Below are 57671 nucleotides of genomic sequence, written 5' to 3'. Positions count from 1 at the left end.
CGCGGATGGTACCTTCCGCTTCCTCGATGGCGGGCAGGAGGAATTCCTGCTGATCCCGCGCCAGTAGAAAATCGGGCTCATCCCGTAAAATCGGGATGAGCCCAGTCATGGGACAACGCAGACCGGCCGGCGCGACACACGCCGGCCGCAAAGGGAATCTAGCGTGCCCCGATCAGGTGAAACTTGGTCTGGCGGCCGTCGATGTAGCGAACGGTCTTGCCGTCGAAGAAGGCGTCTTCCTCGCTCTTGAAATCGACCATCTGGTTATCCCACTCGGGCACGGCCTTGGTCGCCATCAATTCGATCGACCAGGCGATGTTCGGCCGCAGCTTATATTCGCCGGTCGGGACGAACTTCTGTTCTTCCGACAGGCCGATCGAGCTGCCCGCGCCATGGCCGTGATAGCCGATCGGGTGCGAATAGATCGTCGGCTTCAGCCCCGCCGCGATCGCCTTGGCGCGCGCGCGGTTGAGCACCTCGTTGCCGGTCGCCCCGACGCGGAACTCACTGGTCACCGCGTCCTGCACCAGATTGTTGTCGCGCAGCCCCGCCTGCAGCCCGGCGGGCGCATCCGTCTCGCCGTCGCGCAGCACATAGGCGACGTGCTGCGTATCGGTGCTGAAATTGAGGTAATGGATGCCGAAGTCGACGCGCAGCATGTCGCCCTTCTGGATGACGCTCGCCTTTTCGCGCAGCACGCCCGGCACGCCCTTGCGGGTGACCTCCACCGAGGGGTGGAACCAGGATGCAAGGCCAAGGTCGGCGACGCGCTGGCGATACCACCAAACGAGATCCTCGTTGGTCGTCACCCCCGGCTTCACCACCGCCGGCGAGAAGCCCTCACCGATGATCGCATGCGCGACGCGCACGATCTCCGGATAGACCTTCATTTCCTCCGGCGTGCGCGTTTCCAGCCAGCCGATCGCGAGCGGATAGCCCGAGACGATGCGGCCCTGCTGCTCCGGCGTCAGCGCCTTCATCAGATCGGTGTACTGGCTGTGGGTCAGGCCATCGCCGAACGCGGTCAGCGAGGAGATGTTGAGCGCGATCTTCTTCGGGTTACGCTCGGCGATCAGCTCGCGCACGCGGGCGAACTGGTCGGGCTGCTTCTCCATGTCCCAGACGGGCGTGTAGAGATCGCCCATGCCGTGCTTGCTGACGACCAGCCGCTCGATCGGCTTGCCCGCGCCCGGATCGAAGAAAATGATGATCGTCCGCCGGCGCGCGCGCAAGTTGGTGGCGTTCAGCATCGTCGAGACCACCGGGTCTTCGAGATATTCGCGCGCGATCAGCACCCACATGTCGATGCCGTTTTCGCGCATCAGCTGCGGCAGCACGGTTTCGAAGCGACGCTCCAGCCAGGCGTCGCGCAGCTGCGCCTGATCGCGCTGGCTCATGATCTTTGGCAGCGCCGGCGACATGGACTGTTCTTCCTGCGCCATCGCCGCGGGCGCGAGCGCCACCAGGGCGAACGCCGCAGCGCCGCCCAACAGGCTCTTCAAACGTGGCATTTCAGCCCCCTCCCCTTTTTATCCGAACGGCTTGTCGAGCGACGAGGGCGGCTGCGTGAAGAAACGCGGCCCCTGATCGGTCATGTAGAAGCAATCCTCGATGCGGATGCCGAACTTGCCCGGCAGATAGATCCCCGGCTCGTTCGAGAAGCACATGCCCGGCGCCAGCGGCGTGGTTTCGCCATGCACCAGGTTCACCGGCTCGTGCACGTCCAGCCCGATGCCGTGCCCGGTGCGATGCGACAGGCCCGGCAGCGCGTAACGCGGACCGTAGCCGAGCTTCTCGTAATAGCTGCGCACCGCATCATCGACGCTGCCCGCCGGCGCGCCGACCTTGGCGGCGTCCATCGCGACATTCATGCCCTGGCGCATATGGCCGAACACGCGGCGCTGCTCCGCCGTCGGCTCACCGAAGACGAAGGTGCGCGAGATGTCGGAGACGTAGCCGTGCGTGCTGCAGGTGCAGTCCATCAGCACCACGGTGCCCTCGGTCAGCTTCAGCCGCTCCTTCGAACCGTGTGGCAGCGCGCTGCCCGGGCCGATCTGCGCGCTGCTCGACGCGCGCTGGCCGCCGAACCGCTTCAGCTCGCGTTCCATGATCGCGTTGATATCATTGCCGGTCATTCCCGCCTGCACCTGGCCGTGCGTGGCGCGATAGGCCGCAATCATGATGTCGTTGGCGCGTTGCAGCAGCGCGATCTCGGTCGGGCTCTTGATCATGCGCAACGCATTGACAGGATCGGCACCGGACACGGTCTTCAGCCCCGGCAGCAGGCGGCGCACGCCATCGACGATGAAGAAGCGCACCGTCTCCTCTACCGCGAGCGTGCCGGCGCCGAGCTTCTTCTCCTTCAGCCAGCCGGCGATCAGCGCAAAGGGGCTTTCGTCCTCCTGCCACACGCGCACGTCGCCCGGCACGTCGAGCATTTCGCGGATCGAGGGTTCCTCGAAGAAGGGCGTGACGATCAGGACCGGGCCGTCGGCCGGGATTACCGCCGCGGTGGTACGCTCGCTGCGCCACCAGTCGATTCCGGTGAAATACACCAGGCTCGATCCGGCCTCGACCAGCAGCGCGCCGATATTCCGGCGGCGCAATTCGGCCTGCATCCGGGCAAGCCTGGCCTCACGCTCGGCACGGCTGATCGGTGCGATCGGCGGGAAGGATGGCGTGGGGGCAGCGCCCTGCCCGGCGAGCACCGCGCCGGGCAGCGCGGCGAGCGCACCGCCCGCCGCCGCCCCGCGCAGCACGTCGCGGCGCGCGAGCCGGCCGATCACTTGCGCCCCCCGAGGTCGCGCAAGAGGAAGTCCCAATAATCAAGCTGCTTCAGATAGGCCGCGATCGGCACGCGTTCGTCGGTGCCGTGCGCGCGGCTGTCGTCCGCGCCCAGCGCCAGCGCGCCGGCGCCATAGGTAGGAATCCCGGCGCTGCGGAACTCGCGCCCGTCAGTGCCGCCCGACGACATGCTCGGCTTCAGCGTCACGCCGGGATAGGTCGCCTCCATCGCCTTCTGCAGCCGCGCGAACAGCGCCGGATTGACCGGCGACACCGGGCTCGCGACGCCTTCGCCGACCAGCGAGACGGTCAGCTTGTCATTGCCGACCGCCTGCGCAATCGTCTTCTGCACATCCTCCACCGACGTGCCCGGGAAGATACGGCAGTTCACCGTGGCGGTGGCATTCTGCGGCAGCGCATTGGGCGCATTGCCTGCCTGCAACATGGTGGAGACGCAGGTCGTCCACAGCAGGTTCGACTGGTGCGGATATTTCTCCGCCACGGCGCGCGCCGCGGCATCGTTCGGGTTCGCCAGCATCGTGGTCAACGCGGTGCCGAGCTCGCCGCCCTTCTCCTTCGCCATGTCGGCGACCATGATGCGGGTGATCTCGTTGAACTCGACCGGGAAGCGAAGCGCCTCCAGCTTGGTCAGCGCGCGCGCGAGATCATAGATCGCATTGTCGGCGCGCGGCGCGGAGCTGTGCCCGCCCGGATTCTTCGCCGCGATCGCGAAATTGGCGTAGGTCTTTTCCGCCGCCTGGATGTTGAAGCGGTACTTGCCGTCCTCCCCCATCGCGCCCGAACCGGCGTCGGAATTGAGCGCGAACTCGGCACGCGAGACGAGCGGGTGCTTGGTCAGCGCGCGCGTCGTCATCATGCCGCTTTCCTCGTCGCCCGAGAAGGCGAGCAGCAAGTCACGCTCCGGCACGAAGCCGGACTTCTTCAGGCGGATGAAGCTGGCGACCAGCGCGGTCACGCCGGCCTTGTTGTCGGTCGATCCGCGACCGTAGATGTAGCCGTCCTTCTCGGTCGGCACATAGGGGTCGGTCGACCAGTTTTCCTTCAGCGCGTCGACCACGTCCATGTGGCCGAGGAAGGCGATCGGCTTCGCCTTGGCGTTGCGCCCGGCATAGCGGACGACCAGCCCGGCGGTCTTTTCGCCGTCGATCTCGACCGGCACGGTCATGATCTCGTCAGCGGTGAAGCCAGCCTCACGCAGCCGCCTGGAATAATTCTCGATCAGCGTCGGCACCTGCCCGCGACCCTTGGCGGTCGGGATGGCGATCGCCTCCTCCAGCATCTGGCGTGCCATCGCCCGGTCGGCGTCCGTCACGGGCGCGGCCGACGCCGTCACGGCGGCAGACGAGAGGACAAGCGCCATCGCGGCACCGGCACACCAACGCAATTTCATAACAATTCCCCACCCACGAAAGATGCCGGAGGCGCTACAGCGCGCCTCCGGCCATTGGCAATGTTCCTTAGAAGCCAACCGACGCGCTGAGGAAGAAATAACGCCCGGTCGCATCGTAGAACTGCGGGTAGGTATTGCCGTTGCCGCCGTCCTCGATCGCCGCGGTGGTGGTGAGCGGCGGATCCTTGTCGAACAGATTGTTCACACCGGCGCGGAAGGTCAGGTCCTTGCGCACCTGGAATGCGGCGGCGAGATCGAAGTAGCTGCGCGAACCCAGTTCGCGGTTCACTTCGGAGAAGCTGCCGGTCAGCGCCGGCTGGCTGCTGGTCTGCGCGATCTTCACCGACGACACATAACGCCACGTCCCCGTCAGGCTGAACCGGTCGGCCGGTGCCCAGGTGGTCATGAACTTGTGGCGCCATTCCGGCCGCGGACGACCGCACAGGCCGGCATAGAGACCGGCGCATTCATACACGTCGGCCTGCGGCGAATTGGGCAGCGGCACCGTCTTGTAGGAGTCGAGATAGGTGCCGACCAGGTTGAAGCTGAGGCGACCGGCGTTGATGCCCAGATCGTTCAGGTTCAGGCGGTAATCGACGACCACGTCGACGCCCTTCGTCTGCAGCGATCCGGTGTTGACGTTGAAGCGGCGGAAGTAGCCGTTCTCGCCCTGCCACAGCGATCCGCTGTCGGGGCTGCGCTGGATCAGGCTGCAGAAATACGGGTCGCCATTCGCCAGGCAGTTGGCGATCGACAGGTTCGGATTGACGCTGCCGACGAGGTTCTCGACCTTGATGTCGAAATAATCGACCGAGATGACGAGGCCGGGCACGAAGCGCGGTTCGAACACCGCGCCCAGCGACAGCGTCTTGGCGGTTTCCGGATCGAGCGCCGGATTGCCACCGATCAGCGAGTTGAACTGGCCGGCCGGATTGTCCACGATGTTGCCATATTGGCCCGCCGTCACGCCGGTACGGGCGCATTGCGCGAAGGTCGCGATCGGCACCGCGCCCGAGCACGGATCGAACGAGCCATTGGCATTCTCGGTCAGTTCGACCTCGAACAATTGCTGGCTGGAGAACAGCTCGATCACGTTGGGCGCACGCACCGCACGCTGGTACGACCCGCGGAAGCGGAAATCGCGCACCGGCGACCAGTTCAGCCCCAGCTTGTACGTGTCGGTCTTGAAGCCGCTGTCATAATCCGAATAGCGATAGGCGCCTTCGAACGACAGGCTGTGGAAGAACGGCTTCTGTTCGACCAGCGGCACGATCAATTCGCCGAAGAATTCCTTCACCGCGACCGAGCCGTTGATCGGCAGTTCGGGGCTGGCGGCCGCCTGGTAGATTTCGTCCGGCTGGTAATCGACCGAGTTCTTGCGATATTCATAGCCGAACGCGACCGCGACGCCACTGTTGGCGAAGGGCGAGGTGAAGCCCCATTCGCCAAGGTCGCCGTCCACCGCTGCGACGATGTTGACGAGGTTGGTGTCGCCGGTGATCGACTTCACCTCGGCGACATAATCCACCGCATCCTGGCTGGCCGCACCACTGAAATAGTTGAGCGGCGAGCAGCGCGCGTCATTGTTGTTCGGGTTGGCATCGGCGTTGATCGCGCAGACGATCTGCCCGGCCGAATTGCGCACCGCGTTGAACGCATTGGCGGTCCGCTGGCGGTTAGCGTCGCCCGAGAAGCGGCTGCGGTAATTCACCTTCGAATAGATGCCGTAGACATCATATTTGAACGGCCCGGCGATGTCGCCGCGCGCGCCCAGCACGATGCGGTAGCTCTGGTGCGTGATGTCGTCCTGGCGGTTGCCGCCCTCGACGTTGCGGCGCGCGACCAGCACGCCGTTCGCCACCGACTGCGGCCCGACATAATTGCCCGCCGCGTCATAGATGCTGCCGGTCGACAGGCCGCGGCTGGTGCACAGGAAGTTCGCCTGCTGCGCGCTGAGGAACGGGTTGTCGCAGTTGATGCCGCTGATGCTGCCCGCGCCCACGGTGATGCCCGCACTGTTGGTGCCCGGCGCGATCTGCGCGACCGAGCGATCCTCCATGAACGACAGTTCGAGATAGGGGACGAAATTGTCGTTCACTTCATAATGCGCGTTGGCGCCGAAGGAGTAACGCTCGTCCGGGCGCTGGTAGTAATTGTACGGCGCGAAATTGTAGGTCTGCGTGCCCGGCACGAACTGACCATCGCGGGTGGCGCGGAACGAGGTCGGCAGGCCGGGGATACGGCCGGCGTTGGTGAAGTTCGCCGGATCGTTGGTCGCCGAGCCGCTGCACGAGAAGGCATTGCCGCCCGGGCCCGTCGCGCCCAGGGCGCAGGCGCTGTAATCATAATCCTTCTGCAGGATCGGATTGACCTTGCGGTAGGTCGCATAGGCGGTGACGTTGCCGCGATCATCGTCGATGTTGCCGCCGACGACGGCCGACAATTCGGTGGTGAAGCCGTTCCAGACGCTCTTGTCCGGCTTCAGATACGCGCCCGGCACCGCCTGGTTGTTGCGGTCGAGCAGGTCGCGCAGCCCCTCGTCATTATTGTTGTGCTGGAAACCGGCGATGCTGCCGGAGACGCGGATGCCGCTGAAATTCTCCAGCAGCTTGAAATTGACGACGCCCGCGATCGCGTCCGAGCCATAGACCGCCGATGCGCCGCCGGTCAGCACCTCGACCGACTGGATCAGCGGGGTGGGCACCTGGTTCAAGTCGGACGGGATGTTCTTGGGCGAGCCATAAGGCAGGCGGCGGCCGTTGATCAGCACCAGCGTGCGCGACGGGCTGAGGCCGCGAAGATCGACCTGCGCGGTGCCGGTCGCCTCGTTCGAATTGGCCGCGCCCTGCGCCGCGAACACCTGCGGCAGCTGGTTGACGAGATCCTCGGTGCGCACGGTGCCGCGCACCGCGAATTCCTCCGACGACACGGTGGTCACCGGGCTGACGCTTTCCAGATTGGGCGAGCGGATGCGCGAGCCGGTGATGACGATTTCGCCATCGTCCATCGGGCCGGCGGCCTCGGCAATGCTGTCCTGCGCCATCGCGGGCGTGGCGACGCCGCCCAGCATGACCGCCGAGCACAGCAGAAATTGACGCAAGTGTGACCTATTCGTCATCATCTGACTCCCTGAATTTTATCGATTTTCGTTGAAGATGGGCGCGCGTCGCCAGCCCCCGCCAGCGACGCGGCCAGTGCCTTACTTGTAGCGCCAGCTCGTCAGGTCAGCGCCCTTGGGTGCCGCCGCCTCGATCCGCTTCAGGATCTTGGGCACGTACATCCAGTTATAGCGCAGCCGTCCGATGGAATTGGGCTGCGTCGGATCGCCGTTCCAGCAATGCTCGTCGCGATCACCATAAAGGATCTCGCCACCATAAGCGGGCTGCGCTTTCTTCAGGAAATCCTCCATCAGATAAACGGCGTTGTTCAGGTAGAAATTGTCCATGTCGCCGACATAGATGTGGATCTTGCCCTGCAGCTTTGGCGCCAGCTTCTGCCAGTCACGCTCCAGGATGTGGCGCATATCGTAATTTTCGCGCCAATAGGCGGCGACGCTAGGATCGATCTCGCCGGTCGCCTTGTTCCAGATCCGCTTGGGATAGCCATCCTCGCCGATCGGCGAATACACTGCTTCCCACACGTCCCACTGACCGCCCGAACGCGTCTTGTCGCCCAGCACCAGCTCCAGCCGGTTCTCGTCCTCGATCGTGTGCGACAGATGGCCGAGGTAATCGCGCTTGCCCGGCTTCGCGACCTTCCCGAACGGGCCGGTCCAGAAATAGGCGTTCTTGTCCTTGTAGATGTCCGTCACCATCGTCTGACGGAAATCGATCGGATCCGGGCAGGCGGCAAAGGCGCCGTTATATTCGTCCGGATAGAAGACCTGCGCCGCCAGCGCTTCCCAGCCGCCGGTCGATCCGCCGTACAGGAAGCGCGCCCAGCCCTGGCCGATCCCGCGGAACTTCTTCTCCAGCGCGGGGATGAAGTCATAGGTGATGGCATCGCCATAGGGGCCGATGTTGGCGGAGTTCACCGCATAGCTGTCATCGTAATAGGGGTTCGAATGGTCGATCTCGACGATCAGCATTCGCGGGAAATCGGGCGAGATCCACTTCTGGTAGAAGTCATACGCTTCCTGCTGCTCCGTCCGGGCGTAGCAGGTTTCGTTCTTGAAGCGCTTGCTGGGCTCGCACTTGATGTCCGCATCAGGCGGCGTGGTGCGGAAACCGCCGAAATCCTCGGGGAAATGCCCGTGGAAGATCGCGAGCGGATATTTCGCCTCGAGGTGCTTGTCGAAATCCTTCGGGACCAGCACGTGGCCGCGCATATAGACGTCGCGACCCCAGAATTTTGACAGGCGCTCGGACTTGAACTTGAAGTGCCGGACGAATTCGGTGTCCTTGGGCTCTTCTACCGGGCCGATCACCTCGGTCAGCGCGACCTTGATCTCACCGGGGCGCTTGGGATCGAAGTTCACCTTCATCGGCTTGCTGATGATGTTGCCCGGCTCCTTGCGCCAGTTCTGCCCCGCACCGCGTGCGGCTGGCAGCTTCACCACCTTGCCGTTGCCCAGCTTGAACGTGTCGTATTTATGGAGGACCGCCTGCACCGTGTAGGTGCCGGCCGGCACATCGGCGAGGCTGCGACCCGGATAGCCGAGCACGTCCTTGCCGACGACGCGGGCCTGGCCGTTGCGGAACCCCTCGACCGGGATGCCGAACACCTGTGCGGCGTCGTGGCTGGCATCGACCTGGAAGCGCGGCTCGCTCTTGTCGTCGGCGGCGAGCACCAGGATGACGCGGCCCTCGTAGGGCGCCTCCTTGGCGGCCGGCGCGGAAAGCTCGACGCGAAAATCCTCTGCCTGAAGCGCACACGGTGCCGTTGCCAGCGCTGCCATCGCAGCGCCGACCGCGAATTTCCCTCGCATGTCCAACCCCCCAAAATGCCGCGACCCACTCCCGCTGCGTCGCAACACGGGGATTGCCATAGCCATCCGCCTTGTCAACTTTTATTCGCATAGCGAACTAAAGTTTACCTAGCAGAACTACAGGTTATACTTTGCTGGCATGGATGATCCGGCGTGCGGCTGTCACGTCGGGGTGGTCTCAGCTGCAACTTGTTGTGCGGAGCGGCTTGCCGCGGCGGGCCGAAGGAAACGCTGCCCAGTGCAGCATAGTAAGATGCGCCAACTCTATTGTTTACATGGCCTTAGATGATGGCCGTGGACTTTTGCCAGCCCCGCCGAACAGCCGGTCAGCACTCTTCGTAGACCAGTAGATCGGGACAGATCCAGTGCTGCTGCCCCGCCATTTGCGATAGCCGCGACCACGGATGCCACGGCATCGAGCCTCTTCTACGTTCAGATGGTCGCACTGCGAACATCGCGGCGCGCGGTACGGCAAACGAGACGGAGGGCTTCCGATTGGCGGAGTCGGGGCACTTAAGGCGCCCATACGCCTTTCCACCGCTGAGAAAGGAACGGGGAGGCGAGTCGGCGTCGCCTCCCCGCCACGTCATTCCGCGGCTTCGGTCTCCACGAAGCCGGGCCAGTTGCGCATGTAGCTGACGAACTGCGGGCTCAGCCCCTCGTCCAGCAGATGCTGGGTGCTGACCGGGATCGGCGGCGAGCGATAATCGGCGTCCTGCGCCACGCGATTGGGGAAATCGTGCCGCAGGATCGCGCCACGGCCGATCACCGCGAAATCGCAACCGGCATCGATCACCCCGGCGGCATCGCGCGCGGTCATCACCTTGCCCGCCGCACCGAGCCGCACGTCACCGCGCGGCAGATCGGTGAAATAGCTCAGCAGCGACCGGCCCTGATGCTCGGCCTCGACCGGCTCCTTGCTCACGTCCCACAGCGACATGTCGAGATAATCCACGTCGCCGCGCTTCAGCACCTCGGCAGCGACGTCGCGCACCTCGGCCATCTTCAGGCCAAACCGCTCCGGCGAGAGGCGCAGGCCCAGCTGGAAATCCGGCCGGCAGGCCGCGCGGATGCCGTCGATGATCTCGAAGATCAGCCGCGCCCGGTTTTCCAGGCTGCCGCCGTAGCGATCGTCGCGGCGGTTGATCTCCGGCGAGAGATATTGCGCGAGGATATAACCGTGCGCGCCATGCACCTCGACCCCGTCGAAGCCGGCGCGCTCGGCACGCTTTGCGGCGGCGATGAAGTCATCGCGCACCTGCTCGGTCTCGGCGGTGGACAGCCCGCGCGCCCCGGTCTCGGGATCGTCCGAGGGGCAGACCGGCGTGCCGACCAGTTCCTTGGGCGAGCGATTGCCGGCATGGTGAAGCTGGACCGACGATACTGATCCTTCGGCCCGGATCGCGTCCGCCAACCGGGTCAGCCCCTCCAAATGATCGTCGCTGAAGACGCCGAGCTGCCCTTCGAAGCCCTGCCCGCCTTTTGCCACATGCGCGGCGGCGGTCATGGTCAGCGCGAAGCCGCCGGTCGCGCGCATCGTCAACCAGCGCGCTTCCTCCTCGGACAGCCGGCCGTCGGCGTGGCTCTGCTGGTTGGTCAGCGGTGCGAGCATGAAGCGGTTCTTCCACGCCGGTCCGCGCGTCAGGGTCATTGGTTGAAGCAGCGTTTCGACAGGCACAAAGGTCTCCTTGAAAGGTGATCGTGGCGGGCGGGCGGCGCGAGCAGAGAGCGCCCGCGCCGCGCGACCGGTTGCGCACAAGGTAATAGCGCGGGCGGAGCGAACAACCCGTTGGCCAATGATCGATTGACGGGCGATCAGTGTTGGTGCCGATTGCCCATGCCGCGCGTTGACGGCGCGAAGAGGACCCGGTTTTCGTGCATGCGACCATCCAGGCGATCGGGACCGCCGTGCCCGATCAGGATATTCACGCCGCCTTTGTCGACTGGGCGCGCCAGCGGCTGCCCGAGCGGGAGGCGCGACTGTTCGATCGCATGTCGGCGCGCTCAGGCATTGCGCATCGCTGGTCGGTGCTGCCGCTCGCCCCCGGCTCCCCGGTGGCCGAAGGCGGCTTCTACGCGGCCGAGCCGCACCCCGGCACTGCCGCGCGCATGACGCTATATGCCGAGGCGGCGCCTGCGCTGGCCTTGCGGGCGATCGAGCAGCTCGCGCAGCAGCAGCCGCTGGACGGAATCACCCATCTGGTGGTCGCCAGCTGCACCGGCTTCGTTGCGCCGGGGATCGACCAGATCATCGCCGCGCGGCTGGGGCTGTCGCCATCGGTCGAGCGGCTGCTGGTCGGCTTCATGGGTTGTTATGCCGCGGTGGTGGCGCTGCGATCCGCGCGGCACATCGTGCGATCCGATCCTGACGCGCGCGTGCTGGTCGTGACGGTGGAATTGTCGACTCTCCACCTCCAGGCGTCGCAGGCGCTGGAGCCGCTGCTGGCGATGCTCCAGTTCGGCGACGGCGCTGCCGCGGCGCTCGTCTCGGCCGAGCCCGGCGGGTTCACGATCGAGGCACCCTTCGCCACCACGCTGCCCGGCGCGGCGGAGCTGATCCGCTGGAACATCACCGACCAGGGCTTTGCCATGCATCTCTCGGGCGAGGTGCCCGGCCGCATTGCCACGGCATTGGCGGAGCCGGCGCTGCGCGCGACGATCACTGGCGCGCGGCCGGTCGATCGCTGGGCGGTTCACGCCGGCGGCCGCTCGATCCTCGACGCGGTGGAACATTCGCTGGGGCTGGCCGAGGACGCGCTGGCGCCATCGCGCAACGTGCTTGCGGAGGCAGGCAACATGTCATCGGCGACACTGATGTTCGTGCTCGCGCGGCTGCTTCAGGGTGAGCCGGTCGATCACGGCGTCGCCATGGCGTTCGGGCCTGGCCTTGCCGCCGAGGGCTTCCACTTCCGAAGCGCGGCATGACCGACGCTCGCACGCTCCTGGGGAGCCCGCCCGCGCCGGGTCGTGCCTGGCTTGGCGGATCGCTGGCGCAGCGCGCCGAGGCGGAGGAGCTGATGGATGCCGAGGATCTCGATCCCGCCATCTACGCCGCCGTGGTGCGCGACCTGGCGAGGGTGAACGTCGTGACGCTCGCCGCGCGGCCGACGCTGCGCTTCCTCGCGCGCACGGCCCGGCCGGGACGACGCTATCGCGTTCTCGACGTGGGGTTCGGCGATGGCGACATGCTGCGGCACATCGCCCGCTGGGGCGCACGACGCGGCATTGCCCTTGATCTCACCGGCGTCGATCTCAACCCGCGCAGCGAGGCGGCGGCGCGGGCCCATACGCCGGCCGAGCTGCCGATCACCTGGATCACGGGCGACTATGCCGATCTGGCGGGGCAAAAGTGGGATTTCGTCATTTCCAGCCTCGTCGCGCATCACATGACACACGATCAGCTCGTCGCCTTCCTTGGCTTCATGGAAAGCGAGGCGCGCGTCGGCTGGATCGTCAACGACCTGCATCGCCACCGGCTGTCGCACCTCGGCTATCCATTGCTGGCGCGTGCGTTCGGCTGGCATCCGATCGTCCGGCACGACGGCCGCCTGTCGATCGCGCGCAGCTATCGTCCGGGGGAATGGGCGCCGATCCTGGCCGAGGCGGGCGTCACCCAGGCGCGGGTCGCGCGCCATTTCCCGTTCCGGCTGTGCGTCGAACGCCAGCGCTGATCGTCGGCGGTGGGCCCGCAGGCGCCGCCGCCGCGATCGTGCTGGCGCGGGCCGGTGCGCCGCACCTCCTGGTGGAGCGCAGCCGCGAGACGGGCGACGCCTTGTGCGGCGGGTTTCTCAGCTGGCGAACGCTGGCCGAGCTGCAACGACTGGGTGTGGATGAGGCGGCGCTGGGCCCGGCGCGAGTGACCCGCGTGCGGGTGCTGACCGCGACCCGCGTGGCGGAGGCGCGCCTGCCGCGTCCCGCCCTTGGCGTCTCGCGTTATCGGCTCGACACGGTGATGCTGGACCGCGCGCGCGCGCTGGGCGCAGCGGTGGAGCGCGGCGTGGCGGTACGCAGCATCGCAGGCGGCGTCCGCACCGACGATGGCGCGACCATTGAGCATGACGCGCTGTTCCTGGCCAGCGGCAAGCATGATGTGCGCGGCCTGGCCCGCCCGGCGGCTGCACGCGGCGACGATCCCGCGCTGGGGCTGCGCCTGCGCCTTGCCGCCTCACCCACGCTCGACCGGCTGGTCGGCGACGCGGTCGAGCTGCACCTGTTCGATCGCGGCTATGCCGGCGCGGTGCGGCAGGAGGACGGCAGCGTGAACCTGTGCCTCGCAGTCCGGCGGTCGCGGCTGCGCATGGCAGGCGATTCGGCCGCGCTGCTTCGCGCGATCGGCGACGAGCTGCCTGCGCTCGGCGACCGGCTGGGGCACCTCGACAGCCCTATCATCGATGCGGTGGCCAACGTCCCTTATGGATGGCGGACGACAGCGGGGCCGGCGGGGCTGTTTCGACTGGGCGATCAGGCCGGCGTGATCCCGTCACTTGCCGGCGAAGGGCTGGCGATCGCGATCACCAGCGGCAGCGACGCCGCACGGGCCTATGTGCGCGGGGGTGCGGCGGCGGCGCCGAACTGGCAGGCGAGCTTCCGCACGGCGTTGCGCCGGCCGATCGGCCTCGCCGCGATCATCAGGGGCGTGGCAGAGCGCCCTGCGCTGGCGACGCCGATGGTGGCGGCGGTGTCACGCGCGCCCGCGCTGCTGCGGCTGATGGCGCTGGCGACACGCACCCGGGTAGCGCGCCGCGATTGAACGGCAGAGGCGCGGCCGGTTGCGCGGCGCTCAATGCACCGCGTGGCTCAGCCCGGTCGGCGACAGCGCCATCAGGCTGGCGGCAAGCTCCGCCGCACGGAACGGCTTGGTCAGGCGCGGCAGGCTGGCGTCGATCCCCTCCTCCTCGGCATAGCCCGACACGATCAGCACCGGCAGCCCGGGACGAAGCGTCGTCAAGGCATGGGCCAGCTGCGCGCCGCTCATCCCCGGCATCAAGTGATCGGTGACGACCACATCGGGTTCGAGCCCGCCGTTGACCAAGGTCAGCGCCCCTTCGGCGGAGCGCGCCTCCACCACCTTGTAGCCAAGGTCGACCAGCATGTCGGCGGTGCTCATCCGCACCAGATCCTCATCGTCCACGACCAGCACGGTGCCGAGCGCGGTGCCCTGGGTCGGTAGGTGAAGCGTTGGGGCGCTGAGATCCGCCTCGCTGGCGCTCATGGGCAACCACAGGGTGATCGTAGTGCCCTGGCCCGGCGTGCTGTCGATCGTCAGTTCGCCGCCCAGCTGCGCGGCAAGGCCGTGCACCATCGAGAGGCCCAGCCCGGTCCCCTTGCCCACCCCCTTGGTCGAGAAGAAGGGCTCGATCGCGCGCTTCACCGTCTCCGCATCCATGCCGGTGCCGGTGTCGATCACGCTCAGCCGGACATAGCGCCCTGTCGGCAGTCCGCCCGGGCGATCAGCGCGAACCTTGTCGGGATGCGCCGCGATCGTCAGCTGGCCGCCGTCCGGCATGGCGTCGCGGGCATTCACCGCCAGGTTGAGGAGCGCCATCTCGAGCTGGTTTGCGTCCGCCATCGCGGGGGGAAGCTCGGCGGCGAGATCGGTGCGCAGCTCCACCGTCGGCCCCAAGGTGGAGCGCATCAGCCCCATCATTCCCTCGACCACCCGGCCGACATCGACCGCGGTCACCTTCAAGGGCTGGCGCCGGGCGAAGGCGAGCAGGCGCTGCACCAGGGTCTTGGCGCGCTCGGCCGATTGCAGCGCGCCGTTGATCAGCCGCCGCTCGCGATCGCTACCGACGCCGTGGCGGACGAGCATGTCGAGCGAGCCGATGATTGGGGTGAGCAGGTTGTTAAAATCATGCGCGACACCGCCGGTCAGGCTGCCCATCGCCTCCATCTTCTGGCTCTGGCGCAATGCCTCCTGCGCAATCTCCAGCTCCGCCTCGCGTGCCTTGGTCTCGCTGAGGTCGCGGCCGACGGCGATGAAATTGACCCCGTCGGGTTCGGGCGCGACGGTCCACTCGATGTGCCTCCAACCGCCGTCGCGCGTCGCGATCCTGTTCTGGAACCGCGCCGCACTGCGCGTCCTGGCCATGTGGGCGATCGCCGCGAGGGTCGGGCCGGTATCCTCGTCATGCATGAAGGTCGCATAGCCGCGCGACAGCAGCTCATCCTCGCTCCAGCCCAGCACCTGAGTCCAGGCCGGGCTGACCGCGGACATCATCCCCTGATAGTCAGCCCGCGCCAGCATGTCCTGCGACAGGTTCCACAGCCGGTTGCTCTCGGCGGAGCGCAGCGCGACCTGCGCCTCCAGCGTCTCGTTCAGCTCGCGCAGGGCGAGTTCGGCGCGGGCCCGCTCAATGGCGCTTTTGACGCGCTCGCCCACCTCCTGCACCAGGCTTTCCTCCGCCGGGGTCCAGGCGCGCGGCGTCGCGCTCTGCACCGCCAGCAGGCCGACCCATTGCTCGCCCTCGAACAGCACCACGTCAATGAAGGCACCCACCTGCCGATCGGTCAGCCCGGCGCGAGCGCCATCGCTGAGCCGATCGTCGTCGGGCACGTCACGCACCACCACGGGGGTGCCGATCTGATAGGCGTTGAGGAGGTCGTCGCCAAACGACACGAGCGAATGACGCCCGACGATCGTCGCTACGCCATGATGATAATCATCGGTCACGGTCATCATGCCGTGGTCTATCTCGGCATAGAATACGCGGCTCGCGCCCAGCCATTCACCCAGTCGCACCGAGGCTGCGCGGGTGATCTCCGCCGGCGTGCGAAGCGTGCGCAATTCGTCCGACATGGACAGGAGGAACTGGCTGCGGCGCTCCGCCGCCACCCGCTCGGTCGTCTCGGCGAGGATGCAGATCACCCCGGCGGGCCGGCCGCTTTCATCGGGCACCGGCGAGTAATCGAGGTCCATCCAGACCTTTTCGGGCCGGCCGTTGCGATTGAGCGTCAGTTCCTGGTCGCGATAATGGAGGGTGCGCCCGGCCAAGCACACCCGCATGACATTGTCGTTGAAATCGGCGACCTCGGGCCAGCCCTCGCGCACGTTGGAGCCGAGCAGGTCGGGGTGCCTGCCACCGGCGAACACCGAATAAGCGTCATTGTAGAGCATGACGCCCTCTTCGCCCCACAGCATCACGATCGGCACGGGGGAGCGCAGCAGGAGGGCGGTGGCGCTGCGCAGGCTGTGCGGCCAGCCGTCGAGTGGGCCGAGCGGGGTTTGCGACCAGTCCTTTGCGGCAACCAGATCGGCGCACGACCTCTCCACAACCCTGGCATGTCCATTGCCGTGGCGGAGACCCTGCGGCGAAAAATCCAACATCGTCAGAGCAAGATCCTGCATGCCGGGGATAAATACGGTCGGCGTTCGAAAGATTTAACGCGACCTAACCTAAATTGCTCCGCACGGGAATCCGCCGATCGCCCAATCCTGCGATACGATGCATGAAGATGGGACAAGCCGTGCGCGTGGACCCGCACATCGTTGTGCGCGCGGCCGAGCGTTCACCCGCCGCCGCCCCGTCGGCTTTGCAGCGGGGGCCTTGCATCCCCATGTTGCCATCATGGACGACGACGTGAACCGCCTGGGCCTGATCGATGATGAGGACATCGTGCTGGACGAAGCCGCGCTCGCGCTCGCCCGGCTGGACCAGCCGGAGGTTGATCTCGACCCCTATGATCGCGTCCTCGACGCGATCACCGCGGGGCTGGAGCGGATCGGCGAGGATCGCGAGGACGCCGCCGAACAGGCCGCGGCGTTGCAGACGGTGCTGGGCGACGAGTTTGGCTTCATCGGAGACGACCAGACCTATGACGATCCGGCCAATGCCGATCTGATCCGGGTGATCGATCGCCGCCGCGGCCTGCCGATCAGCCTGTCTATCCTCTATGTCGCGGCAGCGCGCCGACTGGGCTGGCGTGCGGAGATCCTCGATTTTCCGGGCCACGTACTGGTGCTGGTCGGGGCCGATGTGGCGCCGGTCATCATCGATCCGTTCATCGGCGGGGCGCGCGTCGATGCGGAGCGGCTGGCGGCATTGGCCACCGCCTTCGCCAGCGACAATGGCCCGGTGACACATGTCAGCGCCATGCCCAATCGCGCGATCCTGATCCGCCTGCTGCAGAACCAGGCGAGCCGCGCCGAACAGGCCGGCCAGGGCCGCCGCGCACTGACCCTCTATGAACGGATGACGCTGGTCGCGCCCGAATATGCCCATGCCTGGTGGCAGCGCGCGCGGCTGGAGCTGGTCGATGGCGACATCGCCAAAGCGCGCGCGAGCCTTGGCACGATCCTGGAAATCACCCGCGACGCCGAATTGCGCCAGCGAGTCACCGACACGCTGAACGCGCTCGCCGCCGCCTGATCAGCCTGCCGCCCCCACCCGCTGCCAGGTCAGCCGGGTGACATAGGTCTGGCCGGATTTCGAGACTTCCGGCTCGGTCACCAGCTCGATCCGGTCCTCGCCCAGCGGCACGATCAGCCGCACGAAGCTGGTACCAACCCGCGTCGGCTGAGAGGCGAACAATATGTCGTGCGTGACCCGGTCGCCATCGCGCCGCCAGGTGCCGGCATAGGAGAAGAACTGGGTGAAGCTGTCGGCCTTCGGGTCGCCCGCCGCTGCCCAGGCGGGGTCCATCAGGAATGCCGACATGCGGCCGTCGGCGGTGTATTGCAATTGGCCAGCCGGCGGATCGCCGAACGTCCGGCGCTCCTCGCTGCCGCGCTGGCTGACGCAGGACAGCAACGTCCAGGTGCCGAGAAGATCGATCATGAGGTCCTTGTGCATTCGAGAGCAGGCGCGGGCAGCCGCCAGTGATCGGCTGCCGCCCGCACGATAGCGACAGTGTCAGGCCGCGACGGCTTCCTTGCGCTTCTTGCGCACGATCGTCTGCGTGTTGGTATATTCCAGCAGGCCCTCGATCCCGCCTTCGACGCCGACGCCAGACTGCTTCATGCCGCCGAACGCCGCCATCGGCGACAGGTGCTGCGTCTCGTTGACCCAGACGGTGCCGCTGGCGATGCGCTGCGCGATCTCGAACGCCTTGTCCTCGTCATTGCCCCAGACGGAGCCGCCGAGGCCATAATCGGTCGCATTGGCACGCGCGACGACATCATCCACGTCGTCGAACTTGAGCAGCGGCAGCACCGGGCCGAACTGCTCCTCCTGCACGATCCGCGCGTCCTCGGGCGGATTGTCGAGGATCGTCACCGGCACGAAGTAACCCGGCACATCGGCCTTTTCGCCGCCGACCAGGAACTTGTAACCCTTGTCCTTGGCATCCTGGATCAGCTCCAGCACGCGGGCATATTGCTGCTTGTTGTTGATCGGGCCGATCTGCGTGCCCTGTTCGGACCCATCGCCGACCTTCACCGTCCTGGCATAAGCAACCAATGCGTCGCGCAGCTGATCGTAGATGTCCTTGTGGACGTACATCCGCTTGGTCGCGATGCAGATCTGGCCGTTGTTGCGGAACGCCGCCCAGAACAGCTCCTCCGCCACCTTTTCCACGTCCACATCCGGCATCACGATCGCCGCGTCATTACCCCCCAGCTCCAGCGTCACGCGCTTCAGCGTCGGCGCAGCGGACTGCATCACGCGCTTGCCGGTGGCGGTCGATCCGGTGAAGCTGATCTTGTCGAAGCCCGGATGGCTCGTCATCCACGGACCCAGATCGTCGCCGCCGGTCACGATGTTGAGCACGCCCGGCGGCAGCAGCTGCGCCGCCAGCTCACCGAATTTCAGCGTCGACAGCGGGGTGAAGGGCGATGGCTTCAGCACCATCGTATTGCCGGCGAGCAGCGCCGGGCCGACCTTGAACATCGCCAGGATCATCGGGAAATTCCACGGCGCGATCGCACCCACCACGCCCAGCGGCACATGGCGCGTCTCGCTGTAGCGGTCGTCCGAATCCTCGTTGACGGTGACGGGCAGGTCGAGCTGCGAGGCGGCCATCAGCCAGTATCCCGCGCCCATCACCTCGCCCTGCGATTCCGCGTGCGGCTTGCCCTGCTCCTTGGTGAGGAGGCGCATCAGCGGATCGGCATTGGCCATGATCGCCTGTCCCAGCGCCGCGAGCTTCGCCTTGCGCTCGGCAATCGGCGTCGCGGCCCAGCCGGGGTATGCCTTGCGCGCCGCCGCGATCGCCTTGTCGAGATCCTCGCGCGTCGCGTCCGGCACGCTGGCGATCACCTCCTCATTGGCGGGATTGACCACGTCGAGCGTTGCGGAGCCGGTCACCAGCTCGCCGCCGATCAGCATGCGATAGTCACTGTCGAAGTTCATCGCGTCTCTCTCCTGATTCTGTTTGCGCCTCCCATAACAGAAGTTACGGGTGTCGCACCATCATCTGTGCGGGGGAGGATCGTGACGTTGCATTCCGAAGGTCATCAGAAGGACGCCGCCCGCGCGCATCCGTCCAGCGCCACGCCAGCCTCCTTCCTTCAGGTGGAGAATACCCCCGATCCGCTCAGCTACCGCCTCGCGATCACCGACCAGATCTGCGTCGGCCCGCCGGGCAACGTCTTCATGTTCGGCGGCGTCGGGCTAGGCGCGGCGACGATCGCGGCGGAGCGCGCGACCGGGCGGCGGGTGATCTGGTCCAGCGCGCAATTCATTTCCTACGCGCGGATCGGAGATACGCTGGATCTCCGGGTCGAGATGCTGTCCGCCGGGCGCAACATCAGCCAGGTGCGCGTGACCGGCACCGATGCGGGAAAGCCGATCATCAGCGTCAATGCGGCGCTGGGCGACCGCGAGAACATGCCCGCGCATCAATGGATCGGGGCCCCCGACATGCCTCCGCCCGAGGAATGTTCGCCGCAACAGATGTGGCCGGCGCAGGACGCGGCATTGATGAGCCGGCTCGACGTGCGGGTCGCGCCCGGCCGCTATGGCGCGGTGCCGCGCGATGGCACGCCCTCACCCGACGGGCGCATGGTGCTGTGGATGCGCCCGCGCGACGGATCATCGATCGACGCCAGCCTGCTCGCCATCTTTGCCGATTTCGTTCCCTCCGGCCTCGCCGTTGCGTTCGGCCGGCGCGGCGGTGGCAACAGCCTCGACAACACGATGCGCGTGGCCACGCTGGTCCCGACCGACTGGGTGCTTTGCGACGTGCGGATCAGCGCGGCGGCGCGCGGCTTCGGCCATGGCGCGATCCACATGTTCGCCCAGGACGGAACGATGATCGCCAGCGGCAGCCAGTCGGCGATCCTTCGCTTCATGGATGGACCGTGAGATCTGGTTAAGTCCCTGTTTACCCTCATTCGCGCGGAACGATCAGCGATCCGGCGGGCTTTCCCATCATTGCATCAGCTGACGCACATGGAGGGATGATGAGCACGACCATTGTATCCGCGATCTTCGACAGCCGCCACGAGGCGGAGCGCGCCGTGTCCGACCTGCGCCACAGCGGTGTCAGCGACGACGCGATCTCGCTCCTCGCGCGGCATGACGAGGACGGCCACGAGACCGGCCCCGATGGCAGCACGCAGGAATTCGTCGGCAAGGTGGCCGCTGGCGCCGGCATCGGCACGCTGCTGGGTATTGCGGCGCTCGCCATCCCGGGCGTTGGCCCGCTGGTCGGCGCCGGGGCGATTGCGGCATCGGCCGTGCCCGGTGCAGCGATCACCGGCGCCGCGCTGGGCGGTGCGGCGGGCGGCCTGGAAAAGGTGATGACCGACCATGGCGTCAGCCGTGAGGATGCCGCTTATTATGGCGACCGCATCCACCAGGGCGGCGTGTTCGTCTCGGTCGACACCAATGCGGCGCGGATCGATCCGGCAACCGCCGCGGACATCCTGTTCCGCGCCGGCGGGCACAGCGCGACACGGCCGCGCACCGCCGCCGTCTGAACGTGTCGCGGGCGGGGGTGCGTTCACCGCCCTTGCCCGCAACGGTCCCTCAGGCGAAACCGACCACAGCATGCGGCACATAGGCCGCCTCGAGTTCGGCGATCTCCGCATCGCTCAGCACGATATCGAGCGCAGCGATCGCATCCTCCAGATGTGCCACCTTTGACGCGCCGACGATCGGCGCCGACACCTCAGGCTTCGCGAGCACCCAGGCAAGCGCGATCTGCGCGCGCGGCACGCCGCGCCCGGCGGCGACCCTGGCCACCGCCTCCACCACTTTGCGATCCGCCTCGGCGGTGCGCCGGTACAATGTCTGTCCGAACTTGTCGGTCTCCGACCGCGGCGTGCTTTCATCCCAGTCGCGGGTCAGGCGCCCGCGCGCCAGCGGGCTCCACGGGATGACGCCGATGCCTTCCGCCGCGCAGAGCGGCAGCATCTCGCGCTCTTCCTCGCGGTACAGCAGGTTCAAGTAATTCTGCATGCTGACGAAACGGGTCCAGCCGTTCGCCTCGGCGACGTGGAGCATCGTGGCGAACTGCCACGCATACATGGACGAGGCACCGATGTAGCGCGCCTTTCCGGCCTTCACCACGTCGTGCAGCGCCTCCAGCGTTTCCTCAATCGGCGTGTCATGGTCGAACCGGTGAATCTGGTAGAGGTCGACATAATCGGTACCGAGCCGCGTCAGGCTGGCGTCGATTTCATGCATGATCGCCTTGCGGCTGAGGCCGGCGCCGTTTGGGCCTGGCCGCATCCGACCGTGGACCTTGGTAGCGATCACCACATCCTCGCGCCGGCTGAACTCGCGCACGGCGCGGCCAACGATCTCCTCCGAACTGCCCTCGGAATAGACGTTGGCGGTGTCAAAGAAGGTAATCCCCGCCTCGAATGCCTGGCGCAGCAAAGGCCGGCTGCGATGCTCGTCGATCGTCCATTCATGGTTGCCGCGCGCCGGATCGCCATAGGTCATGCATCCCAGGCACAGCCGGGATATTTCAAGACCCGTCATGCCAAGCCTTACATATTCCATCGCGTCTCTCCTTTGTCGCCGTGCTTTATCGCTGCATGATGGCCACCGCACGTCCGATAGCGAGAAGAAGGCGTGCACATGAACATTTGCTGCGACAGGCTATTCCGGCAGCGACGGACAAACGCAGCAGTTGAATGATCGATAAGGTTGCTGACCGTTTGTTCAACACATCATAGGTTATTTGGCGGTTTTACCGTAGCTTAATTCCTTTGTCGCAGATCAGGCTCGTCGATTCCGTTGCTGGGCGAATCGATCGGGGGGAGCATTCGAGGGTGCAACATGTGTCGGCTCAGGTGATGCGTGCTGGTTCAGCGCCGCTGACCGGGCCGGGCGCGCATCCGCCTGCCGAGACCGCGACGGAGAGCGCCCGGCCGGGCAGCGTGCCGGGGGCGAGCCGCGCCGGGCTGGAAATCGTTCTCAGCCGGGCGCGCGTCGGCATCCTCCATCGCGATCTCGAACGGCGCGTGCTGCTGGTCAATGATGCCTTCTGCGCGATCGTGGGCCGCTCTTCGGACGAGCTGGCCGGGCTTCCGTTCGAGGCGTTCACCCACCCCGACGACCGGGAAAGGTCGAGCCGTCTGTATTTGGAGCAGCTCGCCAGGGCAGAGCCGTTCGAGATTGAGAAGCGCTACATCCGCCCCGACGGGTCGGCGACCTGGTGTGCCGTCCACGTGTCGTTCGTGCTGGATGCCGCGGGTCGCCCGCAATCGACCATCACTGTCGCATCCGACATCGGCGCCCGTTACGAGGCGCAGCAGGGCCTGCGCGAGAGCGAGGAACATTATCGCCACACGGTGGAACTCGCCCCGCAGATCGCCTGGTCGGCCGATGCCCACGGAGCGGTGGTCGAGATCAGCCCGCGCTGGTCGGAGATCACCGGCGTCGATCCCTATGATGCAACACGCGATTCCTGGCTCGACGCGATCCATCCCGATGATGTCGAGCGCACGCAGCGCGCGTGGCGGCGGGCGGTCGACACAGGCGAGCCGATCGACCTGACCTATCGCCTGTTGTGCCAGGGATCGCCGCGCTGGTTCCGGGCCCGCGCCGCGCCGCGCACCGATGCCGCCGGGGAGGTGATGCGCTGGTACGGTACGCTGGAGGACATTCACGAACAGCGGATCACCGAACAGGCCCTGCGTGACAGCGAGGAGCGGTTCCGCCTCGCCGCGCAAGCGGCCGGGCTGGGTATCTGGGATTATGACGCGGTGAACCAGCGCCGCGAATGGTCCGCCGAGTTCAAGGAGATGCTGGGCCTGTCGCCGCATACCGTGCCCTCGCTCGATACCGCCATGTCGGTGGTGGTGCCCGAGGACCGTCATCTGTTGCAGGCGCTGGCGACGGCGGCCTGGTCGGGGGACAGCAGCGCGCAGTTCGACGTGACCTTGCGCATCCGCCGCCCCAGCGACCTCGAGGAACGGTGGATGCAGACCAGCGGCTGGCGCATCCGCGCGTCGACCGGGCGGCTGGAGCGTATCCTCGTCACCATCCGCGACGTGACCGAGGAGCGTACCGCCAAGGAACGGATCCGCTGGACCGCCACGCACGACGCACTGACCGGTATTCCCAACCGCAGCCATTTCACCGGAGAACTTGAGGCGGCACTGGCGGGAACGCCGCCCGGCAGCCAATTGGCGCTGGTCCTGCTCGACCTCGATCATCTGAAGGAGATGAACGACACGATCGGCCATGACGCGGGCGACATGCTGCTGCGGACCTTCGCGCGGCGGCTGCAGCAGGCGTTCGGGCCGCGCGCGGCGATCGGCCGGCTGGGTGGCGATGAATTTGCCGTGCTGCTGAGCGGCGTGCCGGGCGAGCGCGTCCAGGCGCATGTCTCGCGCGCATTGCTGAGGCTGCGCCAGCCGTTCGAGTTCGACGGCTACACCTGCGACACGCAGGCGACCGCGGGCGCTGCGCTGTTCCCCGCGCACGGCACCACCGCCGACGAATTGCTGAAAGCGGCCGATATCGCGCTCTACGTCGGCAAGGCGCAGCGCCGTGGTGAGATATCCTTGTTCGAGCCGGCCATGCGCGCCGATGCACAGCGCCGCACCTCAATGCTGAACGTGGCGCGCGTCGCGGTGCGCGATGCGCTGGTCGTCCCTTATTACCAGCCCAAGATCTGCCTCTCGACCGGTCGGATCGTGGGTCTGGAGGCGCTGCTGCGCTGGCGCGACGACCTGCTGGGCGTGCAGGGGCCCGACACCATCGCCGCCGCATTCGAGGATCTGGGGCTGGCGATCGCGATGAGCGACCGGATGCTGGGATGCATCGCGGACGACATGCGCCGCTGGATCGACCGCGGGGTGCCGCCTGTGCCCGTCGCCGTCAATCTGTCACCCGCCGAGTTCCGCCACGACGGGCTGGTCGATCGCATCACCCGCCCCTTCCGCCAGCGCGGTGTGCCGTTCGAGCGGATCGAGCTTGAGATTACCGAGACCGTGCTGCTGGGCCGCGACACCGACCGGCTCGCGGCAACGCTCGCCACCTTCCACGATCATGGCTTTCGCATCGCGCTCGACGATTTCGGTACCGGCTATGCGTCGCTGACCCATCTCAAGACCTTCCCGGTCGACGTGATCAAGATCGACAAGACGTTCGTGTCGAACCTGCGCGCGGAGTCGCACGATGCCGCGATCGTGGATGCGATCATCACGCTCGCCAAGCGGCTCGACATGGCGGTCGTTGCTGAGGGCGTCGAGCAGGACGAGCAGGCGGAATATCTCGCCCGGCGCGGCTGCAATTATGCGCAAGGCTATTTGTACAGCGAGGCGGTGCCGGCGGAGGCGGCGGAGGCGCTGCTGCGTGCTGGCGCACCTGCTGGAGACCGGTGCGCGCCGCGCGCCTGACGCGCAAAGCTGGCCTCACCCATTCCCCGAAAACGACGCCCCCGTTCTTGACACGGGGCCGCGCAACACGGATCACGTCCGCAATTAAGCGATAAGACTTAATTGGCGGGCGGGCCGATGCGGCGCGTCCGGGAGAGGGTGGCAGGATCGTTCGCCTGGGATTTTAGTGCCCATGCCGGACCGTCGGGTCGCCGTTCGGTTCGAAAGGCTGGTCATGGCTCGGTTGAAGTTCGGCGCATTTCTCGCACCTCATCATCCTATCGGCGAGCATCCGATGCTGCAGATGCGCGAGGACATTCGCCTCGCCAAGCATCTCGATGAACTCGGCTATGATGAATTCTGGGTCGGCGAGCATCACTCGACCGGCTGGGAAGTGATCGCCTCGCCCGAGCTGTTCCTGGCCGCGGTCGGCGAACATACCCAGCGCATTCGCCTCGGCACGGGCGTCGTCTCGCTGCCCTATCACCACCCGTTCAACGTCGCGCAGCGCATCGTCCAGCTCGATCACATGACGCGCGGGCGTGTGATCTTCGGCACCGGCCCCGGCGCGCTGCCGTCCGACGCATACATGCTCGGCATCGATCCGATGACCCAGCGCGATCGGCAAGATGAGGCGATCGGCGTCATCCGCCGGCTGTTCGCGGGCGAGCGCGTCACCCATGAAAGCGACTGGTTCACGCTGAAGGATGCGCGGCTTCAGCTGTTCCCGCTGCAGGAGGACATGCCGTTCGTCGTCGCTTCCTCGATCAGCCCGTCGGGCATGACGCTGGCGGGGAAGTACGGCATCGGCGCGCTCTCGATCGGGTCCAATTCCGACGCCGGGCTCGCCGCGCTGCCGACGCAATGGGGCTTTGCCGAACAGGCCGCCGCCAAGTCCGGCAAGACGGTCAGCCGCGACAATTGGCGCGTGCTGATGAGCTGGCACATCGCCGAAACGCGCGAGGAGGCCCGCGCCCAGGCCGGCGCCGGCCTGATGAAATGGCACAATGAATATACCGTCGGCACGCTGATGCGCCCGGGCGCCAAGCCCTTCGCCTCGCCCGACGAAGCGGTCGACCTGACGGCCTTCGTCGACGGCGCTGCCGCGGTGATCGGCACGCCAGACGATCTCGTCGCCGCGATCCGCAAGCTTCACGCCTCAGCCGGAGGCTTCGGCACCGTGCTCGGCTTCGTCCACGACTGGGCGAACCGCGAGAATACCGCGAAAAGCTGGGATCTCGTCGCACGCTACGTCATCCCCGAGATTCACGGCCTGCTCGAAGGCTATCGCACCTCGCGCCAATATGTCGTCGACCACCGCGACGCGTTCGAGCGCGCCGGTCAGGCCGTCCTGTCCAAGATCATGTCGCACGAAGGCGCCGCCGCCGCGCTCAAGGCGGGGCAGCAGGGCGGGGTGGCGATGCGATCGCCCAACGCGCCCGACCTCAACAAGGCCGCTGCGGCGATGAAGGAATAAGCACCGGCGACAAGCCCGGGCACCCCATCAGGAGAGTGATCACATGTCGATCGATTTCGAAATCCCGGCCGAGGCCAAGGCGATCCGCGAGCGGGTGCGCCAATGGGTGCATGACGAATGCAAGCCCGCTGAAAAGCGGCTGGTCGCGGGCGAGGATTACAAGACGGTCCTCAATGAACTGCGCGCCAAGGCGCGTGCGCAGGGCCTGTGGTGTCCGTTCATCCCCAAGGAATATGGCGGCATGGGGCTTGGGCCGCTCGCCAACGCTCTCGTCCAGATGGAGCTTGGCGAAAGCCATCTCGGCGCGCTGTCGATGAACACGCAAGGCCCCGATGACGCGACGATGATGACGCTGCTGGCGCACGGCACCGAGCATCAGAAGGAGAAGTATCTCAAGCCGCTGCTCAACGGCGAGAAGCGCATCTGCTATTCGATGACCGAGAAAGCGGCGGGCGCCGACGCCACCGGCATGCAGACCCGCGCGGTGAAGGACGGCAACGAGAATTACGTGCTGAACGGCGAGAAGTGGTTCTCCTCCGCCGCCAGCGTCGCCGACATCGCGCTCGTCATGGCGATGACCGATCCCGACGCGCCGCGCCATCAGCGCTATTCGACCTTCATCGTCGAACTGCCCAACCCCGGCTATAAGATCGTCCGCGATATCGAGACCATGGCAGTGCACGGCCCGCTGACCGAAATCCTCGGCGGCGGCCATTCGGAGGTCGAGATCAAGGATCTCGTCGTGCCGGCGGAGGATCTGCTCGGCGGCGAGGGCAATGGCTTCAACATGGGCCAGCATCGCCTCGCCTACGGCCGCCTGCGCCATGGCATGCACAATGTGTCGATGGCGCAGCGCGCGCTCGACCTCGCCACCGCGCACGTCATCCAGCGCGAGACGTTCGGCAAGCTTTTGAAGGAGCGGCAGGGCGTGCAGTGGATGCTCGCCGATTGCGCGGCGGAGATCTACAAGGCGCGGCTGATGCTGCTCCACATCGCCTACAAGGCGGAGCGTGGCGACGACATCCGGCAGGAAAATTCGATCGCCAAGATCTTCCTCGCCAACATGGTGCATCAGGTGGTCGACACCGCGATCCAGCTGCACGGCGCGCTTGGCTTCAGCCTCGATACCCCGCTCGCCGCCTGGTACACCCATATCCGCTCGCAGCGGCTGGTCGACGGCCCGGACGAGGTCCACCGCTGGACGGTCGGCCGCAACGTCATCAAGGCGTATGAGCGTACCGGCACCACCGCATCGGCCTGCGGCGGCGATCTGCTCTGATCGCAGCCTGGCGCCCGGGTCATCGATCCGGGCGGCGGCCGCTCAGCGGATCGTGAAGCGCACCTCGTCGACGGTGGCGCCGCCGGCGTCGATCAGCCGCAGGCGGTGCTGGCCTGGCGCTGCGGCGATGGGCGGCGCCGCGCTTGCCGGGCCCATATCGCGCCCGTCGAGCACCAGCCGCTGCGCCACCACGTCCCCGGTTACCGCGACGGCGAACCGCTGGCGATCGGGCGGGATATCGGGATCGATCGCATAGACGGTGCCGGTCACCGGGCTGGCGATCCGCGGCCGGCGTGCCTCGCGCGGGGCGACGGTGATGCGGGACTGCCCGGTGCCGGCAAGGAAATACTCGCGCCGCGGCTGTTCCAGCTGACCATCGAACACGATCTGGCGCGTCTCGACGCCGGCCGGCTTCGGCGGCGCCCCACTGGGCGCCCGCGCGTGAAGCGCCATCATGACGTCGCGCCACACCGGCGCCGCGCCGCTGGTGCCTGAGACGGCACGCATCGGATCGCCCTCCACATTGCCGACCCACACAGCGACGGTGAAGCGATCCGAATAGCCGATGCACCAATTGTCGCGCATCGCCTTTGACGTGCCGGTCTTCACCGCCGCCCAGAACGGCAGACGAAGCGCGGAATCGAGGCCGAAGGTCGCCGCCCGGGCATTGGGATCGGCCATCATGTCCCCGACGATCCACGCCGCCGGGCCGGTCGTCACCTGTCGCGGCGCTGTGCGCGGCTGGTCCCTGATCACCCGCAACGGCGACCATGCGCCGCCGAGCGCCAGGCTGCGGTAGGCTGCCGCCTGTTCCAGCAGCGTCACCTCCGCCGATCCCAGCGCCAGCGAGAAGCCGTAATATTGCCCGTCCTCGGTCAGCCCGCGATATCCCATGTCCCATAGCCGGTCGCGAAACGGATCCACCCCCACCAGCAGCAGGGTGCGCACCGCCGGCACGTTGAGCGACCCCGCCAGCGCCGCCCGCGCCGACACCGGCCCCTTGAACCCGCGATCGTAATTCTGCGGCACATACAGCCCCGATGCGGTGTCGAGCTGAACCGGGGAATCGTCCAGGATCGACGCCGCGGTCAGATAGCCGCGCTCGATCGCCTGCGCGTACAGGAACGGCTTCAGCGTCGATCCCGCCTGGCGATAGCTGTTCGCCCCGTCCACCGCCGGCGCGGTCGATGCGCCGCCAATCCCGCCGACATAGGCCAGCACGTCGCCGCTTTCATTGTCGACCACCAGCACCGCCCCGTCGCGCGCGCGGCTGCCGCCCAGCCCCTGCAACTGCCGCCGAAGCGCCGCCGCCGCCATGCGCTGGACGCGGATGTCCAGCGTCGTGTCGACCCGCGCGCCCGGGCTGATCAGCAGCCGGTCGGACAGGTGCGGCGCCAGCCCGGGATCGAGCGCGAGGCTGCGTGCCGGCCCCAGCATCGATGCCGCCGCCGCCTGATAGCCGCTGCAATCGCTGGCCTGTGCCAGCCGGCAGGCGCGGGCCGCCAGCCGTTCGGCGCTGCCCTGCGGATCGGGCAGCAGCGCGGCGAGCAGCACCGCATCCTCGCGTGACAAGGCGGCCGGCGTCTTGCCGAACAGCCCCAACGCGGCCGCCCCGATGCCCTGCGCCTCGCCGCGGAACGGCGCGAGGTTGAGATAAGCCTCCAGGATCTGCGGCTTGGTCCAGCGCGCCTCCAGCGCCCGGGCGGCGCGCAGCTGCCGCCATTTGTCGCGCCAGCCGCGCGCGCCCGGCGCGGCGAGGTCGGGCGAGAGGAACGCCGCCACTTGCATCGACAATGTGCTGGCGCCGCGCGCGCGCTGCCCCTTCACCCGCCCCCACGCCGATCCCCCGAGCGCCAGCCAGTCGACACCGCCATGCTGCGCGAAGCGGCGATCCTCGGCCGCGACGATCGTCTGCGGCACTGCCGGAGCAATCTGGTCCAGCGGCGTCCATGCCAGTCGACGGGCAGCGAAATCGACCCGCGAACTGTCCACCAGCACGCCGTTGCGGTCGTATAGCCACGCTTCGGAGGGGCGATAGGCGGCGCGGGCGGCGGCATAGTCCGGCAGGGGTGCGGGATAGGTCGCATAATCCGCGACGCCAAGGCCAAGCGCCGCGACCGCAATCGTGACGACCGCGACACCCCGCGCGCCGACCCGCGGCCGCGTCTCACCCGCGCCGTCGCGACACTCGTGCCCCGGCACGTTATTGGGCGGCAACGACGACGGGCGCATTGGGGACGGCAGCGCGGATCGCGGGCGAATACAGCGCCTCCACCCAGCTGGGCGGCAGGTTGAACCGGCCGGCGCCGTTCAGCCTGAGGCTGTACGACACCTGGAACCGGCCGCGCGGCACCCAGGCGAAATAGGCGCGCCACGCCTCCCGCCCGCGCTCGACATAGGCAGGCGAGACGCCTTCGCCGTCATTCCCAGCCTGCAGCATCGCCGATTGCCCGCCGAGGTCGCCGACGATCGTCGCGCCAGCGGGGACGGGATCGCTCACCACCACCCAATTGCGCTCGGCCGAGGCGTCGACGGTGATCGTCACCTTCACCACATCGCCGCGGGTCAGCCGCCCGGCGTTGCGCGCCTGCACCACGCTGACCTCGCGCGTCATGCGATAGCCGGCGGCGAGCGGCTTGGTCAGCGGCACCGCAGCCGAGACGGAGACACTGGCCCATGGCCCCCCCCCCGCCCGTTTGCGCGAGCCGCAATGGGGCGGGCGCAGCGGCGAGCGGGAACGCCGCGTCGCGTGCTGACGCTGCGAGCGGCCAACCCTTCGCGATCTGCCGCCCGGCATAGCGCAGCATCGTCGTGCCGCCGATCGCCTCGGGAGGATAAAGCGACGCGAACTTGCGCGCGGCAACTACGCCCCAGGCATTAGCGGTGGTTGTGTCCCAATGCCCGCGATTCTGTCGCAGCGCGGTGCCGACCATCATCCGCGGCGCATCGTCCTGCCACCCGGGCCGCCCCAACGTGACGAGCGTCGCCTTTATCGCGGTCTCGTCACCCGAGGACATCAGCCACCACGGCGCGGCTGCCTGATCGGTGAGGTCGAGCCGCGTTCCTTCATAGACCAGCCGGGTGCGCAGCACGCGCTCCCCCTCTGCGCGGAGCGCCGGGGCATTGGCCAGCCCCGGGATCCGCTCGATCGCGGCGAGATAATCGGCGAGCGTGCCGGTCGGCATGTCGCCCATCGGCATGCCGATCTGGCCCAGCATCGCCGGCGTCGCCGCCCCCGCGCGTGCCAGCGCCGCCAGCGCCGCGACCCGCTGCAGCCTGACGTCGCCAAAGTCGTCGCGCCGCAAGCGGCCGTCGAGCACGGCCTTCAGCGCCTCGATCATCCTGGCCTCGACAGTCTCCGGAAGGGCGAGCCCCGCCTCCCCCGCCATGGACAGGACATAAGCGGTCAGCACTTCCGATCCGTTGAGCTGATCGCCCGGGAAGTAACGCAACAGGCCGTCAGGCGCCTGATAGGTGGGCAGTTCACCGGCGAGTTGGCTCCACCCCGCACCATCGCCCAGCACCACGATGCGCGACAATCTTTGCTCGAAACACTGATAGGGATAGGCGGCCATATAGGCGCGCACGCCCTGCAGCGGCGGCGCGAGGCTGTCGTCGAGCCGGATGTCGAGCGTGCCGCGGCCGGGAAGCGCGCCGGCCGGCGGTGCGATCGGGATCTGCGTGTCGGCGCCGACGCGGGCGAGCGTCGCCGCCCAAACCTCGACCGGGACCGCGGGAATCACATCCTGCGTGACGGTGATCCTGTCGCTTGCGCGGCCATCGGTGGCACGTGCGCTGACCTGCCAGCGCAGCCTGTCATGTCCCTGGGGTGCGGTCAGGTTCCACGCCACCGCCTTGGCGCCACCCGCCGGGATCGTCACCGTCAGCGGGCGCCCAGCGGCAATACGCGGGAAGACGTCGACATTGGCGGTCACCGTCATCGGTCGGGCGGAGCCATTGCGCAGCGTGAAGGCGGCCGAAAAATAGTCGCCTGTGCGCACCAGCGGCGGCAGCCCGGCGAAGATCGACAGATCCTGCGCCGTGCGAATATCGGTGCTGCCGGTGCCGAACAATTGCGCGCCGTCGGTGGCGATCCCCACCAGCTTGAACGACGACAGCGCATCCGACAACGGCACGGCGATGCGGGCGCGGCCCTGTTCGTCGAGCGCCACCCGATCGCGCCACAGCAGCACGGGCTCGAAATTCTCACGGTTGAGCGCGGAGGCATCACCGCCGCCACCGCCAGCCTCCACCGCCTTGCGCCCGTAATGGCGCTTGCCCACCACCTGCATCTGCGCGGTGGAGGTCAGCACCGACAGCGGCCGTTCCCCCATCATGGCGGGGAGCAGGTTCCAGCTTTCGTTCGGCGCCAGTTGCAACAGCGCCTGATCGACGGCGACAAAGGCAAGGTCGGCCGACCGTGCCGGCTTCCCGTCGGGGCGGCGGACCTCAACCGCCACTTGCGCGGTATCACGCGGGGCATAACGGTCCCGGTCCGCCTTCACCGCGATGCGCAGTTCGTGCGCTTCCCAGCCGACCTTCACCCTGGCCATGCCCATGCGATAGGCCGGCTTGGCGAGATCAACGAGCGCGGTGGGAGCCTGCGCCTCGTCCGGCTTGCTCGACAACCCCAGTGTGCGCGCGATCCGGTTGATCCACGTCCAGAACCCGCTTTCCACCCGGCCGCGCACCGCCATCACCGATACATAGACGTCGGGGGCAAAGCTGCCGGCCATCGGCACAGACACGACCGGATTGTTGCCCGATAGATGGGTGACGAAGCTGGACAGCACGCCCTCGCGCTCGACCGTTACCAGCGCGGTTGCCTCGCGGAATGGCATGCGCACCTGGAAGCGCGCGGTATCGCCGGCCTTGTAAGTCTGCTGCTCGGGGATCAGGTCCATCCGGTCGCCATTGTCGCCGCCGAACCACCAATCGTCCTCGCCCGCCAGCCACACGCTGCGCACCGCGCGTGCGACATGGCCGTCGGCATCCGTGGTGGTCGCCGCGGCATAGACTTCGCCCGACACCCCCGGATCAACGGTGCATTGCGCCAGCCCCTGCGCGTCGGTGGTCGCGGTGCACCCAGCGTCCAGCTTCGTCGTGCGCATCTGATTGTCATAGGCGTAGAAGCCGCCGATCAGCCGCCGCCGCGCGGTCAGCACCTCGCGGCGGTACAGCGCCACCGCGATCTTCTGCCCCTTGATCGGCTTTCCCTCGGTATTCAGCGCGACGAAGCGAAGCCTGAGGTCATCCTGCTTCATCAGCCAGCCGTCGGTGCGGATGCCCAGTTGCACACCGGAGGCATAGATCGGGATGGTGCGCGACGCGGTCAGCGTTTCGCCATTGGCATCCTGATAATCCATCTCCACGCGCATGTCGGCGCTGCCGTCGAGTGATTGCGGTACTTCGATCGTCTGGCGTGCGGTGCCATCGGCGCCCAGGCGCACCGGCACCGTCTGCGTCGGTGGCAATTCGGTGCGATCCTCCTCGCCTTCACCGTTCAGCGGCCGTACGCCTTCGATGACCGCGCGGCCGCCAAAGGTGAAATTGTCATAGCCCGCGGGCGTTGCACTGCGCGCAAACCAGCCGACGCGCAGGTCCACCGGCAGGTTCGACGCGCCGCCGCCCGACAGATAGCCGGCGTAAAGGTCAAGTGGCACGCGGGCCGGCCGCACCAGCGCCGCCTTCGGACCCGTCACGGTCGCGCGCATGGTGGGCAGGCGATATTCGTCCACGCGGAAGGACTGGTTCGTCTCGATCGATCGATCGCCCGCGATGATCGAGAGGTCGTAATCACCCATTGGCGTGCCCTTGGGGGCGGTCCAGCTGTTTTCGCCCACGCCGCTGGCATTGATCGCCAGTGGCAGCTCGAACTGCGTGTCCGATCCGCGGTGCGACAAGCGCAGCGTGCCACGGACGGCAGGCGCCAGGGCGAATCCGGCGCCGATCGGACGGCGCAGGATATGCTTCATGTGGATCGTGTCGCCCTGCCGCACGAGCGCGCGATCGAACACGGTGTGAACCATCTCGCCCCGCGCGGTGTAGCCATAGGGCAAGTCGAAATCATACGGCCGGATGCCCTCGCCCCAATCAGAGAGCGTGAAGCTGAAATCGTCACCACGCCGCGCGGAGACCATCAGCGCATGGGGAGAACCGGCGGATTCGCAATTGGAATAGGTTTCGGGCCGCGGCAGGCCGGCGGGGATGAAGAGGCCGCCGGTGCGGTCGGTCATGCCGCGCGCCAGCAGCTTGCCCGTGCAACTGTCGGTCACCTGCACCAGCGCGTTCGCGGCAGGCCTGCCGTCCGACAATTGCGTCACCCAGGCAAGGCTGCGTTCCTCGCCCCACTTGAAATGCACCGCCATGTTGGTGACCAGCGCAGCGCTGGCGACATAGCGCGTCTGATCGCGACCCAACAACGCGCGGCCAAGCACCGGACTGGCGAGCTCGACCACGTAGAAGCCCGGCTTGGTCAGCGGAATGCCGACCACTTCGAACTCCTTGCCCTTGCCCGGCAGCGTCACCGTGATCGGCGATCCGGCACCGGCGGGGAGGATGGATTTCTCGCCCGTGTGGTTGATGCGGATCGTTTCCGATCCCCGTTCGACCGTCTCGATATCGGTCTCGTCCGCGGTGGCGACCGCGCGCAACCAGCGTGCGATCTCGCCATCGCTGCCGGTCACGCGCAGGCTGTCGCCGCTGACCGCCACGCCGCGGCCCTGCAACTCAGGCTCGACGTTGCGCACCGTCACCGGCAGCACGCCGCCCTCGCCAGCCTCAAGGATGCCGAAGCTCGCGGCGAACTTCACCAGCGGGGGTGCCACATCGAAGCGGACGTCGAGGGGGAAGCGTTCGGCATTGGCGAGCGGGCGCCCGCTCTCATCCTTGATCCCTGCGGGGAGCGTGATCGTGCCGGTGGTGCCCGCCGGCAGCGGCGCGGCAAAGGTCACGTCGGTCACCGTCGCATTACGGCGCGCCTCATCCGACAGCTTGGGCGCGATCTGCTTGCCATCGGCGGTGGTCAGGCGGATCGCAGCGGCCTGGCTCAGCGGCACGGGCGCGGTGAAGCGGACCCGCGCCGGCTGTACCGGGCTGCACCCCGCTTGCAGATTGGTGCGGCTGCATTCGAACCGCGCCGTGAAAGGCGCGCGCACGCTATAGTCGAAACGCTGGTCGGCGCCGGCCAGCCTGCCGCCACTGCCTGCGATCTTTCCGCCCCACACCAGCGCCATGTCGCGTCCCGGCGGCAGCGGGCGGCGGCATTGCAGCGCCGTTACCGCGCCCAGCATCTTCTGCCGGTCTGCGGCATTGTCGGGGAGCGTGTCGGGAAGGCCGGCATTTTCGAGGAAGCTGCGCACTTCCCAGCGATCGCTGCCCATGCCCGACAGCACCTTGGCCGGCACATCGGCGGGCAGAACGTCGACCGCAATCTTTTCGCCGATCCCATCCACCGCGCAGTACGCATTAGCGGCCACCGAGGCAGGCAAGGCGCGCATATTGGCGGCGACCAGGAACACCTGATCCTCCTCGATCTCGTCACGGCTGGCGGGAAGCACGGCACGCGCACGCGGACCGCCGGCGTCGACGGTGAAGCGCTGCTGCCCAGGCAGCGCATAGCCGCTGACGCTCTTCAGCCCGTCGCGCGTCTTGAGTTCGCAGTTCGTGCCGCCGGGGAGCGGACCGACGAATTCCCACACATAGGTCTGCTGATCGACCCAGCGACCCTCGCCGTTGATCGAACAGGTGACGGTGACGGGTGACCCCGCGCGCGGATCGCCCAGCGGCACCATCGGCTGGCTGAAGCGGATCGTGAAGCGATCGATCGCGCCGCCGCTGCCGCCGGGGGTGGCCATGACGACGCGCGGGCTGTTGTCACCCGACACGCTGGCGGGCACGAGGAGCATGGCTAGCAGCGCAAACCCAATCGTCGGCTTCATGCCCCACCCCTCCGATGCCCGCTTTCCAGGCTACTTTCCGCGCGGCTCAAGTCCAGCGGAATAGCAGGGTGGGATCAGGCGGTCGCGGGAATGATCCCCGCGCCGACCAGTGCGAATACGGCGAGCCCGATGGCAATGCGGTAGATCACGAAAGGCCAATAGCCGCGTGTGCTCACCAGCCGCAGGAACACGACGATGACGCCATAGCCGACGATGAAGGCGATCAGCGTCGCCAGCGCGGTTTCACCCGGCCCGATCGGGCCCCAGTCACCCCAGCTTTTCGCCAACTGATACAATCCGGATCCCAGCACGGCGGGCACAGCGAGGAGGAACGAATAGCGCGCCGCTGCCTCACGCGTGTAACCCAGCAGCAGCCCGGCGCTGATCGTGCCCCCCGACCGCGACACGCCGGGAATCAGCGCCATCGCCTGCGCAAAGCCAAGCAGGACGCCGTCGCGCACGCTCATCGATTCCAGCGGCCGGCGCTTCGCCCCGACACGGTCGGCGAAGCCGAGGACAATCGCGAACACGATCAGCATGGTCGCGGTGATGCGCAGGTCGCGCAGCACCGTTTCGATCGCATCCTTGAACAACAGGCCGAGCACCACGATCGGCAGCGTGCCGATCAGCACCAGCCAGCCGGCGCGCGCGTCGGCGTCCATTGCGCGCCACGGCTTGCCCAGCGCGCCCAGCCATGCGGCGGCGATGCGCCACAGATCGCGGCGGAAGTACAGCAGCACGGCTAGTTCGGTGCCGATCTGCGTGATGGCGGTGAAGGCGGCGCCCGGATCCGTTCCGGGGTTCATCAGCGCCCCCACGATGCGCAGATGCGCGCTGGACGAAACGGGCAGAAACTCGGTCAGCCCCTGTACCAGCCCCAGGATCGCCGCCTCGACCCAGCTGTTCGCCATCGTCAGGAGGGGTCGCGCTGCGGCGTGCGCGGGGTCAGGGCGCGGCGCTCACGCGGGGCCATGCCGCGGCGCAGGAACCGCACGCTCAGCGCGCTGCCGCCCAGCGTGATGACCGCGACGATGCCCGCCACGGCGAGAAGGTGCATCTCCGTGATCTGCACGCCGCCGACCGACCGCGCCGCGAGATAGCCGGGCAGCAGCAGCGCGGGCACCCACAGGATCGCCGAGACGACATTGGCGATCTGGAAGGTGCGCTGGCGCATGCCGAGCACCCCGGCGACCAGCGGTACGGTCGACCGCATCGGGCCGAGGAACCGGCCCAGCAGGATCGACGCCGCGCCATAACGACGAAACACCAGCCGCGCCTTTGCGGCTGCCAGCCGATAGCGGTTGAGCGGCCAGCGCCGGAACGCCGCCGGTCCGAACTTGCGGCCGAGCACATAGGATACCCAGTCGCCGAGGACCGCGCCAACGATGGCCCAGATCAGTACGCTCGCCGGATCCAGCAGACCGGTGCCGATCATCCCACCGATCGCGATCATCAGCGCGGTGGCGGGGATCAGCATGCCAATGACGACCAAGGATTCGCCAAAGGTCAGCAGCATGACGATCGGTCCTGCCCAGATGGCATGATCGGCGATGAAGGTGGCGACGCGGCCGATTGCTTCATCCACGTCAGCGGCTCCCGATGGGGCGAGTGGAACGGCGGGTGGCGGGGGACAGGGCACGGGTCACGGGGTTGCGGCACTAGGCGGACCGACGCGGACGCTCAATCGCCCGCCCCGAAGATTGGGAATTTGCAACCTTTCTGCCGCGCGATGCTGCCCAACAGCGTTTATGAGTGAGGGGATCACGGCGGGAGGTGGTGCGTGCGGTTGCTGATTGTCGAGGACGAGGCGGAGGCGGGCGCGCGGATCCTCGATGCCTTGACCGCGGAAGGACATACGGCGGTCGTTGAACCCAGCGCCGAGGCCGGATTGCGCAGCTTGCAGGCGCATGCCCCCGACCTCCTCGTCGTGGACCGCATGCTGCCCGACACGGACGGGGTTTCAATGGTGATCGAGGCGCGTGGCCGCGGCTATCTCGGCCCGGTGCTGATGCTCACGGCGCTAGGGTCGATCGAGGACCGGGTAACCGGGCTGCGCGCTGGGGCGGATGATTATCTGGTGAAGCCCTTTGCGGTGGCGGAACTGGTCGCGCGCGTCGAGGCGCTGTTGCGGCGGGGCATGAACCTGCAGGCAGTCGCCACCTTCGGCAGGATCCGGATCGATCGGCTGCGCCGCGAGGCGTGGCGTGGCGACCAGCGCATCGTTCTCCAGCCGCGCGAGTTCGCGTTGCTCGAACGGCTGGTCAGCCAGAATGGAAAGACCGTGTCGCGCACCATGCTGCTGGAGCAGGTCTGGCACCTCCATTTCGATCCGCAGACCAACATCGTCGAAACGCACATGAGCCGGCTGCGGCAGAAACTGAACGCGGGCTTTGCCGTCGACGCCATCACCACGGTGCGCGGTGTCGGCTACCGATTGAATCCCGATGCCTGACCGCGCGCATACGGTCCGGCAGATCACGCTGTTCTTCACCGCCGGCTTCGCGCTGGTCACCCTGCTGCTCGGTGCCGGCGCCTATCTGCTCGGCGAGGACGTGGTGCATGAGCAGCTCGACGCACAGATCATCGCCGAAACCCGCGCGCTGCGGGCCGTTGCCGAGGAAGGCGATCTTGCCGCGCTGATGGAGGCGCTGCGCCGGCGCGACGATCGCGGCGTCAACAGCTTCGGCTATCTCCTGACCGCGCCCGACGGGCGACGGCTGGGCGGCGAACTCGTTACCGAGGCGCTGGGCGAGGGCTGGCACGACATCCGTTTCCGCGATCCCGACGGCGAAGGACACCCCGCGCGATCGCTCGTCACCCGGCTGCCCGGCGGGCTTCAGTTGACGGTGGCGATGGAATCGGACCTGCCCGTCCAGCTGCGCAATCGCCTGCTGTTCCTGTTTGCGCTGGGACTCGTATTGCTGGTCGCCATCGCCATCGTCGGCAGCGCGCTGTTCGGCCGCACCATCATCGGCCGCCTCAACACCATCAATCGCATCGCCAGCGCGGTCAGCCGCGGGCAGCTCGACGCCCGGATACCGGTCAGCCAGCAGAATGACGAGTTCGACCAGCTCGCCGCGACGCTGAACGATATGCTGGATCGCAACGCGGCGCACATCGTCAACCTTCGCCGTGTATCGAGCGACGTCGCGCATGAGCTGCGCACGCCGATCATGCGGCTGCGGCTGCGGATGGAGCAATCGCTGGCCGATGCCGGAGAGGGTACGCCGGAAGCTGCGGCGATCGAGCGGTCGATCGCCGATATCGATTCAATCCTGTCGCTGTTCGCGGCGCTGCTGCGCATCGCCGAGGTCGAAGCAGGCGGGCTTCGGGCCTATTTCCGTCCTGTCGCGCTCACCGCCACGGTCGAGGCGCTCGCGGAAAGCTATGCGCTGGCGGCGGAGGACGGGCGACGCGCGCTTGTCACCCGGCTGGAGCCGGGCATCACCGTCAACGGCGACCGCGACCTCCTGGCGCAGATCGTCGTCAACCTGCTGGAAAACGCCTTGCGCTACACGCCGCCGGGGGCGCGCATCACGCTGTCACTGATATCGGGCAAGGACAGCGCCCATCCGACGGTCGAGCTGACCATCGCCGACGATGGCCCTGGCATTGCCGAGGCGGATCGGGCGCGCGCGCTGCAACCGTTTGAGCGAATGGCGAGTGGCGGCAGCGGCCACGGGCTGGGCCTGAGCCTGGTGGCGGCGATCGTCGCCTCGCACGGTGGCACGATCGAGCTGGCCGACAATGCGCCGGGGCTCAGCGTGCGGATCATCCTGCCGCGGATGCAAAAGGCCGCACATTGATCGCCCGCCGCGCCGGACATCTTCCCGGCGCGGCAGGCCATCGGTTCAGATCTTGTCGCCCAGCGCACCCTTGACGCTGCCCTTCACATCCTGGCCGGTGCCCTTGAGTTGCTGCGCCTGGCCTTCGGCGGCGAGATCGGGATTGTTGGTCGACTTGCCGACCGCTTCCTTGATGTTGCCAGCCAGCTTGTTGCCGGCGGCGGCGAGCTTGTCGGTGGCTTCACCCATGGTTGTTCTCCTTGTCACGGCCCCGCAACGGGGTCGCTTCGGATCAATAACGCGTCACAAGGCGGGCGGGTGCCGTTCGCGCCGGCCCCCGGGCACAACATTGGCAGCTTTCAATGATTGTCGATGGATCAGCGGCCAGCGATGAAGGTCACGACCGGGCCGCGCCGGATCATGATCCGTCCGCCATCGAAACGTTCGCCGTCGATCACGAAGCCGCTCGTGGTGTCCAGCTCCACCTGACGGTCGCGGCAGCGGTGATAACCGGCCCGTGCGAGCGCATCGTCGGCACCGCCGCGCAGCAGCGCCGGCAAGTGGCGTGGCAAGTGCCGCGGCGGTGCGTCGATGGTGAGGCTGGCGACACGGTCGTCTGCAAACGGCCCATTCCCGAGCGGCGCTAATCCCAGCGGGAAGCGGCTCAGCGCGGCGGCCAGAAACATATAGGTCTGGTGGTCGATCGCGACCCTGCCGTCGCGTGCCAGCGCCATCGGCTCCCCACGGCGCCAGACGCCATTGTCACCGCCAAATAGCGTCCGGCCGATCACCGAGGCGAGCGACAGTCCCACGGCGACCCCGTTGAACGCGCCGAAGCGATGTGCCCGCTGCGCCAGCGCAGTGGCGCGCACGAAGGCGCCGCTGCCCAACAAGAAGCCGTGCAGCACCGTCGCCTCCCCTGCCCGCGTCACTGCCAGCGCGCGGCGCGTGACCCGCCGGCCGTCTGCGATTGCCCGCACGGCATCCTCAAGCGAGCGCGTGCCGATGCCGAGGTCATGCGCCAGCGCATTGGTCTTGCCGGATGGGGCCGGCGCGATCGCCGGCATTCGGGCACCGAAGAGGGGCAGGCCGATCGTCAGGATATCACGGATCGTTCCGTCACCGCCGTCAACGACCAGCGTCTCCACCCCCTCGGCCGCAAGCTGCGCCAGATGGCGTTCCAGCGCCGCCTTGCTGGCAGGCTCGTGCACCGGGATGCCTGCGACCGTGGCTGGCTGGTGCGCGTCGGCCCGACCCCGATTGTGCCGGCTGTAGATGTTGCGGACGATCGCCACGCGATGAGTTGCGGCCGGGATGGCCGCGGCAAGGGCGAGGGTCACGGACGCGCCGCCTCCCGCGCGTCCATCCCACCGCGCACCCGGCCGCGCTCTCCGCCAAACAGCCGCTTCATCGCGGCGGTGCTGATCGCGCTCGTCAGGATCACCATCGCGGCGAACAGGATCAGCTTGCCCGTCGCGCCGATCGCCATCTCATCAAGTGCAGCGGCGGCGAGGCTGCCGATCGTCAGCAGCGACACGACCCACAGCACTGCGGCCGCCGCATCTGCGATGTGGAAGCGCGACCGGCGCATGTTGAGGATGCCGGCCACCATCGGCACGGTCGCGCGCGCCGGCGCATAATAGCGCGCTGCCAGCAGCAGGGCGACACCGTGGCGGCTGAACAGCAGCCGCGCCCGCGCCGCAGCGGGGCGGTGGCGCCGGAACGGCCGGCGGTACAGCACCCGCGGGCCAAGCCAGCGGCCCATCCGGAACGACAGCCAGCCGCCCAGGATCGCGCCGATGATCGCAGGCGGACCGATGACGATCGGGTCGAGCAGCCGCGCGCCAACCATCCCCCCGATCGCCAGCATCGTCGCCGTCGCGGGAAACAGCACGCCCACCACCGCGGTACATTCCAGAAAGGTGAGCGCGCCGATCAGCAGGCCCGCGATCTCGCGATGGGCCGCAATCAGCTCGGCAGCATCGGACCAGCGATCGTGCATCGTTCGGACGTCCATTCGATCGTCGCTGCGACTACCGGGGGTTGCCCGGTCACATGGCGGCAGCGGCGGAACCGTCGGGCAACCGCCCGACGCAGATGGGGCGCAGACACGCGCCCCGCGTTCAACGGGCGCTAGCCGCCTGTCCCGCTCCTGCGCAATCGCCCCACGGAAAGATTGGGGCTTTTCAATCTACTGGCTGATAGGTGCCCCGGATCGGGCGAGGAAGCGGTAGAGGTTCAGGCCTGCGCCGCGCCGAAATCCGACCGACGACGTCGGTCGCCGTTCTCACCACGCCGATTGAGCGCCTGACGCACCCGGTCCAGCAGTTCGGCACGGCGGTACGGTTTGCTCAGCACGTCCGATGCTCGGGCGCGCGGGCCGTTAACGACCAGTTCCTCATTATAGCCGGTCGTCATCAGGATCGACACCGATGGATCGCGCGCAATGATCGCGTCGCCGAGCATCAGGCCGTTCATGCCGCCCGGCATCACCAGATCGGTGAACAGCAGGTCGATACGCGTCTTGGGGTGCAGTTCATCGAACAGGCGCAGTCCATCTTCGCCGGTAACGGCGGTCGACACCTTGTAGCCCTGGGTTTCAAGGATCTCGCGCGCCAGTGCCAACACCTCGTCATTGTCCTCGACGACGAGGATATGTGCCGGACCCAAGGTATCGTCGAGGCGTTGCTCCTCCTGCTGCTGCTCGCGCGCCGGCTCCACCTCGGCGTCGCGGCGGACCGGAAAGATCATGCGGACGGTGGTGCCGGTACCCGGCGCCGTCTCGATCTCCAGCCGCCCGCCCGACTGGCGCACGAAGCCGCTGGCCATCGCCAAGCCAAGACCCGTGCCCTTGCCCACGCCCTTGGTGGTGAAGAACGGCTCAGTTGCGCGCTCGGCCACGTCGGGGTTCATCCCCGGTCCCTCATCCTGCACCTCAAGGACGACATAGTCGCCGGGTTCCAGGTCGGTGGCGGCGATTTCCTCGGTCAGGCGCAGCGGGCGCGTGGCAATCGTCACCAGCCCACCGTCGCTCATCGCGTCGCGTGCATTGTTGACGATATTCAGCAGCGCCATTTCGAGCTGGTCAGGGTCGAGCACGACATAGGGCAGGCCGCGCCGCAGGCTGAGATGAATGTCGACCTGCTTGTTGACCGAGCTTTCGATCAGCTCGCTGAATTCCGACACCAGCTGCGTCAGGTTGACAGCGCGCGGCTCAAGCCGGGTCTTGCGTGCGAAGGCCAGCAATTGCCGTGTCAGCTTGGCACCGCGCTCGGCCGCCGATTGCGCCGCCGCGACGTAGCGCCTGATCCGGGCGGGATCGTCAGTCGCGGTGACCAGTTCCAGATTGCCGTTCACCACCTGCAGCAGATTGTTGAAATCGTGCGCCAGCCCAGCCGTGAGCTGGCCGATTGATTCCATCTTCTGGGCCTGGCGGTAGGATTGCTCGGTGTTGCGCCGCCGCGTGACATCCAGCTGACTGGCAAAGAAGAATTGCAGCTTGCCATCGGTGTCATAGACCGGGCCGATGAACACCGCATTCCAGAACGGCGTACCATCGCGGCGATAATTCAGGATCTCGAGCGCGATCGAACCCTTCTCCGCCACGGTCTCGCGGAGCTCAGCGACCGAGTTGCGGTCGGTCTGCGCTCCCTGGAGAAAGCGGCAGTTGCGTCCGAGCACTTCCGATTCCTCATAGCCGGTGAGGTCAAGGAAGGCCTTGTTGGCGAAGACGATCGGATTGTCCTCCCGATTGGGATCGGTGAGGATCATCGGCATCCGCGTCATCTCGATCGCGGCAAAGAACACGCCGCCGCGATTCTGCAGATCGGGATCGGTGATCGTGCTTTCGCGCCAATGATGCAGCCCCGGCTGCGGCATCGTCTCGGTGCTGCCCTGATCCAGCTTCCCTGCCGCGGGGCGGCCGGATGCCTGCCCCCCTCCTTCGGAGTCGGTGTGCTTGGCGGGGTCGGACGGTTCGTGCGGGGCAGGCATCAGTAATGCGGTACGAGCCAGCAGTCTAAAAGTTCAAGCCATGTTTGCGCTTCCTTGCGACGAAACGCAATGATGAGGCCGCGTTGCGCGCCAGTCATGCAGACGGCGACCGTGGGCATCTCATCACCTTGCCAGGCATGTAGAGAAGCCGTTTTCCCCTACTTCATTCCGCGATGACAAGCGGAAGCCGCCAAGCAATCTGCGCAGGCTGATCGAAGTTAGCGGGTTTTCCCGTCGTCGCCGGCCTTTGCGCGGAGACGATCCGCCGGCTCATGGGTTGAGGACCGCAGAAGATCGATGGCGGGCATTATCCCATCATATCGGGGTCCTGCCCCCGATCTTCGCTGTCTGTCACGCAAAGGAGTCAAGCCTGATGCCCAGTCACGATGTGCTTCGCGAATTGTTCATCACCGGCCTGGTCAACGCGCATGCGGTGGAAAAGCAGGCCCTTTCGATCATGACCCCGCAAGTGGCGCGCATCGAACACTACCCCGAAGTCGCCGATCGGCTGCGCGCTCATATCGAGGAGACCAACGGCCAGATTGCGCGGCTGGAGGAGATCCTGGCGAGTTTCGAGACCAGCAGTTCCACGATCAAGGACCTTGGCCTCAGCATGTCCGGCAGCATGGCCGCGATCACGCACAGCATGGCGGGTGACGAGATCGTCAAGAACAGCTTCGCGAACTACGCCTTCGAGCATTTCGAGATCGCCGCGTACAAGTCGCTGCTGGTCATGGCCGATGACGGCGGCTTCTCCACTGCCACGGCCGCGCTGAAGCAGTCGCTGCGCGAAGAAGAGGCGATGGCCGCGTGGATCGATGAATCGCTACCAATGGTCACGCGCCGTTATGCGACGCTCTATGCTGAGGGCGGCTCCCTGAAGGCCAAGGTGTAAGCGAAGGCCAAGGTGTGAGCGCCAGCGCGGGCGCCGCTCTATAGCCCCCGCTAAGCTCTTGAAAGAGCGGCGATGATTTCCATATCGCCGCTACCCTGCAACAACTGAAAGGAGGTGGTCGAATGTCTCATTGTCTCACGCCGCTCAAGGCTCACTCGATGAACGCGGCCTCCACCAAGGTGGTCGTCGCCTGACGAAGGCCCTGAACGGCTGACAATGGAAAGGCCGTCCTCGCAAGAGGGCGGCCTTTCGCTTTTAAAGGTCGAACGGGAGACGCATTGATCGGGCGCGGGCGCGCCTATTCGGTCGAACCTGCATTGGGCTGCTCGCCGGTCTTCTGCTCGCCGAGCTGGCCGGTGCCATGATAGGCGCGTTCGGACTGGCCGCCGTCGAACTTGCCGCCCTTCTTGCTCCCATTCTTGTCGCTGTGTGGGTTGGGATAGGCGCCGCCCTGGCTCTCGCCGCCGCTCTTCTCCTGCCCGGGCGTTTCACCGCTGCGCGCCGTCTTGCTCGCGGCGCCGTCTGCCTGCATCGGCTGCTTGCTGCTCATCATCACCTCCGGATGCCGATCACGCGGTCACAAGACCCTGATCGGCTTGGGTTCTCCAGAGGCAACGAAGCGCCGGACCGCCCGTTCCCGGCGCGGCCCAACGCCGCCGACGCGGAAAGCGTCAGCCGTCCAGCCGCTCGATGATGATCGCCGGCGCCATGCCGCCAAAGGCGCATTGCGTGATCAGCGCATAGCGTCCGCCGGAACGCTCAAGCTCGTCCAGGGCGGTCCCGATCAACATCGATCCTGTCGCCCCGATCGGATGGCCGAGCGCAATGGCGCCACCATTGATGTTGACCTTGCCACGGTCGAGCCCGAGATCGCGGATCGCCTTTTCGGTGACGACGGCGAATGCCTCGTTGATCTCCCACACGTCGATGTCGTCCACGGTCAGACCGGCACGCTCGAGCGCCTTGCGCGCGGCGGGCACCGGCGCGTTGAGGATCAACGTCGGGCAATCACCCTGGTTGACGGCGGTGACGATGCGCGCGCGCGCCTTCCAGCCATTGGCCCGCAAGCCCTCCTCGGAGGCGAGCAGCAGCGCTGCCGAGCCATCCACCACGCCCGATGACGTCCCGGCATGATGCGCCGGCTCCCATTCCAGCTCGGGATATTTGCGCTGGATCATCTGCTTCATCGTGGTGCCATCAGGGGATGCCGGCACGTTGGCGATCGCGGCGAAGCTGGGCTTCAGCGCCGCGAGGCTTTCCGCGGTGGTTTCCGGCCGGGGATATTCGTCGTGGTCCAGCGCAACCGTGCCGTCGTCGTTATGGACCGGGACGATGCTGCGGTCGAAGCGGCCCTCCGCCATGGCAAGCGCGGCGCGGCGCTGGCTCTCGGCGCCAAATGCATCGAGTTCGGCGCGTCCGATGCCCTCCATCGCGGCGATCGCGTCCGCGGCGACGCCGACGTGCGAGATCGGATGCTCCTCGTACAGCGCGTAATTGCCCTTGGCGCGCCCAAGCTCCGCGAAGGGCGTTCCCTGCTCCCAGCCGTCCGCCTCGGCATGGTGGCTCATCATCTCGGTCCCGCCGGCGATAACGACATCCTCGAACCCGGCGATGATCTGTGACGCGGCAAAGCCGACGCTGCTGATCCCACCGCCGCAGTAACGGTCAAGCGTCACGCCCGACGCCTTGACGTCATAGCCCGCGAACAGCGCGGACAGCCGGCCCAGATCACCGCCCTGCTTGCCGCGCTGCTGGCTGGTCGACCAGATGATGTCGTCCACCCGCGACGTATCCAGCGCGTTGCGGTCGCGCAGCGCCTTCAGCACGGTGGCGCCAAGGTGCTGGGGATGCAGATGCGTCAGGGCACCCTTGCCCAGCTTGCCCCCCCCGCGCGGGGTGCGGACGGCATCGACGATATAGGCAGCGGACATGGCAGCTCTTCCTTCCATGAGGCATCAAATCGACCCTGCAGCGTTGCCGCAGGGATCGGACGGATCAGCGCGGCGCCATGCGGATGGCGCCGTCGAGGCGGATCGACTGGCCGTTGAAATAGGCGTTGCGCACCAGTTCGAGAACCAGCGAGGCATATTCCTCCGGCTTGCCCAGGCGCTTGGGGAAGGGCACCGACGCGTTGAGATTGTCGAACACCTGCTGTGGCAGCTTGCCCAGCAGCGGCGTGCCGAAGATGCCCGGCATGATCGCGTTCACGCGAATGCCCAGGTCCATGAGGTCACGCGCCATCGGCAGCACCATGCCGTTTACGCCCGACTTGCCGGCGCCGTAAGCCACCTGCCCGATCTGCGCGTCCTGCGCCGCGACCGATGAGGTCAGGATGATCGCGCCACGCTCGCCGTCCTCCAGCGGCTCCAGCCCGGCCATCCCGAACGCCGACAGCGAGGCCATGCGGTAGCTGGAGATCAGGATGCCGTCGGTGGCAAAGGCGAAATCCTCGGTGGAGAAGCGGGTGAACTCGCCGGTCTGCTTGTTGCGGCCGACAGTCTTGCCCTTGCGGTTGGCCATCGCGCAGTGAACCAGAATACGCTCCTGCCCGTGGGCGGCACGCGCCTTCTCGAAACCGGCGAGGACCGACTCCTCGCTCATGATGTTCACGTGGCAGAAGATGCCGCCGATCGCGTCGGCGACTTCCTGTCCCGCTTCCTCGTTCAGATCGAAGATGGCAACCTTCACGCCGGCGGCGGCGAGCGCCTCCGCACTGGCGCGGCCGAGGCCGGAGGCGCCGCCGGTCACGACGGCGGCGGTGTCAGCGGTGATCTGCATTCAGTGATTCCCTTCAGAAAAGAAAGCGTTGCTCACGCGCCAGCAGCTTCGCGGCGCATCACGACGGCGGCCCGCCAGAAACAGGCCGCCGACAGGAAGGAGACCAGCGACGTCGCCGCCAGCGCGTAGCGTACCCCCTCCGCCTCGCCGTAGCTGGTGGCGAACAGGTCGCTGATCAGCCCGGTGAGCAGCGCGCCCAAGCCCAGCCCGCCTGCATTGAGGACAAACAGGAAGATCGCGGTGGCAGTGGCGCGTGAGCGCTGGGCGATCATGCCCTGGATGGCGGCGAACACCGGGCCGAACCACATGTTCTTGAAGAACAGGGGCACGGTCAGCAGCACGAGGATCGTCAGGCCGCTGCCGAGAAAGAATACCGCGGCGAGAAGCGGGCCGGAGATCAGCATCGAAATCGCAGCGACCATGCCATAGCCGCCGGGTCCACGCGCGACATAGCGATCGCCGAGGCGCCCGCCGATCAAGGTGCCAAGGCCGCCGGACACGCCCAGCACGATGCCCAGGGTGACGCCGATGAAGGCGAGCGGCCCGGCGAAGCCGACCGCCTGCGCCGCGGCGGTGAGTTCCGGTGTGTAGTTGCGCAGAAAGAAGGAGACGTAGAACGCTTGCTGCCCATAGCCGACGAAGGAGGTGATCGCCGAGCCCGCGGCGAGCCACCAGAAGGCAGGCTGACCGCGCAATTGCTTCAGCACCGCGCTGAGCGGCAGCAGGTTCGCACGATCCTTCGGCGTTCCTGCGGGGCGCGGGTCGCGCAGCGTGGCAAAGGCGATCACGCCCAGCAGGATGCCGGGCGCGCCAGCGACCATGAAGGCCGCCCGCCAGCCATAGCTTTGCGCGATCAGCCCACCGATCATCAGGCCCGCGAGCGAGCCGATCGGCACGCCCATCGAGAAAGTGCCGAGCGCCGACGCGCGCCGGTTCGCCGGCACGCTGTCGGCAATCAGCGACTGCGCCGAGGGCGTGCACCCCGCTTCCCCCACACCGACACCGATGCGGGCGAACAGGATTTGCGCAAAGGTCGTCGTCAGGCCGCACAGGATGGTGAAGCCACTCCACACGACAAGACACCCGGAGATGATCCGGCCGCGGTGATAGCGTTCCGCGAGGCGTGCCATGGGGATGCCCAGCGTCGTGTACAGCATGGCGAAGCCGAGGCCCGTCATCGCGCCCAGCTGCCAGTCGGCGAGCCCCAGATCGCGCTTGATCGGTTCGGCCAGGATGTTGACGATCTGCCGATCGACGAAGTTCAGCATGTAGATGACGGTCAGCAGCCACACCGAATAGCGTGCGGCCGCAGCGCTTGGCAGCGGGAAGGACGCCGCACCCTGCGGTTCCGCCGCCGGTGCAGCGGGTTGCAGACCCCCCGGCACCGTGTCCGATCGACCCATCGTTGCCGCGTCGCTCATTGGATCACCATTTCTGTATCCTCGGCCAGCAAGGTGTCGCGCAGTCGCCGCTTCACCAGCTTGCCCGCATCGGTACGCTCCAGCGTGGGTCGGAAAACGTAGCGGCGCGGCACCTTCACCGGACTGAGGCCCTGGCGGGCGAAGGCGTCGAGGTCGGCGGCCAGCGCTGCTTCGTCCAGGAGCGGCCATATGCGCGGCTCGACCAGTGCCACCACCCGCTCGCCCATCTCGGGATCGGGCAATCCGACGACCGCCACATCGGCGACCTGTGCGTGCTGCAACAGGCGGTTCTCCACCTCCTGCGGGTAGATGTTCACGCCGCCCGAGATGATCATGAAGCTGGCGCGATCGGTGAGGTACAGGAAGCCGTCGGCATCGATGCGCCCGATGTCGCCGAGGGTGGGCCAGCCATGCTGGTTGTACGCCGCGGCAGTGCGTTCGGGATCCTTGTGATAGGCGAAGGGATTGGCGTTGGCGAAGCGCACAAGTCCTTCGTCGCCCGTCGAAAGCGGCTCCCCATCCTCGCCACAGATGCGGATCTCGCCCTGGACCGCGCGGCCGACGGTGCCGGGATGCGCGAGCCAGTCGCTGCAGGTGGCGACGGTGAGGCCGACCCCTTCGGTCCCGCTGTAGAATTCGCCGACGATTGGCCCCAACCACTCGATCGCGCGGTACTTCAGCGGCACGGGACAGGGTGCGCCGGCGTGGAACACGGAGCGGAGCGAGGAGATGTCGTGGCCTCCGCGCTCCTCGGCGGGCAGCGCGAGCATGCGGGCAAGATGCGTTGGCACCACCTGCGCGATGGTCACGCGGTGGCGGGCGATCGCCGACAGCGCCGCGGCGGCGTCGAACCGTTCCATGAGGATGACGGTGCCGCCGAGGCGATGGATCGCAAGGCTCCAGCGCAGCGGGGCGGCATGGTATAGCGGCGCGGGGCAGAGATAGATGCTGTCCTGCGCATAGCCGAAGAAGCGGGTGCCGATTTCGACCGCGCGGGGCGGCTGGTCGAAGCTGGCGGGAAGCGGCGACTTGATGCCCTTCGGGAAGCCCGTGGTGCCCGACGAATAGAGCATGTCGGTGCCGGGCGCCTCGTCGCGCACGGGATGATCGGGGTAGCGGCGCACCGTCGCGACCAGATCATCGTCGAGGCATGAAGTGCGCCCCGGCAAGGGCGGCTCGCCGAGGCGTTCCAACACCCGAGCCGAGAGGATGGCGATCCGCGCATCGGCGTCGCGCAGGATATAGTCGACCTCTCCGGCGGTCAGCGCGGTCGCGATCAGCAGATAATGGACGCCGATCCGCTGCGCGCCCCAGATGAACTCGTACAAACGCGGGTGATTTTCCGCCATGATCGCGACGACCTCGCCGGCGCGAACGCCCTGATCGCGCAGCCAGTGCGCCACCTGATTGGCGCGTGCCTCAAGCTCGGCATAGGTGACGCCCTCACCGGTGCCGGCCATGATATAGGCCGGTTTGTCAGGGGTTTGCGTGGCAAATCGGCGGGGGTGCATGGCTAGGGTCGCAGCCCGCGGAGGATGAAGTCCACCGCCTCTGCGGTGAAGGTACGCACGAACGTGTCCTGCGAGGGCGCGCCGTTCATCAGGTCGCCGAAGGGGACGCGGGTGGCGAACAGGTACTGGCAGGCGCCGACGATGAGGAAATAGGCGTGGTCGGGATCGATCGCGCGGAATTCGCCCGCGGCGACCCCCTGCTCGATAATCCGGCGCTGGGCGTTGATCAGCGGCTCGACGAAATTGGCCTTGATCCGCTCCGACGCCTCGTTGCCAGAGTCGCGCACCAGGCGGTTGAGCAGCCCGTTCAGATACGGGTGACGGGCGTAATTGCGAATGATTCCGGTGACATGCAGGGTCAGTTTTTGGGTGGCCGACACGTCCATTGCGAGCAGCCCCTCAAGCTGGGTAAGCGAGCGGCTGGTATCGGCCTCCACCAGCGCGGTGAGCAGCCCTTCCTTGCCACCGAAATAATATTTCACGAGCGGGGCGGTGACGCCGGCGCGGCGGGCGATGGCGTGAAGCGAGACATCGCTGCTGCCGGTTTCGATCATCAGGTCGCGCGCGGCGTCGAGCAGGATATCGCGTGCGGAGGCCCCAAGACGGGCCGCACCGGCGGCCGCGCCGCGATCAGTGGCGGCCGTCATGCGGCCTGCCGCCGGCCTGCCAGCGGAGACAATCGGCCACGGAACGCCCGGTGCCGGCCACATCCCCGATCATCCATTCCGTCGCCGTTCGCCATCACCTGCCCATTTTTCGTTCGCCGCTGAATAGACCCGATTTTTCACACTTGTAAAGCAAAGTGTGAAAGGGCATTAAAGGCCTTCTTGTTCATCCGTTAAAAAGATGATCAGTCGACCTGCGGCCATGCCCTGCCAGCGATATCCGAGGATACGGAGCGCGCGGGGACCGGGTGGATCGAAGGTGCGTGCAAGGGAGAGGGAAGTCTTGAAGCTCATCAACATGCTGGCGTGCTGCTCCATCATCGCCATCAGTGCGACCAGTGCGGCGGCGCAGACCGCGCCGGCCGGCCTTGGCACCGTGCCCGACGATGCGGTCGCCGGCACCGCGCCGACCGGCACCCCCGGCCAGTCGCAGACCGAGTCGCTGGAGCCGGCAGCATCGGCCGAGCGCGAATCCGCCTCCTCCACCGATGGTGACATCATCGTCACGGGTTCGCGCGTCGTCAGCAACGGATACCAGGCGCCGACGCCGATCACCGTCGTCGGGAGCCAGGACCTGCGCAACGCCGCGCCGAACCTGACCGAGGCGCTGCGCCAATTGCCGCAGCTGACCGGATCGACCGGGCCGTCGACCCCGAGCTTCACGCCGGGCGGATCGGTATCGAGCACGTCGAGCACCGCCAATCTGCGCAACCTGGGCATCACCCGCACGCTGGTGCTGCTGGACGGGCGCCGTCCGCCGGCATCGGGCGTGACCGGCACCGCGGACATCTCGATGTTCCCGCAGCAGCTGATCAAGCGCGTCGACATCGTGACCGGCGGCGCATCGGCGGCCTATGGATCGGACGCGGTGGCCGGCGTCGTCAATTTCGTGCTCGACACCAAATTCCGCGGTGTGATGGGCGAGCTGCGCAACGGCATCTCGACGCATGGCGACGGGCATAGCTGGGCCGCCGAGGCATCGGCCGGCTTTGGCTTCGACGACGATCGCGGCAGCATCGTCATCAGCGGATCGATCAACGAACAGGCGCCGGTCGACGGGCGCGCGCGCGAATGGGCCAATCGTGGCTGGGCGATGGTGCCCAACCCGCTGTCGGGCCAGGCGGGGCAGCCGCAGCTGCTGCTGCGCGAGAACGTCAATCTTGCCGCCGCGACCTATGGCGGGCTGATCACCGGGATGCGCCGCGGCGGGACGCGGATCACCACCGGGCCGCTGCGCGACATCCAGTTCGGCGCGGATGGTTCGCAATCCGCCTATCGCCACGGCGAGCTGTTCACCGGGACGGTCGAGGTCGGCGGCGACGGCCCGCGCTACCCGGCGGCGATCGTGTCGGAGCTGAACGCCAAGAACATCTTCGGCCATGCCGAATATGAGTTCAGCAACAATTTCTCGGTCTTTGCCGAAGGTGCCTATGGCTATTCGCGCAGCGAATATCCGCTGCTGGCGCCGTTCTTCATCGGCACCGCCGCGCTGGTCGTGCAGGCGGACAATGCCTTCCTGCCCGACAATCTGCGCAATGCGATGGCCGCCAACGGATACAGCGCGATCGAGCTGGGCAAGGTCGACATGACCTTTGGCCAGAACCGGGTGACCAACACGACCAAGACGCTGAACCTGACCGCCGGGTTCAAGGCGACGGTCGGCCAGTTCACCATCGACGGCTATTACGAACATGGCGAGTCGCGTTACCTGCTGGAAACCAGCAACCAGCGGATCAACGCCAACACGCGCCTGGCGGCGGATGCGGTGGTCAATCCAGCGACCGGCCAGATCGTCTGCCGTTCGTCGCTGACCAACCCCGACAATGGCTGCGTGGCGTGGAACCCGTTCGGCCAGACGCCGATGACGGCGGAGCAGCGCGCCTATCAGCAGGGTGCCGGTTTCGCACGGTCGATCGCCAAGCAGGACGTCGTCGCGCTGACGGTGCGTGGCAATCTGTTCTCCACCTGGGCGGGCGACGTGGCGGCCGCGGTGGGCGCCGAATATCGTGACATGTCGGGCACGATCACGGTCGATCCGATTTCGCAGGGGATCGGGTTCGTCGCGACCAATCCGCAACCGTCGGGCGGCGGATACAATGTGAAGGAAGCGTTCGGCGAAGTGCTGGTGCCGCTGTATCGTGGCGACAATTTCCTGCAGTCGATCGACTTCAACGGTGCGATCCGCCGCACGGATTACAGCACCAGCGGCGGCGTGACGACGTGGAAGCTGGGCCTGACCAGCGAGGTGGTATCCGGCCTGCGGCTGCGCGGCACCTATTCGCAGGACATCCGCGCACCCAATATCGGCGACCTGTTCGGGCCGCGTTCGCGCAACGTCGTGGCGATCGTCGACCCGTTCAACAATAACCTGGTGACGCAGAACGTGTTCACCTTCACCGGCAGCAACCCCGACCTGCTGCCCGAGCGCGCCAAGACGATTGCGGCCGGCCTGTCCTATCGCCCCGAATTCCTGCCGGGGCTCGGCTTCTCGGTCGACTATTACAAGATCAAGATCGACGATGCGATCCAGACGCTGTCGGCGCAGCAGCTGGTCAACCAGTGCTTTGCCGGTGACCAGGGGCTGTGCGCGCTGACGGTGCGCGGCGCCGACGGGCGGCTGACCGACGTCAACGGCGTCGCGCTGAACATCGCGACGGTCGACATTTCCGGCATCGACTTCGACGCGAGCTACCAGACGCGCTTTGCCGGCGGGCAGCTGAGCCTGCGCGGGATTGCGACGTATCTCGACAATTACACGCAGGAAGCGCGCGGCGTGGCGGCGGTGCAATATGCCGGCACGGGATCCTTCCCCAGCTGGCGCGCGAACCTGCAGGCGACCTATACGTCGGGCGGCACCACCATCGCGATCCAGGAGCGGTTCATCGGCGCGCACCGCCGCGTGATCCCGCCGGTCACGATCGACCAGGATCACGTGCCGGCGGTGTTCTACACCAACCTCACGATCCGCCAGCAGATCGAGGCGGGCAACGCCAAGCCGGAGCTGTTCCTGTCGATCAACAATCTGTTCGACAAGGATCCACCGCCGTCGGACACCAACAACATCTCGCTCGGCACGTCGCGCGTGGTGGACCCGCTGCTGTACGACACGATCGGGCGGTACATCACGGTCGGCGGGCGCATCCGCTTCTGAGCATTGGGCGGGGGTGAGCGCCCCTGCCCTTTTCTCGAAAAGTCACGGCCCGGTCGCAGGTTCGCTGCGGCCGGGCCCTTTGGTGTCAGGCGGTCCAGCCGGCGAGATCGGGCTGTTCGCCGATCAGCGCCAGGCCATGCGCGATCGAGGTGAGTTCACCGCCGGTGGCGATCCGCTCACTGCCGAAGCGGCGGTCGAAGATCGCGCGGATCGCGGGGATGAGCGAGGAACCGCCGGTGAGGAACACGCGGTCGATCGCGGCCGCGTCGGTTGCGGCGCGCGCCAATGCCACGTCCATCGCCGCCTCGATCCGGATGAGGTCGTCGGCGATCCATTGTTCGAACGCTTCGCGCGTGACGGTCGCGCGCAGGTCGACGCCGCCGCCCTCGAAATGGAACACCGCCTCCTCCCCCTGCGACAGCGCGCGCTTCACCTGCCCCACGGCATCGTAGAGCGGGAAACCCTGTTCATGCTCGATCAGCGCGATCATTCGGCCGATGGGCACGGGATCGATGCAATCACGCTGAAGCCGGCGAAGCTCCTCCAGCGTGCGACGGTTGCGCATCATGGCGAGGCGCGACCAATCGGCGAAATCGGCGAAATAGCCGCCGGGAATGTCGAGCACCTTGCCGAACGAGCGATAGTGGCCGCCCTTGCCCAGCAGCGGCAGCAGCAGCTGGCTGACGATGCGCTGGTCGAAGCGATCGCCGGCAATACCGATGCCGGCGGAGGCGAGCGGGACACAGCGGCGCGCGGCGCCGGGCGCCTCGACCCGGACGATCGAAAAATCGGTCGTGCCGCCGCCGAAATCGGCGACCAGGATCGTCGCTGGTTCCGTCAGCCGCGCGGCATAGCTGAACGCGGCGCCGAGCGGTTCATAGACATAGTGAAGCTCTACCCCGAAATCGGCCAGCATCGCGTCATAGCGTTGCCGCGCGAGTGCCGGATCGGGCCGCGCGCCGGCATATTCGACTGGACGGCCGACGATGACGCGGCGCGGGCGGCGATCGAGCCGGCCGCCGCTGTGCGCGACGAGCCGCTGCAGGAAACGCTGTCCCAGATCCTCGAAGCGGAACGGCTTGCCGAAGATCAGCGCGCGTTCGAACGAGGCGCTGGCCGCGACGGTCTTGAACGATTGCACGAAGCGGCTGTCGAGCGGGGAATCGAGATATTCGCCGATCGCCCAGGGCCCCGCCTCATGTGCGATGCCGTTCCACGCGTCCTCATCCTCCCAGAAGCACAGCGCCGAGCGGAATACCGGGCCGGTGGCGCGATCACCGGCGAAGGAGACGAGGTGCGATTCGCCCGTGCCGTCGGCCAGCGCGGCGACGGTGTTGGTGGTGCCGAAATCGAGGCCGAGCGCAGTGGCGGCGCTGTCCACGCGATGTCTCCCTTGTTGGTCGTGGCGAGACCCGCCGAAAGGGCGGCGCCTATCGCACGGCCGACAGGGGCGAACAAGCGTGGCGGCGGCCGCTATTCGTAGCGCAGCGCGCGGATCGGGTTGGCGCGGGCGACCTTGAACGCATGGCCGGCGATGGTGACGACCGCGATTCCCAGCGCGACGCCGCCGGCGAGGAAGAACGGCACCGGGGTCAGCGCCATGCGCGTGTCGAAGCCGTTCAGCCAGTCACGCATCGCCCACCAGGCGACCGGCCAGGCGATGAGATTGGCGATCAGCACCGGGCGGCTGAACTGCCAGACGAGCAGCCGGACGATATCGATCGTGCGCGCGCCCAGCACCTTGCGGATGCCGATCTCCTTCGTACGGCGCTCGGCGGTGAAGGCGGCGAGGCCGAACAGCCCGAGGCAGGCGATCACCACCGCGAGCACCGCGAATCCGGCGAAGATCTGCGCGCGCTTTTCCTCCGCATCGTAGAGCTCCTCGATGATCGCCTCGCTGAACTTGCCCTCGAACGGTACGTCGCTGGCGGCGGCGCGCCACTCGCGCTCCACCGCGGCGCGGACGGCGGCGGGATCACCGTCGTAGCGGATCACCATGGTCGAGGGCCCCTCTCGCGAACCGATGAACACGATCGGCTCCAGCGGCTCACGCACCGAGCGGAAGCGGGAATCGCGCACCACGCCGACGACCGTGATCGGCACGTCGCCATATTGCTCGCCCAACGCCATGCGGAAGGTCTTGCCGAGCGCCGCCGCGGGATCGGCGGCGCCAAGCTTTCGCGCGGCATATTCGTTGACCACAACATTGGCGCCGCGGGCGACCAATGCGCGGACCTCGGCCGGATCCTCCGGGAAGGAGAGCGTCTGATCGTCCATCGGCCGGGCAGGGTCGAACCAGCGACCGGCGACGAGCTGAAGCCCCATGGCGTCGCGGAAGTCGTGGTCGACGCGGTAGCGGCCAAGCGCGACGGGCTGCGGATTGCCCGGAACGAGCACGCCGGTGGTGTTGGTGTTCTGCGTCGCGACGCCGATGTCGGTGCGGCCGACCGCAACGACCCCGGGCACGCGCTTCATCCGCTCGGCAATCTGCTCGCCCCGGCCGATCAGCTGGTAGCGGCTCATGTTGCCGACCTGCAGCAGGTGATCGCGCTGGTAGCCGGGATCGACCGAGCGGGCGTAGACGGTCTGGCCGTAGACGATCGCGGTGCAGATGATGAGGCCGATCGAGATGGCGAATTGCGCCACCACCAGCATGTTGCGCAGCATGCCGGTGCCGGGGGTCTCGGTGGATGACTTGTTCGCCTTCAGCACGCTGGCCGGCTGAAAGCGCGACAGGAAGAAGGCGGGGTAGAGGCCGCCGGCGACACCGACGATCAGCATCAGCGCGAGCGCCGGCCACAACATGCCGTCGGCGCCGAAATAGCTGAAGCGCAGGTCGGCATCGAGGAAGGCGGCGAAGGGGCGGACCAGCAGCTCACCCAGCGCCAGCGCGATGGCGACGGCGATGGCGGCGATCAGCAGCGATTCACCGACGAACTGAACGATCAGCTGGCGGCGCGTCGCGCCCAGCACCTTGCGCAGCGCGACCTCGCGGGCGCGCTGGCCGGCGCGGGCAGTGGCAAGGTTGGTGAAGTTCACCACCGCCATCAGCAGGATCAGCACCGCGATGATGGCGAAGGTGACGATCGAGCGGTGATCGTTGCCCGGCGCCATCGAGCCGGCCTGCGCGACGCCGAGGTGAACGTCCGCCACCGGAACCAGTGCCCAGTCGGTATCGTCGCCGGCATTGTAGCGCGTGCCGGCGAGATTTTCGTCGGGGATGTTGCGTTTCTCCCAGGCGGGGAGCTGCGCATTCAGCGCGTCGGCGTCGGTGCCGGGTTTCAGCCGGGCATAGACCCAGCCCGACTGGCATTGCCAGCAGGTGAGGAATTCGGGTTCCTGCGTGAAATAGGAGCCGAAATCACGCCGCACGACCGCGTTGATGCGAAGGTGCGAGTTCTTGGGCAGATCCTGAAGCACCGCATTGACGCGGTAATCATAGGTCTTGCCCTTCTGAATGAGGCTGAGCGTCCGGCCGACGACATCGTCGGTGCCGAACTGGCGGATTGCCTCCGACCGGGTCAGCACCGCGGTGTCGGGGGCGTTCAGCGCGTTCTTCGACCCGCGCAGGATCGGCAGGTCGACCACGGCGAGGAAATCATTGTCCGCCGTGAGATAGTCTTCCGCCGTGCTCACCTGCCCCTGGCGGAGGATCGAGGGGGTGCCGCCGAGCACGTAGCTGACCGCCTCCACCTGCGGGAAATCCTTCTTCAGCCGCTCGGCCGTGATGTAGCTCGACATCTGCAGCATGTACGGCGCGCCGTCGCGCGGATTGGGCATCCACGTCTGGAATTGATAAGTATCCTCGCCGCGCGGCAGCCAGCGATCGTAGCTGGTTTCATAGCGGATGAAGACCAGGATCAGCAGGCAGGCCGCCATGCCGATCGCCAGCCCCAGGAGGTTGATGATCGAATAAGCGCGGTTCTTCGCCAGGGC

40 protein-coding genes and 1 pseudogene (1 of these 41 running past the window's edge) are annotated in these 57671 nt (G+C 67.1%); 14 read left to right on the top strand and 27 right to left on the bottom strand.

Annotated features, from left to right (window positions below; translation table 11 throughout):
* A protein-coding gene (locus L8F96_RS15395; RefSeq protein ID WP_334656540.1) for a M24 family metallopeptidase crosses the window boundary here: on the top strand, positions 1 to 67 show its final stretch. The gene continues 1280 nt to the left of window position 1, outside the view; the window shows 67 of its 1347 coding nt (coding positions 1281-1347); its start codon lies beyond the left edge, outside the window; its stop codon occupies positions 65 to 67.
* Positions 68 to 158: 91 nt separating this feature from the next.
* Here L8F96_RS15395 and L8F96_RS15390 read toward each other — a convergent pair whose 3' ends face one another.
* The 6 genes from L8F96_RS15390 to L8F96_RS15365 all read right to left on the bottom strand — a co-directional run bounded on the left by L8F96_RS15390 (position 159) and on the right by L8F96_RS15365 (position 10800).
* Positions 159 to 1511 (bottom strand): M24 family metallopeptidase, encoded by a 1353-nt coding sequence (locus L8F96_RS15390; protein WP_334656539.1) that lies wholly within the window; start codon positions 1509 to 1511, stop codon positions 159 to 161.
* Positions 1512 to 1529: 18 nt separating this feature from the next.
* Positions 1530 to 2786, bottom strand: a complete 1257-nt coding sequence (locus tag L8F96_RS15385; RefSeq protein WP_334656538.1) for a M24 family metallopeptidase — start codon at positions 2784 to 2786, stop codon at positions 1530 to 1532.
* Entirely contained in the window at positions 2783 to 4195 is a 1413-nt protein-coding gene (locus L8F96_RS15380) for a M20/M25/M40 family metallo-hydrolase (protein ID WP_334656537.1), read from the bottom strand. The genes L8F96_RS15385 and L8F96_RS15380 overlap by 4 nt, the downstream gene beginning before the upstream one ends.
* A 67-nt stretch (positions 4196 to 4262) precedes the next feature.
* Entirely contained in the window at positions 4263 to 7295 is a 3033-nt protein-coding gene (locus tag L8F96_RS15375; protein WP_334656536.1) for a TonB-dependent receptor domain-containing protein, read from the bottom strand.
* Positions 7296 to 7394: 99 nt separating this feature from the next.
* Entirely contained in the window at positions 7395 to 9122 is a 1728-nt protein-coding gene (locus L8F96_RS15370; protein WP_334656535.1) for an alpha/beta hydrolase, read from the bottom strand.
* A gap of 586 nt (positions 9123 to 9708) precedes the next feature.
* On the bottom strand, positions 9709 to 10800 hold the full coding sequence (locus L8F96_RS15365) for an NADH:flavin oxidoreductase (protein WP_241212612.1): 1092 nt from the start codon (positions 10798 to 10800) through the stop codon (positions 9709 to 9711).
* A 197-nt stretch (positions 10801 to 10997) separates the two neighbouring features.
* On the opposite strand from L8F96_RS15365, the gene L8F96_RS15360 reads away from it, so the two are divergent.
* The 3 genes from L8F96_RS15360 (at position 10998) to L8F96_RS15350 (ending at position 13872) form a co-directional block, all read left to right on the top strand.
* Positions 10998 to 12047: a type III polyketide synthase gene (locus tag L8F96_RS15360; protein WP_334656534.1), complete on the top strand. Its 1050-nt coding sequence runs from the start codon at positions 10998 to 11000 to the stop codon at positions 12045 to 12047.
* A gap of 92 nt (positions 12048 to 12139) precedes the next feature.
* Positions 12140 to 12793 (top strand): methyltransferase domain-containing protein, encoded by a 654-nt coding sequence (locus tag L8F96_RS15355; protein WP_125945707.1) that lies wholly within the window; start codon positions 12140 to 12142, stop codon positions 12791 to 12793.
* The gene (locus L8F96_RS15350) at positions 12772 to 13872 is read left to right on the top strand and encodes an NAD(P)/FAD-dependent oxidoreductase (RefSeq protein WP_334656533.1); all 1101 of its coding nucleotides are present in this window, start codon (positions 12772 to 12774) and stop codon (positions 13870 to 13872) included. Before L8F96_RS15355 ends, L8F96_RS15350 begins: the two co-directional genes overlap by 22 nt.
* 30 nt (positions 13873 to 13902) lie before the next feature.
* Here L8F96_RS15350 and L8F96_RS15345 read toward each other — a convergent pair whose 3' ends face one another.
* Positions 13903 to 16449, bottom strand: a complete 2547-nt coding sequence (locus L8F96_RS15345; protein ID WP_145120720.1) for a PAS domain S-box protein — start codon at positions 16447 to 16449, stop codon at positions 13903 to 13905.
* A 241-nt stretch (positions 16450 to 16690) separates the two neighbouring features.
* Here L8F96_RS15345 and L8F96_RS15340 point away from each other — a divergent pair, with 241 nt between their 5' ends.
* A complete protein-coding gene (locus L8F96_RS15340; RefSeq protein ID WP_046408242.1) occupies positions 16691 to 17491 on the top strand; it encodes a SirB1 family protein in 801 nt (266 codons plus the stop codon).
* Here L8F96_RS15340 and L8F96_RS15335 read toward each other — a convergent pair whose 3' ends face one another.
* Both L8F96_RS15335 and L8F96_RS15330 read right to left on the bottom strand, forming a co-directional pair.
* The gene (locus L8F96_RS15335) at positions 17492 to 17899 is read right to left on the bottom strand and encodes a lipocalin-like domain-containing protein (RefSeq protein ID WP_186314032.1); all 408 of its coding nucleotides are present in this window, start codon (positions 17897 to 17899) and stop codon (positions 17492 to 17494) included.
* A gap of 75 nt (positions 17900 to 17974) precedes the next feature.
* A complete protein-coding gene (locus tag L8F96_RS15330) occupies positions 17975 to 19411 on the bottom strand; it encodes an aldehyde dehydrogenase family protein (protein ID WP_145120726.1) in 1437 nt (478 codons plus the stop codon).
* Positions 19412 to 19492: 81 nt separating this feature from the next.
* Here L8F96_RS15330 and L8F96_RS15325 point away from each other — a divergent pair, with 81 nt between their 5' ends.
* Together L8F96_RS15325 and L8F96_RS15320 are read left to right on the top strand one after the other, a co-directional pair.
* Entirely contained in the window at positions 19493 to 20365 is an 873-nt protein-coding gene (locus L8F96_RS15325; protein WP_334656530.1) for an acyl-CoA thioesterase, read from the top strand.
* Between the two features lie 98 nt (positions 20366 to 20463).
* Positions 20464 to 20982, top strand: coding sequence for a hypothetical protein (locus L8F96_RS15320; protein ID WP_145120728.1), 519 nt, complete (start codon positions 20464 to 20466; stop codon positions 20980 to 20982).
* 49 nt (positions 20983 to 21031) lie between these two features.
* On the opposite strand, the gene L8F96_RS15315 is transcribed toward L8F96_RS15320, so the two are convergent.
* Complete coding sequence (locus tag L8F96_RS15315) at positions 21032 to 22012, bottom strand: aldo/keto reductase (RefSeq protein ID WP_145120730.1); 981 nt, start codon at positions 22010 to 22012, stop codon at positions 21032 to 21034.
* Between the two features lie 296 nt (positions 22013 to 22308).
* Here L8F96_RS15315 and L8F96_RS15310 point away from each other — a divergent pair, with 296 nt between their 5' ends.
* From L8F96_RS15310 to L8F96_RS15300, 3 genes are all read left to right on the top strand, one after another.
* The gene (locus L8F96_RS15310; protein ID WP_334656529.1) at positions 22309 to 24861 is read left to right on the top strand and encodes a sensor domain-containing protein; all 2553 of its coding nucleotides are present in this window, start codon (positions 22309 to 22311) and stop codon (positions 24859 to 24861) included.
* Positions 24862 to 25075: 214 nt separating this feature from the next.
* Positions 25076 to 26317, top strand: coding sequence for an LLM class flavin-dependent oxidoreductase (locus L8F96_RS15305; protein ID WP_334656528.1), 1242 nt, complete (start codon positions 25076 to 25078; stop codon positions 26315 to 26317).
* Positions 26318 to 26360: 43 nt separating this feature from the next.
* Positions 26361 to 27596 carry an acyl-CoA dehydrogenase family protein gene (locus L8F96_RS15300; RefSeq protein ID WP_136450368.1) on the top strand — a complete coding sequence of 412 codons (1236 nt, stop codon included), beginning with the start codon at positions 26361 to 26363 and terminating at the stop codon, positions 27594 to 27596.
* A 42-nt stretch (positions 27597 to 27638) separates the two neighbouring features.
* On the opposite strand, the gene pbpC is transcribed toward L8F96_RS15300, so the two are convergent.
* The 5 genes and pseudogenes from pbpC to L8F96_RS15275 all read right to left on the bottom strand — a co-directional run bounded on the left by pbpC (position 27639) and on the right by L8F96_RS15275 (position 37121).
* Entirely contained in the window at positions 27639 to 29828 is a 2190-nt protein-coding gene (pbpC, locus tag L8F96_RS15295; protein ID WP_334656526.1) for a penicillin-binding protein 1C, read from the bottom strand.
* Entirely contained in the window at positions 29800 to 30210 is a 411-nt protein-coding gene (locus L8F96_RS15290) for an alpha-2-macroglobulin family protein (RefSeq protein WP_334656524.1), read from the bottom strand. Before L8F96_RS15290 ends, pbpC begins: the two co-directional genes overlap by 29 nt.
* Before the next feature lie 1375 nt (positions 30211 to 31585).
* Positions 31586 to 33964 (bottom strand): annotated as a pseudogene (locus L8F96_RS15285) (MG2 domain-containing protein); the annotation flags it as partial.
* A 1646-nt stretch (positions 33965 to 35610) separates the two neighbouring features.
* Positions 35611 to 36447 (bottom strand): undecaprenyl-diphosphate phosphatase, encoded by an 837-nt coding sequence (locus tag L8F96_RS15280; protein ID WP_334656523.1) that lies wholly within the window; start codon positions 36445 to 36447, stop codon positions 35611 to 35613.
* 2 nt (positions 36448 to 36449) lie between these two features.
* Entirely contained in the window at positions 36450 to 37121 is a 672-nt protein-coding gene (locus tag L8F96_RS15275) for a DedA family protein (protein WP_046408232.1), read from the bottom strand.
* Between the two features lie 195 nt (positions 37122 to 37316).
* On the opposite strand from L8F96_RS15275, the gene L8F96_RS15270 reads away from it, so the two are divergent.
* The gene (locus L8F96_RS15270; protein WP_136450364.1) at positions 37317 to 37988 is read left to right on the top strand and encodes a response regulator transcription factor; all 672 of its coding nucleotides are present in this window, start codon (positions 37317 to 37319) and stop codon (positions 37986 to 37988) included.
* Positions 37981 to 39342, top strand: coding sequence for a sensor histidine kinase (locus tag L8F96_RS15265; RefSeq protein ID WP_145120738.1), 1362 nt, complete (start codon positions 37981 to 37983; stop codon positions 39340 to 39342). Before L8F96_RS15270 ends, L8F96_RS15265 begins: the two co-directional genes overlap by 8 nt.
* A gap of 45 nt (positions 39343 to 39387) precedes the next feature.
* Here L8F96_RS15265 and L8F96_RS15260 read toward each other — a convergent pair whose 3' ends face one another.
* The 4 genes from L8F96_RS15260 to L8F96_RS15245 all read right to left on the bottom strand — a co-directional run bounded on the left by L8F96_RS15260 (position 39388) and on the right by L8F96_RS15245 (position 43314).
* The gene (locus L8F96_RS15260; RefSeq protein WP_046408228.1) at positions 39388 to 39570 is read right to left on the bottom strand and encodes a CsbD family protein; all 183 of its coding nucleotides are present in this window, start codon (positions 39568 to 39570) and stop codon (positions 39388 to 39390) included.
* Between the two features lie 128 nt (positions 39571 to 39698).
* Positions 39699 to 40661, bottom strand: a complete 963-nt coding sequence (locus tag L8F96_RS15255) for a diacylglycerol/lipid kinase family protein (protein WP_334656522.1) — start codon at positions 40659 to 40661, stop codon at positions 39699 to 39701.
* Positions 40658 to 41338 carry a DedA family protein gene (locus L8F96_RS15250; protein WP_334656521.1) on the bottom strand — a complete coding sequence of 227 codons (681 nt, stop codon included), beginning with the start codon at positions 41336 to 41338 and terminating at the stop codon, positions 40658 to 40660. Before L8F96_RS15250 ends, L8F96_RS15255 begins: the two co-directional genes overlap by 4 nt.
* 221 nt (positions 41339 to 41559) lie before the next feature.
* Positions 41560 to 43314 (bottom strand): histidine kinase famiy protein, encoded by a 1755-nt coding sequence (locus tag L8F96_RS15245; protein WP_334656520.1) that lies wholly within the window; start codon positions 43312 to 43314, stop codon positions 41560 to 41562.
* A 373-nt stretch (positions 43315 to 43687) separates the two neighbouring features.
* On the opposite strand from L8F96_RS15245, the gene L8F96_RS15240 reads away from it, so the two are divergent.
* Entirely contained in the window at positions 43688 to 44209 is a 522-nt protein-coding gene (locus L8F96_RS15240; protein WP_334656519.1) for a ferritin-like domain-containing protein, read from the top strand.
* 298 nt (positions 44210 to 44507) lie between these two features.
* Here the strand turns inward: L8F96_RS15240 and L8F96_RS15235 are convergent, their stop codons facing one another.
* From L8F96_RS15235 to L8F96_RS15210, 6 genes are all read right to left on the bottom strand, one after another.
* Positions 44508 to 44759 carry a hypothetical protein gene (locus L8F96_RS15235; RefSeq protein WP_125945627.1) on the bottom strand — a complete coding sequence of 84 codons (252 nt, stop codon included), beginning with the start codon at positions 44757 to 44759 and terminating at the stop codon, positions 44508 to 44510.
* 121 nt (positions 44760 to 44880) lie between these two features.
* A complete protein-coding gene (locus L8F96_RS15230) occupies positions 44881 to 46140 on the bottom strand; it encodes an acetyl-CoA C-acetyltransferase (protein ID WP_125945628.1) in 1260 nt (419 codons plus the stop codon).
* Positions 46141 to 46204: 64 nt separating this feature from the next.
* A complete protein-coding gene (locus L8F96_RS15225; protein ID WP_125945629.1) occupies positions 46205 to 46987 on the bottom strand; it encodes an SDR family oxidoreductase in 783 nt (260 codons plus the stop codon).
* A gap of 32 nt (positions 46988 to 47019) precedes the next feature.
* A complete protein-coding gene (locus tag L8F96_RS15220; RefSeq protein WP_197075421.1) occupies positions 47020 to 48408 on the bottom strand; it encodes a spinster family MFS transporter in 1389 nt (462 codons plus the stop codon).
* Complete coding sequence (locus L8F96_RS15215; RefSeq protein ID WP_334656518.1) at positions 48405 to 49919, bottom strand: AMP-binding protein; 1515 nt, start codon at positions 49917 to 49919, stop codon at positions 48405 to 48407. The genes L8F96_RS15220 and L8F96_RS15215 overlap by 4 nt, the downstream gene beginning before the upstream one ends.
* 2 nt (positions 49920 to 49921) lie before the next feature.
* Positions 49922 to 50566 (bottom strand): TetR family transcriptional regulator, encoded by a 645-nt coding sequence (locus L8F96_RS15210; RefSeq protein ID WP_052742460.1) that lies wholly within the window; start codon positions 50564 to 50566, stop codon positions 49922 to 49924.
* A 301-nt stretch (positions 50567 to 50867) separates the two neighbouring features.
* On the opposite strand from L8F96_RS15210, the gene L8F96_RS15205 reads away from it, so the two are divergent.
* Entirely contained in the window at positions 50868 to 53735 is a 2868-nt protein-coding gene (locus L8F96_RS15205) for a TonB-dependent receptor domain-containing protein (RefSeq protein WP_334656517.1), read from the top strand.
* 85 nt (positions 53736 to 53820) lie between these two features.
* Here L8F96_RS15205 and L8F96_RS15200 read toward each other — a convergent pair whose 3' ends face one another.
* Together L8F96_RS15200 and L8F96_RS15195 are read right to left on the bottom strand one after the other, a co-directional pair.
* On the bottom strand, positions 53821 to 55116 hold the full coding sequence (locus tag L8F96_RS15200; RefSeq protein WP_334656516.1) for an Hsp70 family protein: 1296 nt from the start codon (positions 55114 to 55116) through the stop codon (positions 53821 to 53823).
* Positions 55117 to 55208: 92 nt separating this feature from the next.
* Positions 55209 to 57671, bottom strand: a 2463-nt coding sequence (locus L8F96_RS15195; RefSeq protein WP_334656515.1) for an ABC transporter permease, incomplete at its 5' end; no start/stop codon positions are given.

The organism is Sphingomonas panaciterrae, assembly GCF_036890205.1.
GTDB lineage: Bacteria > Pseudomonadota > Alphaproteobacteria > Sphingomonadales > Sphingomonadaceae > Sphingomonas > Sphingomonas panaciterrae.
Note: the sequence above shows the minus strand (reverse complement) of the source record. Positions and strands in the feature narration are given on the sequence as shown.

What these genes read in the sequence shown, in the direction of transcription:
- L8F96_RS15330 (WP_145120726.1), bottom strand. Translation starts at nt 19,411, where the DNA reads ATGAACTTCGACAGTGACTATCGCATGCTGATCGGCGGCGAGCTGGTG.
- L8F96_RS15210 (WP_052742460.1), bottom strand. Translation starts at nt 50,566, where the DNA reads ATGACGGCCGCCACTGATCGCGGCGCGGCCGCCGGTGCGGCCCGTCTT.
- L8F96_RS15230 (WP_125945628.1), bottom strand. Translation starts at nt 46,140, where the DNA reads ATGTCCGCTGCCTATATCGTCGATGCCGTCCGCACCCCGCGCGGGGGG.
- L8F96_RS15340 (WP_046408242.1), top strand. Translation starts at nt 16,691, where the DNA reads ATGGACGACGACGTGAACCGCCTGGGCCTGATCGATGATGAGGACATC.
- pbpC (WP_334656526.1), bottom strand. Translation starts at nt 29,828, where the DNA reads ATGCGCCCGTCGTCGTTGCCGCCCAATAACGTGCCGGGGCACGAGTGT.
- L8F96_RS15215 (WP_334656518.1), bottom strand. Translation starts at nt 49,919, where the DNA reads ATGCACCCCCGCCGATTTGCCACGCAAACCCCTGACAAACCGGCCTAT.
- L8F96_RS15280 (WP_334656523.1), bottom strand. Translation starts at nt 36,447, where the DNA reads ATGGCGAACAGCTGGGTCGAGGCGGCGATCCTGGGGCTGGTACAGGGG.
- L8F96_RS15245 (WP_334656520.1), bottom strand. Translation starts at nt 43,314, where the DNA reads ATGCCTGCCCCGCACGAACCGTCCGACCCCGCCAAGCACACCGACTCC.
- L8F96_RS15380 (WP_334656537.1), bottom strand. Translation starts at nt 4,195, where the DNA reads ATGAAATTGCGTTGGTGTGCCGGTGCCGCGATGGCGCTTGTCCTCTCG.
- L8F96_RS15310 (WP_334656529.1), top strand. Translation starts at nt 22,309, where the DNA reads ATGCGTGCTGGTTCAGCGCCGCTGACCGGGCCGGGCGCGCATCCGCCT.
- L8F96_RS15390 (WP_334656539.1), bottom strand. Translation starts at nt 1,511, where the DNA reads ATGCCACGTTTGAAGAGCCTGTTGGGCGGCGCTGCGGCGTTCGCCCTG.
- L8F96_RS15335 (WP_186314032.1), bottom strand. Translation starts at nt 17,899, where the DNA reads ATGATCGATCTTCTCGGCACCTGGACGTTGCTGTCCTGCGTCAGCCAG.
- L8F96_RS15265 (WP_145120738.1), top strand. Translation starts at nt 37,981, where the DNA reads ATGCCTGACCGCGCGCATACGGTCCGGCAGATCACGCTGTTCTTCACC.
- L8F96_RS15300 (WP_136450368.1), top strand. Translation starts at nt 26,361, where the DNA reads ATGTCGATCGATTTCGAAATCCCGGCCGAGGCCAAGGCGATCCGCGAG.
- L8F96_RS15305 (WP_334656528.1), top strand. Translation starts at nt 25,076, where the DNA reads ATGGCTCGGTTGAAGTTCGGCGCATTTCTCGCACCTCATCATCCTATC.
- L8F96_RS15320 (WP_145120728.1), top strand. Translation starts at nt 20,464, where the DNA reads ATGAGCACGACCATTGTATCCGCGATCTTCGACAGCCGCCACGAGGCG.
- L8F96_RS15370 (WP_334656535.1), bottom strand. Translation starts at nt 9,122, where the DNA reads ATGCGAGGGAAATTCGCGGTCGGCGCTGCGATGGCAGCGCTGGCAACG.
- L8F96_RS15345 (WP_145120720.1), bottom strand. Translation starts at nt 16,449, where the DNA reads ATGTTGGATTTTTCGCCGCAGGGTCTCCGCCACGGCAATGGACATGCC.
- L8F96_RS15235 (WP_125945627.1), bottom strand. Translation starts at nt 44,759, where the DNA reads ATGAGCAGCAAGCAGCCGATGCAGGCAGACGGCGCCGCGAGCAAGACG.
- L8F96_RS15240 (WP_334656519.1), top strand. Translation starts at nt 43,688, where the DNA reads ATGCCCAGTCACGATGTGCTTCGCGAATTGTTCATCACCGGCCTGGTC.
- L8F96_RS15315 (WP_145120730.1), bottom strand. Translation starts at nt 22,012, where the DNA reads ATGGAATATGTAAGGCTTGGCATGACGGGTCTTGAAATATCCCGGCTG.
- L8F96_RS15220 (WP_197075421.1), bottom strand. Translation starts at nt 48,408, where the DNA reads ATGAGCGACGCGGCAACGATGGGTCGATCGGACACGGTGCCGGGGGGT.
- L8F96_RS15225 (WP_125945629.1), bottom strand. Translation starts at nt 46,987, where the DNA reads ATGCAGATCACCGCTGACACCGCCGCCGTCGTGACCGGCGGCGCCTCC.
- L8F96_RS15260 (WP_046408228.1), bottom strand. Translation starts at nt 39,570, where the DNA reads ATGGGTGAAGCCACCGACAAGCTCGCCGCCGCCGGCAACAAGCTGGCT.
- L8F96_RS15290 (WP_334656524.1), bottom strand. Translation starts at nt 30,210, where the DNA reads ATGACGCGCGAGGTCAGCGTGGTGCAGGCGCGCAACGCCGGGCGGCTG.
- L8F96_RS15355 (WP_125945707.1), top strand. Translation starts at nt 12,140, where the DNA reads ATGGATGCCGAGGATCTCGATCCCGCCATCTACGCCGCCGTGGTGCGC.
- L8F96_RS15250 (WP_334656521.1), bottom strand. Translation starts at nt 41,338, where the DNA reads ATGGACGTCCGAACGATGCACGATCGCTGGTCCGATGCTGCCGAGCTG.